General features: G+C 56.1%; 53 protein-coding genes and 1 pseudogene. 29 read left to right on the forward strand and 25 right to left on the reverse strand.

The window, feature by feature from the left end:
* The 5 genes from EGJ22_RS10675 to EGJ22_RS10695 form a co-directional block, all read left to right on the forward strand.
* The coding region (locus tag EGJ22_RS10675) for a Mu transposase C-terminal domain-containing protein (RefSeq protein WP_256671852.1) at positions 1-740 on the forward strand (740 nt) is incomplete at its 5' end.
* Positions 737-1696, forward strand: coding sequence for a TniB family NTP-binding protein (locus EGJ22_RS10680; protein ID WP_010951429.1), 960 nt, complete (start codon positions 737-739; stop codon positions 1694-1696). The genes EGJ22_RS10675 and EGJ22_RS10680, both read left to right, overlap by 4 nt.
* A gap of 75 nt (positions 1697-1771) precedes the next feature.
* Positions 1772-3688 carry a TniQ family protein gene (locus EGJ22_RS10685; RefSeq protein ID WP_010951430.1) on the forward strand — a complete coding sequence of 639 codons (1917 nt, stop codon included), beginning with the start codon at positions 1772-1774 and terminating at the stop codon, positions 3686-3688.
* Between the two features lie 56 nt (positions 3689-3744).
* A complete protein-coding gene (locus tag EGJ22_RS10690; RefSeq protein WP_010951431.1) occupies positions 3745-4104 on the forward strand; it encodes a histone-like nucleoid-structuring protein, MvaT/MvaU family in 360 nt (119 codons plus the stop codon).
* A 371-nt stretch (positions 4105-4475) separates the two neighbouring features.
* Positions 4476-4808 carry a DUF2790 domain-containing protein gene (locus EGJ22_RS10695; protein ID WP_011953079.1) on the forward strand — a complete coding sequence of 111 codons (333 nt, stop codon included), beginning with the start codon at positions 4476-4478 and terminating at the stop codon, positions 4806-4808.
* 97 nt (positions 4809-4905) lie between these two features.
* Here the strand turns inward: EGJ22_RS10695 and EGJ22_RS10700 are convergent, their stop codons facing one another.
* From EGJ22_RS10700 to EGJ22_RS10725, 6 genes are all read right to left on the reverse strand, one after another.
* Positions 4906-5361 (reverse strand): DUF411 domain-containing protein, encoded by a 456-nt coding sequence (locus EGJ22_RS10700; protein WP_011953080.1) that lies wholly within the window; start codon positions 5359-5361, stop codon positions 4906-4908.
* A complete protein-coding gene (locus tag EGJ22_RS10705) occupies positions 5351-6130 on the reverse strand; it encodes a cytochrome c (RefSeq protein WP_011953081.1) in 780 nt (259 codons plus the stop codon). The genes EGJ22_RS10700 and EGJ22_RS10705 overlap by 11 nt, the downstream gene beginning before the upstream one ends.
* A 9-nt stretch (positions 6131-6139) precedes the next feature.
* Positions 6140-7255 (reverse strand): copper resistance protein B, encoded by a 1116-nt coding sequence (locus EGJ22_RS10710; RefSeq protein WP_125920226.1) that lies wholly within the window; start codon positions 7253-7255, stop codon positions 6140-6142.
* Positions 7245-7568, reverse strand: coding sequence for a hypothetical protein (locus EGJ22_RS10715; protein WP_012269845.1), 324 nt, complete (start codon positions 7566-7568; stop codon positions 7245-7247). The genes EGJ22_RS10710 and EGJ22_RS10715 overlap by 11 nt, the downstream gene beginning before the upstream one ends.
* Before the next feature lie 14 nt (positions 7569-7582).
* On the reverse strand, positions 7583-9445 hold the full coding sequence (locus EGJ22_RS10720) for a copper resistance system multicopper oxidase (protein ID WP_031314465.1): 1863 nt from the start codon (positions 9443-9445) through the stop codon (positions 7583-7585).
* 182 nt (positions 9446-9627) lie between these two features.
* On the reverse strand, positions 9628-9834 hold the full coding sequence (locus EGJ22_RS10725) for a co-regulatory protein PtrA N-terminal domain-containing protein (protein ID WP_011953085.1): 207 nt from the start codon (positions 9832-9834) through the stop codon (positions 9628-9630).
* Positions 9835-10000: 166 nt separating this feature from the next.
* Between EGJ22_RS10725 and EGJ22_RS10730 the strand changes: the two genes are divergently transcribed.
* The 6 genes from EGJ22_RS10730 (at position 10001) to EGJ22_RS10760 (ending at position 18770) form a co-directional block, all read left to right on the forward strand.
* Positions 10001-10678 carry a heavy metal response regulator transcription factor gene (locus EGJ22_RS10730; protein ID WP_011953086.1) on the forward strand — a complete coding sequence of 226 codons (678 nt, stop codon included), beginning with the start codon at positions 10001-10003 and terminating at the stop codon, positions 10676-10678.
* The gene (locus EGJ22_RS10735) at positions 10678-12084 is read left to right on the forward strand and encodes a heavy metal sensor histidine kinase (RefSeq protein ID WP_011953087.1); all 1407 of its coding nucleotides are present in this window, start codon (positions 10678-10680) and stop codon (positions 12082-12084) included. Before EGJ22_RS10730 ends, EGJ22_RS10735 begins: the two co-directional genes overlap by 1 nt.
* Before the next feature lie 470 nt (positions 12085-12554).
* A complete protein-coding gene (locus tag EGJ22_RS10745) occupies positions 12555-13808 on the forward strand; it encodes a TolC family protein (protein ID WP_011953089.1) in 1254 nt (417 codons plus the stop codon).
* A complete protein-coding gene (locus EGJ22_RS10750) occupies positions 13805-15271 on the forward strand; it encodes an efflux RND transporter periplasmic adaptor subunit (protein ID WP_011953090.1) in 1467 nt (488 codons plus the stop codon). Before EGJ22_RS10745 ends, EGJ22_RS10750 begins: the two co-directional genes overlap by 4 nt.
* On the forward strand, positions 15268-18426 hold the full coding sequence (locus EGJ22_RS10755) for an efflux RND transporter permease subunit (RefSeq protein ID WP_125920227.1): 3159 nt from the start codon (positions 15268-15270) through the stop codon (positions 18424-18426). The genes EGJ22_RS10750 and EGJ22_RS10755 overlap by 4 nt, the downstream gene beginning before the upstream one ends.
* Positions 18423-18770: a copper-binding protein gene (locus EGJ22_RS10760; RefSeq protein ID WP_011953092.1), complete on the forward strand. Its 348-nt coding sequence runs from the start codon at positions 18423-18425 to the stop codon at positions 18768-18770. Before EGJ22_RS10755 ends, EGJ22_RS10760 begins: the two co-directional genes overlap by 4 nt.
* A gap of 414 nt (positions 18771-19184) precedes the next feature.
* On the opposite strand, the gene EGJ22_RS10770 is transcribed toward EGJ22_RS10760, so the two are convergent.
* From EGJ22_RS10770 to EGJ22_RS26120, 7 genes are all read right to left on the reverse strand, one after another.
* Complete coding sequence (locus tag EGJ22_RS10770; RefSeq protein WP_011953093.1) at positions 19185-19844, reverse strand: isoprenylcysteine carboxylmethyltransferase family protein; 660 nt, start codon at positions 19842-19844, stop codon at positions 19185-19187.
* Complete coding sequence (locus EGJ22_RS10775) at positions 19841-20116, reverse strand: DUF2933 domain-containing protein (RefSeq protein ID WP_011953094.1); 276 nt, start codon at positions 20114-20116, stop codon at positions 19841-19843. The genes EGJ22_RS10770 and EGJ22_RS10775 overlap by 4 nt, the downstream gene beginning before the upstream one ends.
* Positions 20117-20141: 25 nt before the next feature.
* Complete coding sequence (locus tag EGJ22_RS10780) at positions 20142-20597, reverse strand: hypothetical protein (protein ID WP_011953095.1); 456 nt, start codon at positions 20595-20597, stop codon at positions 20142-20144.
* 138 nt (positions 20598-20735) lie between these two features.
* On the reverse strand, positions 20736-21758 hold the full coding sequence (locus tag EGJ22_RS10785; protein WP_011953096.1) for a cytochrome D1 domain-containing protein: 1023 nt from the start codon (positions 21756-21758) through the stop codon (positions 20736-20738).
* Positions 21759-22023: 265 nt separating this feature from the next.
* On the reverse strand, positions 22024-22224 hold the full coding sequence (locus EGJ22_RS10790; RefSeq protein WP_004575963.1) for a heavy-metal-associated domain-containing protein: 201 nt from the start codon (positions 22222-22224) through the stop codon (positions 22024-22026).
* A gap of 337 nt (positions 22225-22561) precedes the next feature.
* On the reverse strand, positions 22562-25078 hold the full coding sequence (locus tag EGJ22_RS10795) for a heavy metal translocating P-type ATPase (RefSeq protein ID WP_012269848.1): 2517 nt from the start codon (positions 25076-25078) through the stop codon (positions 22562-22564).
* 43 nt (positions 25079-25121) lie between these two features.
* The gene (locus EGJ22_RS26120; RefSeq protein WP_011953098.1) at positions 25122-25280 is read right to left on the reverse strand and encodes a hypothetical protein; all 159 of its coding nucleotides are present in this window, start codon (positions 25278-25280) and stop codon (positions 25122-25124) included.
* Between the two features lie 47 nt (positions 25281-25327).
* Here EGJ22_RS26120 and EGJ22_RS26125 point away from each other — a divergent pair.
* The 7 genes and pseudogenes from EGJ22_RS26125 to EGJ22_RS10835 all read left to right on the forward strand — a co-directional run.
* A pseudogene (locus EGJ22_RS26125) lies at positions 25328-25663 on the forward strand (helix-turn-helix transcriptional regulator); the annotation flags it as partial.
* A 423-nt stretch (positions 25664-26086) separates the two neighbouring features.
* On the forward strand, positions 26087-27106 hold the full coding sequence (locus EGJ22_RS26260) for an ATP-binding protein (RefSeq protein ID WP_015268415.1): 1020 nt from the start codon (positions 26087-26089) through the stop codon (positions 27104-27106).
* Between the two features lie 174 nt (positions 27107-27280).
* Complete coding sequence (locus EGJ22_RS26895; RefSeq protein WP_128337688.1) at positions 27281-27535, forward strand: STAS-like domain-containing protein; 255 nt, start codon at positions 27281-27283, stop codon at positions 27533-27535.
* A 417-nt stretch (positions 27536-27952) separates the two neighbouring features.
* A complete protein-coding gene (locus tag EGJ22_RS10820; RefSeq protein ID WP_156867445.1) occupies positions 27953-28186 on the forward strand; it encodes a hypothetical protein in 234 nt (77 codons plus the stop codon).
* Between the two features lie 310 nt (positions 28187-28496).
* Complete coding sequence (locus EGJ22_RS10825; RefSeq protein ID WP_011953102.1) at positions 28497-29420, forward strand: hypothetical protein; 924 nt, start codon at positions 28497-28499, stop codon at positions 29418-29420.
* 220 nt (positions 29421-29640) lie between these two features.
* Complete coding sequence (locus tag EGJ22_RS10830; protein WP_015268418.1) at positions 29641-29850, forward strand: hypothetical protein; 210 nt, start codon at positions 29641-29643, stop codon at positions 29848-29850.
* A 14-nt stretch (positions 29851-29864) separates the two neighbouring features.
* Positions 29865-30071 (forward strand): hypothetical protein, encoded by a 207-nt coding sequence (locus tag EGJ22_RS10835; protein WP_011953104.1) that lies wholly within the window; start codon positions 29865-29867, stop codon positions 30069-30071.
* A 143-nt stretch (positions 30072-30214) separates the two neighbouring features.
* Here the strand turns inward: EGJ22_RS10835 and EGJ22_RS26510 are convergent, their stop codons facing one another.
* The gene (locus EGJ22_RS26510; RefSeq protein ID WP_003253468.1) at positions 30215-30343 is read right to left on the reverse strand and encodes a hypothetical protein; all 129 of its coding nucleotides are present in this window, start codon (positions 30341-30343) and stop codon (positions 30215-30217) included.
* Between the two features lie 122 nt (positions 30344-30465).
* A complete protein-coding gene (locus EGJ22_RS10840) occupies positions 30466-32163 on the reverse strand; it encodes a phosphoethanolamine transferase (RefSeq protein ID WP_003298414.1) in 1698 nt (565 codons plus the stop codon).
* 490 nt (positions 32164-32653) lie between these two features.
* Between EGJ22_RS10840 and EGJ22_RS10845 the strand changes: the two genes are divergently transcribed.
* The 3 genes from EGJ22_RS10845 to EGJ22_RS10855 all read left to right on the forward strand — a co-directional run bounded on the left by EGJ22_RS10845 (position 32654) and on the right by EGJ22_RS10855 (position 34460).
* On the forward strand, positions 32654-32992 hold the full coding sequence (locus EGJ22_RS10845) for a zinc ribbon domain-containing protein (RefSeq protein ID WP_071890582.1): 339 nt from the start codon (positions 32654-32656) through the stop codon (positions 32990-32992).
* Positions 32993-33046: 54 nt separating this feature from the next.
* Complete coding sequence (locus EGJ22_RS10850; protein ID WP_029886349.1) at positions 33047-33952, forward strand: cation diffusion facilitator family transporter; 906 nt, start codon at positions 33047-33049, stop codon at positions 33950-33952.
* Positions 33953-34109: 157 nt separating this feature from the next.
* Positions 34110-34460 carry a DUF3147 family protein gene (locus EGJ22_RS10855; RefSeq protein WP_011953105.1) on the forward strand — a complete coding sequence of 117 codons (351 nt, stop codon included), beginning with the start codon at positions 34110-34112 and terminating at the stop codon, positions 34458-34460.
* A gap of 32 nt (positions 34461-34492) precedes the next feature.
* Here EGJ22_RS10855 and EGJ22_RS10860 read toward each other — a convergent pair whose 3' ends face one another.
* Positions 34493-34819, reverse strand: coding sequence for a DUF2790 domain-containing protein (locus tag EGJ22_RS10860; protein ID WP_011953106.1), 327 nt, complete (start codon positions 34817-34819; stop codon positions 34493-34495).
* Positions 34820-35508: 689 nt separating this feature from the next.
* Between EGJ22_RS10860 and EGJ22_RS10865 the strand changes: the two genes are divergently transcribed.
* Positions 35509-36183, forward strand: coding sequence for a heavy metal response regulator transcription factor (locus EGJ22_RS10865; RefSeq protein WP_003253457.1), 675 nt, complete (start codon positions 35509-35511; stop codon positions 36181-36183).
* A complete protein-coding gene (locus EGJ22_RS10870) occupies positions 36180-37598 on the forward strand; it encodes a heavy metal sensor histidine kinase (RefSeq protein ID WP_011953107.1) in 1419 nt (472 codons plus the stop codon). The genes EGJ22_RS10865 and EGJ22_RS10870 overlap by 4 nt, the downstream gene beginning before the upstream one ends.
* Before the next feature lie 57 nt (positions 37599-37655).
* Here EGJ22_RS10870 and EGJ22_RS10875 read toward each other — a convergent pair whose 3' ends face one another.
* Positions 37656-38243 (reverse strand): hypothetical protein, encoded by a 588-nt coding sequence (locus EGJ22_RS10875; RefSeq protein WP_010951442.1) that lies wholly within the window; start codon positions 38241-38243, stop codon positions 37656-37658.
* A 266-nt stretch (positions 38244-38509) separates the two neighbouring features.
* Here EGJ22_RS10875 and EGJ22_RS10880 point away from each other — a divergent pair, with 266 nt between their 5' ends.
* Positions 38510-38731 carry a hypothetical protein gene (locus EGJ22_RS10880; RefSeq protein WP_010951443.1) on the forward strand — a complete coding sequence of 74 codons (222 nt, stop codon included), beginning with the start codon at positions 38510-38512 and terminating at the stop codon, positions 38729-38731.
* Between the two features lie 82 nt (positions 38732-38813).
* Here EGJ22_RS10880 and EGJ22_RS10885 read toward each other — a convergent pair whose 3' ends face one another.
* From EGJ22_RS10885 to EGJ22_RS10895, 3 genes are read right to left on the reverse strand one after another with little or no spacing between them, the layout of a single operon-like run.
* The gene (locus EGJ22_RS10885) at positions 38814-40268 is read right to left on the reverse strand and encodes a phospholipid carrier-dependent glycosyltransferase (protein ID WP_010951444.1); all 1455 of its coding nucleotides are present in this window, start codon (positions 40266-40268) and stop codon (positions 38814-38816) included.
* Positions 40262-41245 carry a glycosyltransferase family 2 protein gene (locus EGJ22_RS10890; RefSeq protein ID WP_010951445.1) on the reverse strand — a complete coding sequence of 328 codons (984 nt, stop codon included), beginning with the start codon at positions 41243-41245 and terminating at the stop codon, positions 40262-40264. The genes EGJ22_RS10885 and EGJ22_RS10890 overlap by 7 nt, the downstream gene beginning before the upstream one ends.
* Positions 41211-41630, reverse strand: a complete 420-nt coding sequence (locus tag EGJ22_RS10895; protein ID WP_010951446.1) for a GtrA family protein — start codon at positions 41628-41630, stop codon at positions 41211-41213. The genes EGJ22_RS10890 and EGJ22_RS10895 overlap by 35 nt, the downstream gene beginning before the upstream one ends.
* Positions 41631-41887: 257 nt before the next feature.
* Here EGJ22_RS10895 and EGJ22_RS10900 point away from each other — a divergent pair, with 257 nt between their 5' ends.
* The 4 genes from EGJ22_RS10900 (at position 41888) to EGJ22_RS10915 (ending at position 46050) form a co-directional block, all read left to right on the forward strand.
* The gene (locus EGJ22_RS10900; RefSeq protein ID WP_011953108.1) at positions 41888-42856 is read left to right on the forward strand and encodes a LysR family transcriptional regulator; all 969 of its coding nucleotides are present in this window, start codon (positions 41888-41890) and stop codon (positions 42854-42856) included.
* A gap of 210 nt (positions 42857-43066) precedes the next feature.
* Positions 43067-44374 (forward strand): OprO/OprP family phosphate-selective porin, encoded by a 1308-nt coding sequence (locus tag EGJ22_RS10905; protein ID WP_009395904.1) that lies wholly within the window; start codon positions 43067-43069, stop codon positions 44372-44374.
* Between the two features lie 298 nt (positions 44375-44672).
* Positions 44673-45698, forward strand: a complete 1026-nt coding sequence (locus EGJ22_RS10910; protein ID WP_011953109.1) for a hypothetical protein — start codon at positions 44673-44675, stop codon at positions 45696-45698.
* A gap of 127 nt (positions 45699-45825) precedes the next feature.
* On the forward strand, positions 45826-46050 hold the full coding sequence (locus tag EGJ22_RS10915; RefSeq protein WP_010951451.1) for a hypothetical protein: 225 nt from the start codon (positions 45826-45828) through the stop codon (positions 46048-46050).
* A gap of 92 nt (positions 46051-46142) precedes the next feature.
* Here the strand turns inward: EGJ22_RS10915 and EGJ22_RS10920 are convergent, their stop codons facing one another.
* The 5 genes from EGJ22_RS10920 to EGJ22_RS10940 form a co-directional block, all read right to left on the reverse strand.
* The gene (locus EGJ22_RS10920) at positions 46143-48140 is read right to left on the reverse strand and encodes a heavy metal translocating P-type ATPase (RefSeq protein ID WP_010951452.1); all 1998 of its coding nucleotides are present in this window, start codon (positions 48138-48140) and stop codon (positions 46143-46145) included.
* 202 nt (positions 48141-48342) lie between these two features.
* On the reverse strand, positions 48343-48666 hold the full coding sequence (locus tag EGJ22_RS10925; RefSeq protein ID WP_003253432.1) for a DUF2790 domain-containing protein: 324 nt from the start codon (positions 48664-48666) through the stop codon (positions 48343-48345).
* 162 nt (positions 48667-48828) lie between these two features.
* The gene (locus EGJ22_RS10930; RefSeq protein WP_010951454.1) at positions 48829-51990 is read right to left on the reverse strand and encodes a CusA/CzcA family heavy metal efflux RND transporter; all 3162 of its coding nucleotides are present in this window, start codon (positions 51988-51990) and stop codon (positions 48829-48831) included.
* 24 nt (positions 51991-52014) lie between these two features.
* Complete coding sequence (locus EGJ22_RS10935) at positions 52015-53265, reverse strand: efflux RND transporter periplasmic adaptor subunit (protein ID WP_012269854.1); 1251 nt, start codon at positions 53263-53265, stop codon at positions 52015-52017.
* 68 nt (positions 53266-53333) lie between these two features.
* Positions 53334-54605, reverse strand: a complete 1272-nt coding sequence (locus tag EGJ22_RS10940) for a TolC family protein (RefSeq protein WP_010951456.1) — start codon at positions 54603-54605, stop codon at positions 53334-53336.
* Positions 54606-55008: 403 nt separating this feature from the next.
* Here EGJ22_RS10940 and EGJ22_RS10945 point away from each other — a divergent pair, with 403 nt between their 5' ends.
* Positions 55009-56352 carry an OprD family porin gene (locus tag EGJ22_RS10945; protein WP_003253422.1) on the forward strand — a complete coding sequence of 448 codons (1344 nt, stop codon included), beginning with the start codon at positions 55009-55011 and terminating at the stop codon, positions 56350-56352.
* Positions 56353-56702: the final 350 nt, after the last annotated feature.

Consider the following 56702-nt stretch of genomic DNA (forward strand, 5'->3'; position numbering starts at 1 on the left):
CGCTGACGACTCATGGCACCTCCTATTTGGGCCTCATTATGAGGCTTGGAGGTGTCTACGAAACCAGGGGCGATTCATGGATCGTCGATGGTTACCACCAGACTCCTCATCGGGGGCTGGACAACAGAACACCGGCTCAAGTCTGGGGGACTAGCGAGGCGAACCATGTCATCAGCCTTCCCGTCGACCTGGACTCGTTGGAGTGCATTCTGGCCAAGCGGGCCTCGGTGAAGGTTCACCATTACGGCATCGAGGTTGCCAAAGTGGGCTACCACTCTACGGAACTTGCTGAGCTCCGTATGCGTTTGGCAGACGGAGAAAAGGTAAACGTCCGCTATCGAGACGAAGCCGGGCACGTTTGGGTTCACGACCGCTTCAGAAACTTGTTCTTCAAAGTGCCCGCCAAAGATGAGCGAATGGCCGGTAAGAGCAGGGAGGTGTGGAAGGCTGCCGAGAAAGCGCTGCGAGAAAAATATAATGAGCAGCCTAGCTTCGAGGCTACGCACAGGTGCTACCAGGAAATTATGGAAGATGCAGACGAGGCCCGCCGTTCGCAGACGCTCAGAAAACGACGCGCAGCTGCCATAGCGAAAATCGACAAGGAGGGTCGAGTGACCGAAAGCACGCCTCCACCCAAGGTACTCGCTGAAGTGGAATGGACCGGTGACTCTATTCCTAACATTCCGCCAGCAGCCTTCAAGGTCTCGGTTCGTCGCCCTGCTGGGAGTTCTAAGCCATGAACGCCATCAATCTGTACGAATGCTACGAGCATGGTGAATACAGCTTTACGCTCCGCGATCGTTTTATTCACAGCCCTCAAGTCGAGCGAGCGTTGACGCGACTAGGCGATATCCACGGCGATAGTCGGCGTACCAGAGCAAGTAAAGGGTTGCTGATCCAAGGTCCAAGCGGAGTGGGCAAGAGCACATTGGTCAAGGAGTACATTCGGTCATTGGAGGAATTGGAGAGCCATGACCCACAGAAGCGGACAGTTCTGTTCGTCGAGATGCCTTCGTCTCCAACCAAAAAGAACCTGGCAGCAGCCATTTTGGCAGAGCTGAAGGATCCCTTCGCAGAGGCACGAGGACATTCGGCAGAGGTTAAATTTGCGCGAGTAGTCCTGCTGCTGAAGAACCTTGGCGTGGAGATGTTGGTCCTCGATGAGGCGCAGCACCTGGTCGATTATCGTCGTAATGGTGCGTATGAGGCAGCAGACTGGATCAAGAGTCTGATGAATGAAACCAGTATCGCGTTTGTTCTGATTGGGCTGAAGCGCACCGAAAATCTCCTGCTAGCAAACGAGCAACTGCGACGCAGGTTTTCGGCCACGGTGGCATACGATCGCTTCACCTTCTCCGCTAATACGTCTCTTCATTTCGTGATGTTGTTGCAGGCAATCGAGGGCGAACTGCCTGTTCAAACCATCAGTTTTGTAGAGCCAGCGATGATTAAACGCTTCTACCTGGCTTCCTATGGATTGATCGACTACCTCATCAAGATTGTGGACAGGGCTGTTTGGCTGGTTCAAGTCCAGGACCTTGTCGGGATTGAACTTCCTGTGCTGGCCCAGGCTTTTGAAGACGAGGTTTGGAGCTACGCCACCGAGGATCGAAACCCCTTCAGTGCGAGCTTCAATTTCCAGCCTCTGTTCGGGAAGCGGGAGCCGTTTGAGACGTTCGAAGAGAGCAGTACCTGACGGCCAAGGGCCGGGCTTATCGGCCCGGCTCTACTCCCCTGATTTTTATGTCTTCGATTTCATGGATGTGTAGGAATGTTTGGTCTTTTAATCAACCCACGACCACACCAAGACGAAAGTCTTTTGGGGTACCTGCAGCGCCTGGCGAAAGCCAACGGATTACCCAGAAAGGAACTGCTCACCGCCTTTGCACGAGCCGACGAGACCGATGTTGCGGACTGGCTGCAGATGATGGAAGGACCACTGAGCTGGCCTGCGGTATCTGCTGAGTTTCGTGATCCAAGGCCCAAGGGGGTCAAGTTATGGACGACTCATCACGCTCGTTACTGTCCGATCTGTTTGGGCGAAGCCGGTTATTGGAGAGAAAGCTGGGGCTTGACCCTGGTTACGACGTGTTCTGTCCACGGCACTGAACTCCACGGGCGGTGCCCCAACTGTCTGAAGGAAACCGATCCAAGCGCAATGAGTGCGAATAGTTGCCAAGCGTGTGGCACCTCATTGAGTGGGACCAATTTTGAGATCGCGCCGGCGAGTGATACGGCCGCCTGGCTCACCTCTGGCTTTGAAGATAGGTTTTACGCCGACTCGTTGCCAGCTGACGCGGGATTGGCGGCCCTCACCTACGAACAGTTTCACGAGTTGTCATCGCGTCTCGCTGTCAGAAGTTTGCCTACGGAAAGAACCCAGCCGCTGAAGGTTGCTGATTCGGGTTCGCTAGAGATATCGCGGCTTATGGCAAACGCGGCGGGCGTGGTTCTCATGAACTGGCCTCTCGCATTCAGAGAACTGCTGAGTGGCCTCAAGGCAGTCCATTCCGATAACGAACATTGGACGCTCAGCAGATCGTTCGGCCCGATATACCACGACATCCACCGTGATCTGGATGACTCTTGTTTTGACTTTCTTCGTCGAGAGTTCGAATCATTTCTGCAGCATGCGTGGGAAGCACCGTTAGCGAAGCGAAATCGCAATTTGAGTGAGGAGACGATTGAGAGACATCGTTGGGTGTCGTTCGATTCTGCTGCTGAAGCTTGTGGTCTCGGGGTATCAGTCATAAAACGCCTTCATCAGGAGGGACAAATCGCCTATCGGGAGAAGGTCCATGAAGATCGAGTCTTTACGGTCGTGGACCTGGATCATTTGAAGGCAATCTCGCAGCATCTCCAGGGCGTGGCTGATATGAAAGAAACCTCGACTTTGCTAAGCCTCTGTCGCAATCGGGTTAGGCAGCTGCTAGCTGGTGGTACCCTCCAGTTCTTTGGTGGAGAACCGCGCCCAGGCGAAAGGTGGCTGATTGACTGCCGCTCGATCAACGAATTGATTGATGAGAAGCTGCCTACCAGCTCTGACCAGAGCCTGGTGTCGATCAACTACTTGGCCAAGCATTCTCTGCCCAAGGGGGGTGGGTTGGTCGAGTTGGTTCAGGCAATACGTGCAGGTGAACTTCGCGCTTACGGCCCAGCTGAGAATGGCTCGGTTGCGGTAGGGGCGTGGTTACTCAAGCCGCAAGATTTTGCAGCGTGGCAACAAGCCCGAGCTGAGAACAAGAGTCCGGTCTTTCCCGGCCTGTCGGTAGTCAAGGCTGCTGCGCTGTTAGGCGTCAAAGAACAATGCGCATACGCGTTCGTTCGACTGGGTCTGCTATGGAGCACTGCTGTCGAACGAGGCCGGCGTACGCAATTGATGGTTAAGCCTCAAGCCATCGACAGATTCAGGCGTGGCTATATCTTGGGACCGGAGATTGCGGTGTATTTGGGGAAGTCGACCAGGGAGGCGTTCAAGCACCTTTGGGAGGCCAGGTTTCGCCCCGTTGCGGGGCCATCCATTCCAAACGCGGCTTGCCGGCAGTACGTTTGGGTAAGAAGCAAAAAGCTGATCGATTACCTCGCAAGTGAAGCCGCCCAGATCGACGATCCTGAAGCCATCACGTTTTTATCCACACCGATCGCTCAGCCTCGTGATTGCCGATTCAGGCATGTGGGATCAAGATAGTTAGCACGCTTTCTTTCTTGATTGCTAAAATCATCGAACCCATTTTGGAGAATCTTATGTCCCGTCTCGCTGAATTCCGCCTGCTCGAACAACAGCTCGCAGCCCAACTGGCGGAGCTGGAAGCGCTGAAAAATGACTCTGCCCTGAAGCAGGAAATGGAATTTGAAACGAAGCTGCGCAGTTTGCTCAACGAGTATGGCTACGGCCTGCGCCAAGTGGTGCTGATCCTCGATCCGCAAGCGGTGGCTTCCACTGATATGGCCCCAAAAACCTCTCGGAAACCACGCGAAGTGAAGGTCTACAAGAATCCACACAGCGGAGAGGTTGTTGAGACCAAGGGTGGTAATCAGCGTACGCTTAAGGCCTGGAAAAACGAGTATGGCGCTGAGGTAGTCGAGTCTTGGCTCGCCAATTGATTGCACTGCAGGCGGCTTCTGGCACGAGATGAATCGTGGTGCGCCCCGAATGCAAATTCCCATTCTGGGGCGTGACGAAATTTTCTGCGGGTGGTGGATTTAGAGAATTAAAACTGTCGCTAGAGGGTCCCGTCTTTCGCGGCCTGCAGCCATTTGGAGAGGAAACGCAAAACTGTCGCAATCACCCAAAACGCCGGTTCAGACTGATTCGCTAGAGAATTAAAACTGTCGCAGCCTGAAACGACGCGGCTTTCACGTGTATTCAGAGCCATCATTATCGATAGCCTGCTTACAAACATGTAATTCCTGGATCACGTGGATGACAGCTCCCAGTCGGTAAGCTTCACTCATGTCTTCATGGAGTAACAGAAATGAACACCGCTAAAAGCATTGCCGCCCTCATGCTCGTAATCGCCTCCTCATCCGCTTTAGCTGAAGGAGGATCTGATCGCTTACACGGAAAGATGATTCAGGCAAATGAGCAAGCAATGCGTGCCTACGCCGCTGCCAATGGAAAAAAACCACCTGAAGTGATCCATTATCGCTACGGAATGAAACTGGATGTGGCGAGAGTTATCAGTATGACTTCGCTCAAAGGTAGCTGCGACGTGATGCCGACACAGATGAATTACGAGGACTCAACAGGTGAGTTGAAAATCCTCGAATATCGCTCTGCTGGAATTAACTGTAGAGGTCAAAACTGACCGAAGGGACAGGGTAAGTCTTGGAGTAAGCTGACCACGACCAGCGCTGCAGCTGGTCGGCTGGCCGGCAGAAGCCCTTCCCCCGGGGCATCTTGCATTACGTGTCAGGATAACTGGCAACTACTTGATCGTCCCCACTCTTGGTGAGGCCGATGACTTGATAGGCGTGTTTCATGCCATCAACCTCCATACCTGGTGAGCCAGCGGGCATGCCAGGTACCGCGACGCCTGCCAGGTCGTTGCGCTTTATGAGCTCCTGCACCTGGGCTGCGGGGACGTGACCTTCCACAAACTTGCCATCGATAACCGCGGTGTGACACGAAGCCAGCCTCGGAGCTACTCCTAGCTCTTGCTTCACCGCCCTCATGTCCGTTTCAACGTGGTCGACGACCTTGAAGCCGTTTGCCTCCAAGTGCGCTATCCATTTCTTACAGCAACCGCAATTAGCGTCCCGGTGCACATCGATAGTCAGGGGCTCCGCAGCAAAGGCGGCTGAGGCGATTAGAAGTGACGCTGCGGTACTTAAACCGAGGAAGCGGCGCTTACTTGTCATGAGTGTGCTCCTTCCCGTCTTTGTGCACATGGGTTTTGGGAGTAGAACCTGTGTGGTGGTCCGAGTGCGCCTCGCCGGACTCGTGTTCACCGTGGTGCTCCGCTACTGATGAAGACTCCGAATGCGAACTGCCATGATCATGACTTTCCTCAGCCACGCCGTTTGCTGCGGAATCATCATGATTTCCATGACCTGATTTCGCACCACCGTGTTGGCCTTCATGGTTATGCATATCGCTTTCGCCACCGCCATGTTGGTGACCACCACTGGAAGCGACCATCATCTGGTACTGCTCAGCATTGAGTTGCGGTAGCTGGTCCAGGAACGCGACGATTCCCCAGATGTACTGGTCGTCCATGCTCTTACCCCAGGCTGGCATGCCTGTCGCTTTGATACCGTGCTTGATGGTCCAAAACGCAGCAGCAGGGTCACCGCTTACACCTATCTCGGTGAGGTTTGGTGGGGATGGGTATAGGGCTTGGCTGAGTTCAGTTTTCTCCACCCCTGGCGCGAGGTGGCAACCGATACACATGGCGTTGTAGTTGCCTGCCCCTGCTTGGATGAGAGCAGGATCTTTAAGGTTTGGCACCTCAATGTCGCTTGCTCGGACTTCAATCGAGCGATCCCGCGCCATGGCCAAAAACGCATGCACAGCGGGGAAGTGTGGGTCGTCCGCACCAACGTTCACGAGACCGAAGTAAGCAGCACCTAGCACTGCTGCGCTAGTAACAGCACCTGCCGCCACCAGCGTTGTAATTGTTTTTTTCATGTTGAGTTCTCAAAACCACATCCGAATACCGGCCACAAAACGAGCTTCGTCCACGTCCCCGCCTTCATCCCGAATGAAATCGGCGGTTTTGCCGTAGGAACGGCTCCAGGTGACACCTATGTATGGCGCGAACTGGCGAACAATCTCGTACCGTAACCGCAGCCCGACTTCGGTGTTTGCCAGGCCAGAGCCGACGCCGCGTTCCGGGTCGTTCTTGCCATAAAAGTTGGCCTCAGCGGTTGGCTGAAGAATTAAACGATTGGTTAGCAAGATGTCGTACTCGCCCTCCAGACGGGCAGCGGTTTGACCGTTCTCGCCGATAAAGGCGGTGGCTTCAGCTTCGAAGTCATACAGGGCCAGGCCCTGAATACCGAACGCAGCCCAGGTCTGCGGATCCTCCGGTTTGAAATCCTGCCGGACGCCGGCGACAACATCCCACCACGGGCTTACCGAGCGGCCATAGAGGAGCTGCAGCTCAGCATCTTCAGTCACACCATTGATTCGTTCACCTTCCGAGCGAATCCAGAGCCTATTGATATCGCCGCCCACCCAGCCGGATGCATCCCAAGCAAGCGTGCTACCTTCATCGGCATCTTGGTATTCCAGTTGGTCTAGCAAGAAAAAGCTGTTGAACCCGCTGTCATCCATTTTGTGCCCGTCAAGCGGGGGGAAGGCAGCCTGCCGGTCGGCATCAGTCAGCACCGGGATTGGCGTACGGCTGGTCGGGGTCGGCGAATCAGCGTTCCCGTTTCCCATCGTGGAATGACCCATCGCGCCATGATCCATGCCTTCCATGGACCCGTGATCCATGCCTTTCATGCTTCCATGGTCCATCTTGCTGTGGTCCATCGAGGCGGGTTTCGCTTTGGGCTGGCCATGGCCCATTTTGCTGTGATCAACGGGTGCAGGTTGCGTGGGTTGCTTGCTCGCGCCCATCTGGCTGTGGTCCATGCCCGGCATCGCAGCCTGTGATGAGGCGTGGTCCATCTGCATGGCACCGTGGCCCATTGCCGAGTGGTCCATTCCGGAATGATCCATTTCAGCGGCGAAGCTGGGCGAAACGCCCAGCACACCTAAAGAAACGGCGAATGCCAGCAGCGATGGTCGTGCAACGCTATTGGCCATTTTTCCCTGCCTTAGCTTTGTCGCTGCCATGCGATTCCATCATTTTGCTGTGATCCATTCCTTCCATGGAACCATGATCCATGCCCTCCATAGAGCCATGATCCATGCCTTTCATGGAGCCGTGATCCATGCCTTCATGGTTCATGCCCTGGGCTTGCTTGCTCTTCGAGCCGTTCGATTGCGCCGCGTTGGACGACTTTTGAGAGTGCTGATCATGGTTGTCACTGGACCAGGAAGACGGGGCGTACACCGCGAGCAGGCCAACCATCGCGGCAGAGAGGAAAAAGGCGCTTCGTTTCATTGGTTTGCTCATCTCGTATCTCCAGTTCATTCGTCCACGCGGACTTCTCGGAACATGCCCATCTCCATGTGGTACATGAGGTGACAGTGATAGGCCCAGCGCCCGAGTGCATCTGCGGTTACGCGATAGCTTCGTTTCGAGCCAGGCGGCATATCGATCGTGTGTTTTCGCACCATGAAATTGCCGTCCTCATCCTCCAGGTCACTCCACATGCCGTGCAGATGGATGGGGTGAGTCATCATGGTGTCGTTGACCAAGGTAATACGCAGGCGCTCGCCGTACTTGAGCCGCAGCGGCTCTGCGTCAGAAAACTTGATCCCATCGAAGGACCAAGCGAACTTTTCCATATGCCCGGTAAGGTGCAGTTCGATTGTCCGGCCAGGTTCCCGGCCGTCAGGGTCGATGAAGGTGCTACGCAAATCCGAATACGTGAGAACCCGACGCCCGTTATCGCGAAGCCCGATCCCCGGATCGCTCAGCTTTGGCGTAGGGGTCATGGTCTGCATATCGACCAGAGGGTTGTTTGTTTCGGAGGCGGGATGGTTCTGCATGGCACCGCTGGCGGCCATATTGCTTTGGTCCATACCGGTCATGTTGCCGTGGTCCATGCCAGCCATCTTGCTATGGTCCATACCGGCCATGCTGCCGTGGTCCATGCCAGCCATCTTGCTATGGTCCATACCGGCCATGCTGCCGTGGTCCATGCCAGCCATCTTGCTGTGGTCCATACCGGCCATGCTGCCGTGATCCATGCCACCCATGCTGCCGTGGTCCATCCCCATATCACTCATGGAGATGAGAGGCCTTGGATCTACAGCCGGCACCGGTGCCTGCAGGCCCTCACGGACAGCCAAGGTACCCCTTGAATAGCCGGTGCGATCCATGGATTGAGCAAAGATGGTGTAAGCCTGCTCGTTTTCAGGCTCGACAATGACATCGTAGGTTTCAGCAACGGCAATCCGGAATTCATCGATCGACACTGGCTTAACGTACTGACCGTCGGCTGCGACAACCGTCATTTTCAAGCCGGGGATCCGCACGTCGAAATAGGTCATCGCCGAGCCATTGATAAAGCGAAGCCGGATTTTCTCCCCTGGCTTGAAGATTCCCGTCCAGTTCCCATTTGGCGCCTGGCCGTTCATGAGGTAGGTGTAGGTGTGCCCGCTCACGTCAGCGAGATCGGTTGGGCTCATCTTCATCTCGGCCCACATCTTTCGATCGGCCACAGCAGCAGACCAACCTTTCTCGCTCACGTCGTCGACGAAGTCGCCAACGGTGCGCTTGTGGAAGTTGTAATAGTCCGACTGTTTTTTGAGCTTGGACATAACCCGCGCCGGGTCTTCGTCGGTCCAATCACTCAGCATGACGACATAGTCACGATCGTAGGTGAAAGGCTCTGGATCCTTGGCATCAATCACCAGCGCACCGTAAACACCGACCTGCTCCTGGAAGCCCGAATGGCTGTGGTACCAGTAGGTGCCGTTCTGGTGGACCTTGAACTTGTACTCGTACATGCCGTCGGGAGCGATGCCATGGAAGCTTAGACCCGGCACGCCGTCCATATTCGCCGGCAGGATGATGCCGTGCCAGTGGATGGACGTGTCCTGCTTCAAGCGGTTGCGAACCCGTAGCGTGACCGTGTCGCCTTCGCGCCAACGGAGTATTGGTCCTGGCAGCGAACCGTTGATGGCCATCGCCGTTCGAGCTGCCCCGGTAATGTTCACCGGGAGCTCCCCGATGTACAGGTCAAAATCGGTGCCGGTCAGTACGTTAGGCTGGCCAGGGCTGGTTACGGCCCAGACCGGCGCGCGCCACATGCCCAGCCCACCCAGTAGTCCGGTAGCAGCCAGGCCTTTGACGAATGAACGTCTCGTGGTTTTGCTTTGCATGCCGTTGCGTCCAATCAGGTAGATCGCTGATATCCAGACTGCGGGATCCGCAGCCATCTGGTTTCAATTGAGCTCCCCCAAGCCTCGTAGACTTTCGCCAAAGCACAAGGATTGCGGGAGGCAATACCCCGAAAGCTGACATAGTTCAGATTCCGGGGTGATTACATTTCTGTAAGCTAAGCTCAGCAGCTCTCGTGGCCGGGGTGCTTTTGGCTTTGGGCGGTAACAGGAGCCTCTGCTTTTTTCTCCTGAGCAACCTGGTAAGCCTGCATGGAAGATGCACGTGCAGCTTCCATCCTGGCGAAGGTGCGATCCGCGCCGCCTTCAGCCAGGGCGAGGCTCGCCATGCCGAAGGTGACTACCATCACAATCGCTTTGATCATGTTCATTTGCGTTTCCTCTAAGGGTCAGTTTCGCCTGATTGGCGCCGTTCACAGTGCTCAAGCTAGCTACCCGGCACTGTCAGCAAGCTGAGCCCGACATTACTTTTCCGTCAGCTTCTGGTTGGGTGCCTTTTTTGCTGCACACTGAAGGGCATCCAAGGGGGCGCAGCAGATGAAATTACTCGTAGCCGAAGATGAGCCAAAAATCGGGGCCTACCTGCAGCAAGGGCTGACGGAGGCAGGCTTTACCGTCGATCGTGTGGTCACAGGGACCGACGCGCTGCAATACGCTTTGAGCGAGGCGTATGACCTGCTGATTCTTGATGTAATGATGCCGGGGCTAGACGGCTGGGAGGTGCTGCGGATGGTACGTGCGGCAGGGAAAGAGGTCCCAGTCTTGTTTTTGACGGCCCGTGATGGCGTGGACGATCGCGTGAAAGGGTTAGAACTCGGGGCTGACGATTACCTGGTCAAACCCTTTGCATTCTCGGAACTGCTAGCGCGTGTGCGCACTTTGCTGCGAAGAGGCAGCAGTGGCTATGCTCAGACCACTATGAAGATGGCTGACCTGGAGGTAGACCTGCTTAAGCGCCGGGCCACCCGAAATGGCAAGCGGATCGACCTCACAGCCAAGGAGTTCTCCTTACTGGAACTACTCATGCGCCGACGCGGCGAGGTACTGCCGAAGTCCCTGATCGCATCGCAGGTGTGGGATATGAACTTCGACAGCGACACTAACGTGATCGAGGTTGCTGTTCGTAGGTTGCGGGCCAAGATTGATGACGATTTCGCCCCCAAGCTCATACATACAGTTCGTGGCATGGGCTATCTGATGGATGTTCCCGAGTAATGCGCGCCCAATCGTCGCTCGTTAAACGCCTTACCCTCATGTTCATGTTCGCGGTCATCGCCGTATTGGTCGTTGCCGGCGTGAGCTTCTACATGCTCAGTCAGCACCATTTCCAGATGCTGGATGAGCAAGCCCTGGCCGAGAAACTCGAATCCACCCGGCACATCCTTTCACTTTCAGCAGCACGTGATGAACTTGAGGATCAGGAGCCTCAACTGCGTGCTTTGTTGGGGGCTCATCAGGACCTTTCTGCGGAGATTCTTGATGCTGACGGTACTGTCCTGTTCTCGGACTCCAAGGCATCCCGCATCCCTGAGCGCTTTAAGCAGGCCTCTTCTGGCGCCGTTTGGGACTGGCAAATCGACTCGCGGAACTTCCGGGGGATTACCTCTCAACTGGCTATAGCGCAGGCGCAGGCGCCGGTAACAGTCATGTTGATGCTGGATGTCACCAGCCATGCCCACTTTTTCAAGACGCTGCAATGGTGGTTCGGCATTGGCTTGGTCATCAGCGCTCTGGTTAGTGCAGGATTGGGGTGGATCGTGGCCAAGAGCGGTCTTCGGCCGGTTGGGCAGATCACCAAGGTGGCGACATCCATGTCTGCCCGGTCCCTTCGCGAGCGAATTCCATTGGAGCCCGTGCCGCTTGAATTGCAGGAGCTGATCCTCTCCTTCAACGGAATGCTTGCACGCCTGGAAGACGCGTTCGTCCGGCTATCAAACTTCTCAGCCGACATCGCACATGAGCTGCGGACTCCGGTAAGTAATCTTCTGACGCATACCGAAGTCGTTCTGACCAAAAAACGCGACCTCGATGCCTACGAAGACAACCTCTACTCCAATCTTGAAGACCTCAAGCGCATGTCGCGCATGATCGATGACATGCTGTTCCTGGCAAAAGCTGATAACGGCTTGATCATCCCCGAGCAGGTTGATATCGATCTGGTCGGGCTAGTGTCCAGACTGATTGAGTACTACCAGCTTGCAGCCGAAGACCGAAGCATTCGGCTTGCCCTTCAAGGCGAAGGTACGATCCGTGGTGACCGGCTAATGATTGACCGGGCGGTTTCCAACATTCTATCCAACGCTTTGCGCTATACCCCCGAAGGCCACGATATCGCCGTCCGGATTGTCGAGGCGGCTGATCAAGTGAACCTGTCCGTCCAGAACAATGGGGCCACGATTGATCCGGAACATATCAACAAAATCTTCGACCGGTTCTATCGCGCTGACCCTGCAAGGCGGGAAGGAAGCCCAAGCAACGCCGGCTTGGGTCTGGCCATAACGCGTTCGATCATCGAGGCTCATGGTGGGCGAATTTGGTGTACCTCCGCTGACGGCGTGACGAGTTTTCACATCGCTCTGCCGCACGCCAAACAATCCACTTCCAAGCCTCAAACGGCTTAATGCTCATTTCATGCGTGTAACCTATACTCGGCCATCATGAACCGGCTCCTACGACTGTTCACCATCCTGCTTCTAATCGCATCGCTTCCTCTCAACGGCATGGCGGGAGTCGACTCAGCCATTGAACCATGCCCCATGCAAACCATGGGGATGGAGATGATGGCGGGGATGGATCACGATTGTTGCCAGGATACTGATCCAGGATCAGCTGCCGACCACTCCAAAGCCTGCAAAGTGGGCCAGGAGTGTAGAACCGCGAGCACAGTTCAGGTCGAAATAATTAACCCCACGCTCACCTATTCTGCGCCTAGGCCAGTAGATACCTATGCGGTGAGCCTCGTAAACAGGGCGCCTCCTGACCCTTGGCGGCCACCCCGCGCCTGATTACCTCTTAAATTCACCCCATCGTCCTGTTTTGCAGCCGGATGATGGCATGCGCTTGCGCGCTGATTTTTTGAGGAATCATTTCCATGACTCCCCCACGTTACCGATTAGGGATGGCATGTCTGGCCGCTCTGATCAGCCTGTTGTCGACGTTACCGGCTCAGGCTACACCGTTGTCTCTGGAGGAAGCGCTTCAACTTGCCGAACGCAATGCCCCCATCCTCCAGGCCAGGCAAGAGCAAATGACGGCCGCTCGACACGCTGTGATCCCAGCAGGCGAGCTGCCTGATCCACGTCTCAACCTAGGAGTGCAGAACCTTCCTGTTGACGGCAGTGATCGTTGGAGCATGAACCGCGATTTCATGACGATGCAGGTTGTCGGCCTCTCCCAGGAAGTACCAAACCGGGACAAGCGGGAGGCACGAGTTGAGACGGCACGAGCGAGCGTTGAGCGAGCCGATGCAGAGGCGGTGTTCGAGCGCTTAAAAGTGCGTGCTGCCACAGCCCAAGCTTGGGTCGCGGCGTACACCGTTCAACGGAAACTGCAGCAGTTTGAGGACTTCTACAAAGAAAACCGTCTGTTGGCCGCAGCAATCCGCGCACGCCTGGCCGGCGGTACCGGCGCGACGGCCGACGCACTTGCTCCTGACCAGGAAGCTGCGCAACTCGATGAGCAAAAAGATGTTCTGCTCACACAGGCCGCTCAGGCACGGGCTGCACTCAAGCGATGGATTGGAGAGGATGCTGATCCGCAAGCTCAAGCATTTCCGCGCTGGCCAGTGAGCGCGCCGGACTATCTACACGCTATACATGCACATCCAGAATTGGCGACCTACAACGCCCTTACGCGGGAAGCACAAGCTCAAGTGCACCAAGCCTTGGCAGAAAAGAAGTCGGACTGGGGGTGGCAGGTGGATTACCAGCGGCGCGGGCCTGAATTCAGCAATATGGTGAGCCTGCAGGTAAGTTTCCAACTGCCCTTGTTCGCTGGCTCACGGCAGGACCCGATGATCGCGGCACGTCGCGCACAAGTCCGGCAACTGGAGGACGAACAGGAAGCGGCATTGCGTGAGCATAAAGCGCAGCTGGAGACAGATCTTGCGGATTACCAGCGATTGCAGCGAGCAGTGCAGCGCAGCCGTGAAACATTGTTACCGCTAGCGGAGGATCGAGTCCGCCTCGCCCTTGCTGACTATCGAGCCGGTAAATCACCCTTAAGTGAGGTTCTCACCGCTCGACGTCAGCGGGTTGAAACACGACTGCAAGACATCGATCTGCAAGGACAGTTGGCCGCGACAGCTGCACGGCTGCACTTCGCGTATGGAGAGGTGCGCGCATGAGAAATTCAACTATCAGCCTTGTGGTATTGGCCGCGTTGGCTATCGGCGGTGGCGTTGGCTATCAGCTAGCAAAGCGTGGGCAGGTGTCCACTGCCTCCCCTGAAACGCTACAGAAGGTGCTGTATTGGTATGACCCGATGTACCCCCAGCAGCACTTTCCAGCACCGGGCAAGTCGCCCTTCATGGACATGCCACTGGTGCCGAAGTACCAGGAAAGCACCGCTGCTGAGGTGAGCCCCGCAGTTCAAGTTTCACAGGGGCTCCAACAAAACCTGGGGGTCCGTCTGGCTACCGTAGCGAAAGGGCAGCTTGCTCGAACCCTCCAGGTGAGCGGCGTGCTTACCTTCGATGAGCGGGATTTTAGCGTTCTGCAGGCTCGTACCGGTGGCTACGTCGAACGCACCTATGGCCGCGCTACAGGCGACGTGGTTGCCAAGGGCGCCCCATTGGCAGATGTGTTGACGCCTGAATGGGCGGGCTTGCAGGAAGAGTACCTGGCGCTTCAGCGATCTGGGGACAATGAATTGCGCGCTGCAGCTCGGCAACGACTACTGCTGGCGGGTATGCCTGCCGATCTTATCAACCGGATTGACCGTACGGGAAGGGTCCAGAATTCGGTAACGCTCTTGGCCCCAACAGCAGGCGTCCTTCAGGCTCTGGAATTGCGGCCAGGCATGACAATGACACCGGGTGCAACGTTGGCGAAGATCAATGGTATCGCGAACGTCTGGCTTGAGGCCGCAGTACCTGAAGCGCAAGCCCAAGGCCTACAGGAAGGACAGGCAGTGCAGGCGAATCTGGCAGCGTTCCCAGGCGAACCTGTTCCCGGCAAGCTGACCGCATTGCTGGCTGATGCGGATCTGCAAAGCCGCACCTTGCGGCTTCGTATAGAACTGCCCAACCCCGGCGGCCGGTTGCGCCCAGGCATGACCGCGCAGGTTTCCCTCCATCCGTCCGGGCAACAGGATGACAGCCTACTGGTGCCAGCCGAGGCGATCATTCGGACGGGGAAACGCGATCTCGTAATGGTGTCAGAAGACGGAGGTCGATTCCGGCCGGTGGAAGTAGTGCTCGGCCAGGAAAGTGCTGGCCAGGTGGTCGTGCTGCGAGGCCTTCAGGCGGGCCAGCGCGTTGTGGCGTCCGGGCAGTTTCTGCTGGACTCCGAAGCGAGCTTGAAAGGTATCGAGGCCGTTACTGCTGGCGATGCTCCACTTGCGCAACCTGTACAGCCGGCTCTACATCAGGCCAATGGGCGCATCGTTCAAATAGAAGGTAATCAGCTGACCATCGCTCATGGACCGTTCGTGACGCTGGGCATGCCTGGTATGACGATGACTTTCCCTGTGGCAGATCCCCGCTTGATTGCCGGACTCAAGGTTGGCGAACGCATCCGGTTTGGAGTGCGCGAGCGCGATGAAGGCATGGTCATCGAGCAAATAACCCAGCAGGAGAACCAGCCATGATCGCGAACCTGATTCGTTGGTCGGTTGGCAACCGCGTCCTGGTCCTGCTGGCAACACTGTTTGCCGTAGCTTGGGGCGTTTTCTCTCTGCGCAGTTTGCCGATCGACGCGTTGCCTGACCTGTCAGATGTGCAGGTGATTATCCGCACCTCCTACCCAGGGCAGGCACCGCAGATCGTGGAAAATCAGGTGACATATCCCCTGACCACCACAATGCTTTCCGTACCCGGAGCCAAGACAGTGCGGGGCTTTTCAGCATTTGGAGACAGCTTCGTATATGTGTTGTTTGAGGACGGCACAGATCTCTATTGGGCGCGGTCCAGGGTGCTCGAATACCTAAGCCAGGTTCAGTCTCGATTACCGGCGTCCGCTAAGCCAGTGCTCGGACCCGATGCCACTGGTGTAGGCTGGATCTACCAGTATGCGCTGGTGGACCGCAGTGGTACCCATGACCTGGCACAGCTGCGCAGCCTTCAGGACTGGTTCCTGCGCTTCGAGTTGAAAACTCTTCCGGACGTTGCCGAAGTGGCGACGATAGGCGGGATGGTCAAGCAGTACCAGGTAGTGCTCGATCCGCTGCGCATGGCCAGCTTGGGAATCACTCAAGTTGAGGTTTCGGACGCCATCGCCAAGGCCAATCAGGAAACCGGTGGCGGCGTGCTCGAACAAGGCGAAGCTGAGTTCATGGTAAGGGCTTCCGGCTATCTGAAGTCACTCGATGATTTCCGAGCCATTCCCCTGCGCCTGGCTGCGAAGGGTATACCCGTAACACTGGGCGATGTAGCCACTGTACAGCTGGGCCCTGAGGCACGTCGCGGCATCGGCGAGCTTGATGGACAGGGCGAAGCGGTGGGCGGCGTAGTAATTCTGCGCAGTGGCAAGAATGCGAAAGATGCCATCGCTCACGTCAAATCCAAGCTTGAATCGCTGGAAAAAAGCCTGCCTGCCGGGGTCGAGCTGGTCACTACCTACGACCGTAGCCAGTTGATCGATCGTGCTGTGGAAAATCTGAGCCAGAAGCTGATTGAAGAGTTCATCGTGGTCGCACTGGTGTGCGCTGCATTTCTTTGGCATCTGCGCTCATCGTTGGTCGCCATCGTCTCGCTTCCGGTTGGTGTCCTCATTGCCCTGATCGTCATGCGCCACCAGGGCATCAACGCCAACATCATGTCGCTTGGGGGCATAGCCATTGCAATCGGTGCGATGGTGGACGCCGCTGTGGTGATGATTGAGAACGCGCACAAACGGGTTGAGGCTTGGCATACGTGGCACCCTGGAAAGTCGTTGCGTGGCGAAGATCATTGGAAAGTGATGACTGAGGCAGCAGTCGAGGTCGGGCCTGCGCTGTTCTTCAGCCTCATGATCATTACGCTGTCCTTCATACCGGTATTCACCTTGCAGGCTCAGGAGGGAAGGCTGTTTGCGCCCCTCGCATTCACCAAGACTTATGCAATGGCAGCAGCAGCGGGCCTTTCGGTTACCCTGGTACCCGTGCTGATGGGGTACTGGATTCGGGGTCGTTTACCGGCAGAAGAGCGCAACCCACTCAATCGAACCCTGATACGGCTCTATCGCCCAGCATTGGAGATCGTTCTACGCCGGCCAAAGCTCACGTTGGCGGGTGCACTGTTGATTTTGCTCAGCAGTGTCTGGCCCCTGAGCCAGCTCGGCGGCGAATTCTTGCCGCCACTGGATGAAGGCGATTTGCTGTACATGCCGACTGCCCTGCCAGGTCTTTCGGCGCAGAAAGCCTCTGAGCTTTTGCAACGTACGGACCGGCTGATCCGAACGGTACCGGAGGTCGCCAGTGTCTTCGGTAAAGCGGGCCGGGCTGAATCAGCGACCGACCCGGCCCCGCTGGAGATGTTCGAGACGACTGTCCGACTTAAACCGAAGGATCAGTGGCGAGCAGGGATGACCACTGAGAAGCTGATCGAAGAGCTGGACCGTACCGTGCAGGTACCTGGGCTAACCAATATCTGGATCCCACCGATTCGAAACCGTATCGACATGCTCGCAACCGGTATCAAAAGCCCGATCGGCGTAAAGGTTGCCGGCAGCAATTTGAATGAGATCGACCGGGTGACTCTGGCTATCGAGAAGGTGGCCAAAACGGTTCCAGGGGTGACTTCCGCCCTCGCCGAGCGATTAACCGGTGGACGCTACATCGATCTGGATATCGACCGCCAATTCGCAGCGCGTTACGGCCTGAACATTGCTGATGTCCAAGCGATTGTTGCCGGCGCCGTTGGGGACGAAAACATCGGCGAAACCGTAGAAGGCCTGGCGCGATATCCCATCAGTGTTCGGTACCCACGGGAGTGGCGTGACTCTGTTGATGCCCTGCGGCAGCTACCGATTTACACCAGCCAAGGGGGGCGAATCACACTGGGAACCGTGGCACGGGTGCGTATTGCGGACGGTCCACCCATGCTCAAGAGTGAAAACGCGCGCCCCTCGGGCTGGGTGTATATCGACGTGCGGAGACGGGACCTGTCCTCCGTCGTTGCCGACCTGCGCCGGCTAGTCGATCAGCAGGTGAAGCTCGATCCTGGCATAAGCTTGAGCTATTCCGGGCAGTTCGAATACCTGGAGCGCGCCAATGCGCGCTTAGCATGGGTAGTACCGGCGACGCTGGCCATTATTTTCGTCCTTCTCTACCTCACGTTTGGCCGCCTCGGTGAAGCGCTGCTGATCATGGCTACCTTGCCATTTGCGCTAACCGGCGGCGTATGGCTGCTGTACATGATGGGCTACAACCTGTCGGTGGCCACGGGTGTCGGTTTTATCGCCTTGGCTGGGGTCGCAGCAGAGTTTGGAGTCATCATGCTGATCTACCTCAACAATGCCTGGACTGAACGAAACGGCAACGGTACGCAGGGGCAACCTGCGCTTCTGGATGCTATCCGCGAAGGGGCCGTGCAGCGCATCCGCCCCAAAGCCATGACCGTAGCAGTGATCGTCGCAGGCTTGATGCCAATCCTCTGGAGTAGCGGTACCGGCAGCGAAGTCATGAGCCGGATCGCTGTACCCATGGTCGGCGGCATGCTCACCGCGCCTTTGCTCTCACTATTTGTAATCCCTGCGGCTTACTGGCTCGTCAGGCGCCGCGGACTCGCTGTACACGATAACCCCCAAACAGGAGTAACCCGATGAAGAAGCTACTGATCAGCGCTGGCCTGGTGTTCGCCGTTGCGGCGGCGGTGCAGGCCCAAGACATGTATGGCACGGATATGAAGAATATGCCCATGGAAGGCAACGAGACCCAAGGCAGCCAGGCGGCTCCGACTGCATCGGCTGAGGGAACCATCAAAGCTTTGGAACCAGGTAAAGTTACCTTGGCGCATGGACCAGTATCAGCCCTGAAATGGCCGGCAATGACCATGGGCTTCAGCGCTACCGAGCAGCAACTCAAGGGACTCAAGGTAGGCGACAAGGTCAGCTTCGATTTCCGAATGAATGGGGGCACAGCGACGATCGTAGGCATTCGCAAGCAGTGACGGATTGACTTCTAACCCTGCCTATTAGAGCTGATAGGCAGGGTCATTTAGCCAAACTTTGGAAAAAGTGCTGCCGCAATTCCTGACCGCGCCGCCTTCAGCTCTGTGCCTCGGGACGCTAGTTGGTCTTTGCGCTCTGTAGCCGGGATGCATTCAGATCAGAGTAGTAGCTGACGTTTGAGCAGAGATCTTCGTGCATCACGATCTATATGGGTCGAAAGCGGACAGGGCATCGCAAAGTCATCCAACTGCCTGAGTTATCCGAACGCCAACAAGGATTCCACCGAGCTTGTCGACAAGAAAACCCGCGACAACTCAGAGTGTTATCCGAGCAAACAGACTTTGGATACCCTATTCCCGCTAGAAACACTGCCGCTGAAACCCTCCTGGCATGTAGCTCCTTCGTCCTACGCTTCAGCCTCTATGACCCCCACCCAACCTTTCGCGCAGGTGCGGAACGAACCTAGGCGTAACGCGGGTATAAGCTTCGTAGGCAGCGCCAAACTGCTTGTGCATTTCCCGCTCTTCGGAAACCGCCAAACGCCCGTACATCACCAGCAACACCGGGAACATTGCCAGCGTCAGCAGCGTCGGCCACTGAAGGAGAAAGCCCAGAAGAATCAGCACAAATGCCACGTACTGCGGATGTCTGATCCAGCCATAGGGCCCGACCGTTGCAAGTGAACGGCGGCGTTGCGCGTGATATAGCACGTTCCAGGCGGCAGAAAGCAAATAGAAGCCGAAACCCAGGAATAGGTAACTGGCAATGTGCAAAACACTGAAGTGTGGGTTGCCCTGGTCACCGAGCAACGTCGACCACAGATGGCCGGATTCGTGGGAAAGCAGATCGAGGTTGGGGAACCTGGCCTGCAACCAGCCTGACAACAGATAGATCGTCAGGGGGAAGCCATACATTTCCACAAACAGGGCAACGATGAAGGCCGAGAATGCACCGAAGCTCCTCCAGTCTCTCGCCGTTGCCGGCTTGAAGAAACTGAAGGCAAACATGATGAAGATCGCGGAGTTGATGAAAACCAGCGACCAGAGGCCATACGCGCTTTCACCATGATTCATGATGGATCTCCCGGCTTATGGATATCAGCCTTATCGGAGGGGGCCGGTTTGCTCTGGCCCTGGTGATGGTGTCCCCCATGTCCTCGATGCATGAAGACATGCATCAGCGGACAGGCGAGCAACAACAGATAAGGCAGGGCTCCAACGACATGGGCAAGGTGCTCGGTGAGCAGGAAGTAGACGGCGATCCCACCGATTACCACCAGGCCGATTGCATAGCGTGAACGCCAGAAACTGTGTGGTGAGCCGTTTTCATCGAAGTGAGGGTTCATAGCGACTCCTGGGAAAGGAGATGGGTTACTTCGATGCAGCAGATGGCATGCGGTCCATCATCATCTGCATCATCGACTCCATCATGTCCATGCGCTTTTCCATCATCTGGTGGCGGGCGGCCATATCCCCGCCCATGCCGCCATGCATGCCCCCCATTTCAGGCATGCCACCCTCCATGGACTTCATCATGGCCATGCCATTTTTCATCAGCGCCATATGCTCGGCCATCAACGCCTGACGGGCTTCCGGCGTTTTGGCTGCAGCCATCTTTTCGTGCATGGCTTGCATGGCCTTCATTTGCTGGTCCATCGCCGCCATTTGCCCTTTGTCCATTGGCTGAGAAGGCGTCTTCTCGGTAGCCGCCGCGCTTGGCGCATCGGCCGGGTGATGTGTCGAGTGTTCATCGGTGTTTTGCGCCATGGCGCCCACGGACGCTGCGGCCAAACAAAGTCCGATCAGTAAATTTCGAACGTTGTTCATCATCATCTCCTTAGCACTGTTTTAAAGCCGGATGCCTTGGTCTGGGCGCTAGGCCTCACCTGGCACGACAAGCAAATTACTGCGCCGGCGTGAATGCTCATTTTTCGCGTCGTGCTCGGGTTGTACACCGACGGGCTATTATTGGGCACTCGGCGGCTCGAAGCTGATCCCGTTTGGCCCGGCGCCAACCTTATGGGTAGCAACGACCTTTCGGCTGCTCGTATCGATGACAGATACGGTGCCCGCTTCAATATTGCTGACAAACACATAAGCGCCGTCGCTGCTGATGGCCACACCATGGGCACCCTTGCCGGTGGTCACGGTGCCCAGGCTGCTACGCGTCTGGAGATCTACGATGGAGACTCGGTCGTCCGGATTCTGGCCACTGCCCTGATTCGCGACATAGACCTGGCGACCGTCAACGGTGGCCATCATCTGGATTGGCGTGCGGCCGACATCAACCTTGCTGATCACCTTGCGTCTGGCCGTGTCGATGATGCCAAGCTGATTTGTCGCACTGAGCGAGACGAATGCCAGGCGACCGTCAGGGGCAAAGCCGACCTGGACAGGGCCTTTGCCCACGGGAATCTGCGCGGTTTCTTTGAGTGTGACGACATCGATAAGCGATACGCTGTCGCTCTTCATGTTCGCGATATAGAGTGTCCGGCCATCAGGGCTCAAGCGCAGCCCATGGGGATAACGCCCAGTTGGAATACCGGGCAACTCGATTCGCTGCTCAAGGTCAAATACTCGCACCTGGTTGGCAGCGGAATCGGTCACAAAAGCTCGCAGCCCGGTGACGTCGGTGACCACATGAGCCGGGTGATCGCCTGCCGGGAAGCTGAACGGTGGCCTGTCCAGCGCGCTGGTACTGAACACCAGCAACTGCCCACCGGGCTTTTCACCGCTCGAATGCCCCGCATGTCCAGCCACTCCAACAACCAGAAGCAAGCTGCCGTCGGGCGAAACCTGTAGGTTGTGGGGTGCGATCGGCAAGGCGACCGTGCTCACATCACCTGTCGCAAGATTTACCTGGCTAATGGAAGCGGACCGTTCATTGGCCGTGTAGACGTTACCCGTAGGGTTTGCCATGACCAGCCCCAGAGGGATGAGCAGGGATATCCCCAAGGCCATAGAACTAAACCGCTTGGCAGTCATCATTGTGAATGAGCTCCAACGAGGGGCCGGGGTATGTGAGCCAGGCTGGCCTATACATTTACTCAAGATAAACACCAATCGCGAAGCATTTTCTTGATCAGCGTCAACGTCCACAGCTTGACTCGGCACTGGGTGATCGAAGGCCGTCCATTTCTTGGGGAGTATTGCTGGCTATCCCGACCCGGAGTCAGTCGACATCAGGCTGTATATGAAGAAACCGCGCCATGAAACATGGCACGGCGGCTTGCCATCTGAGCGGTAACGAGACTTAGCGACTGACTTTGGTTGGGTAACCAAGCGCCTGGACCAGTGCACCGACGCGTTCCGCCTCGATGTTGCTTTGGACACTCACTGTACCGGCAGCACGATCAACGATCACCTTCGCGTCGCCATCGGCAGCCTGGATGGCCTTGGTGATCTTGTTGACACAACTGCCACATCCCATACCGGAAACTTCCAAAACGAACATAGCGGGCCTCTCATGCTGGTACGGCTTTTCTCGCCGCATTTACAGCTTCAACCTTGACACGATGACAAGGTCAAGGCCCGGTCAAAGGATTTATCTTCGCCCTGAAATCTTGTCCAACTCCTCTGGCGGCGGCCCCTGCTGCATCACAATTGTCCCTTACGATCTTGGCAGAAGATGGCGGACGTCGCAGTTGCCCGATGTCCTCCATCAGGACCAGATTGGCGCCGAACTCGCGGACATACCCGCTAAGGCCAAAGCCCTAGACAGTCAGTCATATGGATCAGGCGTTGAAACGCTGATGGCGGAACTTCCTCTCATAGGTTGCGGTGTGCCCATTTCAGTCTGTGACTACGCGCTTCAGCCGCAGTGCGTTGAATACCACGGAAGCCGAACTTACGCTCATGGCCAATGCCGCAATCATCGGTGACAATAGATGGCCGGTAAGCGGGTAGAACAAACCTGCCGCCAGCGGTATGCCCATAGCGTTGTAGAAGAATGCGAAGCCCAAGTTTTGACGCATGTTCTTCACCGTGGCCACGGATAGTGTTCTGGCCCGCAGGATGCCCATCAGGTCGCCCTTGACCAGCGTCAACTGGGAGCTGTTCATGGCAACATCGGTGCCAGTTCCCATGGCGATCCCGACATCAGCCCGGGCCAGCGCAGGGGCATCGTTGATCCCATCTCCTGCCATGGCAACCCGGCGCTTATCGCCCTGCAGGAGCGCCACCAGTTGCTCCTTGTCCTCGGGTTTCACTTCTCCGTGGACTTCCTCGATGCCGAGTTGTTTCGCGACCGCACGTGCCGTAGTCAGGCCGTCGCCGGTGGCCATGATGACCTTCACATCTTCTGCCTGTAGCCGGGTTACCGCCTCCTTGGAGGTGGGTTTGACCGGATCGGACACCGCTAGCAGGCCAGCGAGCACGCCATCGACGGCCAAGTACATGATACTCATGCCTTCCAGACGCAGCTGCTCGGCGCGGTCTCGCAACGGACTGGTGTCGAGGCCAGCCTCTTCCATCAAGGTCGTGTTGCCAAGCTGCAGCCGTTTGCCGTTCACCTGGCCACGTACACCGATCCCAGAGCCCGACTCAAACGCCTCTGGCTTGGACAAGCTGTGTCCATGCGCTCGCGCATGATCGACAATCGCATGTGCCAGCGGATGCTCGCTGCCTTGGTCCAGGCTGGCGGCAAGGCGCAAGACTTCGGGTGGCATGAACTGCCCGGTACCGACCACGCTATGAAACACTGGCCGGCCCTCGGTGAGGGTCCCGGTCTTGTCGACGATCAGCGTGTCGATCTTGCAGAGGTTCTCGATAGCACTGGCGTCTCGGAAGAGCACGCCACTGCTGGCAGCCTTCCCGGTAGCGACCATGATCGACATGGGAGTGGCTAGGCCGAGCGCGCAGGGGCAGGCAATGATCAGGACCGCGACCGCATTGATCAGGCCGAAGACCCAGCCAGGCTCCGGTCCGAAAAGCCCCCAGCCGAAGAGCGTGACCAGCGCGACCAGAATCACCCCCATGACGAAATAGCCGGCCACGGTGTCCGCCATCCGCTGCATCGGGGCTTTCGAGCGCTGAGCCCGCGCGACCATCTGCACGATTTGCGAGAGCACTGTCTCGGCGCCGACCTTCTGCGCCGCCATCACAAGGCTGCCGTGGGTATTCAGCGTGGCACCGATGAGTGCATCCCCAGCTTTCTTCATCACTGGCACGGGCTCGCCTGTCAGCATGGATTCATCGATAGCACTTTCGCCTTCCAGGACCACCCCGTCGACCGGCACCTTCTCGCCAGGGCGAACGCGCAGGTGGTCGCCCGTATGCACGTGGGTGAGCGGAATATCTTCCTCCTGACCATCGGCCCCGATGCGACGGGCCGTCTTGGGGGCAAGACCCAGGAGCGACTTGATGGCGGCGGAGGTTTGTGAGCGCGCCTTGAGCTCGAGCATTTGGCCGAGCAACGTTAATGAGATGATGACTGCAGCCGCTTCGAAGTAGACACCGATGCGGCCATCCTGCATGAAAGTCGTCGGGAAAACCTGCGGGAACACTGTGGCCGCAACGCTGTATAGGTACGCCGCAGCCGTTCCCAAACCTATCAGGGTCCACATATTCGGGCTGCGATTACGAATCGATGCGACCCCACGCACGAAAAACGGCCAGCCAGCCCATAGTGTCACGGGAGTGGCCAGAATCAACTCCACCCAATTCTGTGTGGCACCATGCAGCAATTGGAGTTGGTGGGCAGTCATGGCCAACACGGTCACGATGACCGTCAGGGGCAAGGTCCACCAGAAGCGGCGGGAGAAGTCCTTGAGTTCCGGGTTCTCGTCTTCCTCAAGCTCCGGTATTACCGGCTCTAGGGCCATGCCACAGATTGGGCAACTGCCCGGCCCACGCTGGCGGATTTGGGGATGCATCGGGCAAGTGTATTCGGCGTCCGCCGCGTTGCTTGGCTGCGGGGCAGCCGAGTGGAGATGGCCCGCGTGTTCTTGGTCCTGGGGAGGGCTAAGATAATGCACAGGCGCTGCGCGGAATTTCGTCAGGCACTTTTCACTGCAGAAGCGGTATGTCCTTCCCTCGTATAGCTCGAAGTAGCGACTATCCGGTGGCACCGTCATACCGCATACCAAATCGCGCTGACTACCATCCGGTTGCTCATACGGGTGCGAGTGGTCATGGTCATGGTCATGCTGGCACGATTCGGTGTGCATGAAGTAGTTCCCTTTGTTGTCCGGTTTGGACGAGTTTTCACCCTTCTGGTGAGAATACCCGCCATGGTTGTGCCCGAAGAGTTGCGTCAGCGGACAGAGCAACAAAATTAAATAACTGTAGTGCCTGTGACAGGTGGCCATAGTGCACGAGCCACATAAAACAGGCCAAATATGGCCAGCATGATCAGTGCAATACCGCCTTTAGTCCGCCAAAAAGGTATTGCCAGATCTGTACCACGGCGATGGGCTCCATCATGATCAACTCCCAAGCTGGGTGGGAAATATCGGCCGCTGCCGTATTGTCCAGCCTAGACAACATCTCCTTGAACAGCTGTGACGCCAATCAATGCTCCTGTAAGCGTGTCGATTATTGTTGTGGTGTAGCGTCATGGCATAGATCATTTCTGGAGGTTGCTGATCCTGCTGCTGCACCAGTGGTTGCCCTTCGACAATGCGCTGGCTGCCTTGTACCCCGGCGAGGGAGTGCCCAAGCCGCTGGAGGAGTACGACGCCGGCTCCCGGTGGGGAACGCCGTCCATGCTTTCCTGCCTGGACGGCCTATACTTGCTCGACCCCTTCTACCAGGCCTGTCAGGAAGGCCTGCCCAGTGGGCTGTAACGCCTGGAGGAGATCGCTTCTGACCAGTTCCGTCAAAGCGAGTACTTCCTCAGTTACTTCCACGCCAACGCATTGGAAGACGAGGTGCAGTTCGTTCTCCAGTTGCCGGCCAAGGTAGCCTTATGCGATCTAACAGCTCAAGCCCCAGACCTGATACATGCGGTGCGGTACAGCGCTGATCGGGTCACTCTTCGCTGTTCCCCTTCCAGCTTTGCCTTTGCCCACAGCAGACGTCGGAGATGAAACTGCTCGGCGGACTCACAAACCTGCTCCAGTGCTCTCGCACAAGGCTTTGATCTGGCCATCTTTGCTTGAATGGCTGACCCGTGGCAGGGCGTTGGCCGTGTTTTCTTCGTGCGTGTTGAGCCCAAGGCGAGCGCGATCCACCATCCACAGGCCGCTACTGCCGCGCGCCAATTCTATGCCGGCACTACTCGTCAAAAAATAGGTGAGTGCTTACCCGGCAGGCAATGGGCTACTATCGAGCCCTATATCTATCCGAAAGGGTTAGCTCCGTTGCCAGGGAATTGCATGCAGGCCATCGATATTGAAAACGCGATCGTTCTTCCTTGGGGGCTTGGCTCAAGATCGCCCCATGACCTGTTTTCTGTGTGCGCAGAAATCATTAACTGCCCTGGTGACATCGTTTTAGACGCTAGCAACCTCTCGTATATCGATCCGTTAGGGATGGCCACGCTGCGAGCGTTGTTTGAAAACCAGTTGGTCCAGAAGCGAGTTTCGATGCAGTTTTTGAGCAGAGACCTGACCTCCTACCTGGCCAGGATGGATTTTTTCAAGGACATTGATGTAGAGGGTGTAGATCTATCGGGGGTAGGACGTCGAAACGACCGAAGCACCTCGTTGGTGGAAATCACCAAAATCAGCGAACACCATCAAGCAGAGGCTGCAGCCTCTCGCCTCGCTAGAGCTATTACGGGAAGGTTGACTCAATCGGACCCGGATGCCCCAGTCGACGAGCACACGGGACGGAATGAGTTTGACTCCTACCGGGGCCCTCTGGAGTATTCGCTCAAGGAGCTATTGGAAAACTCGCTTACTCACGCCCGCAGAGAGGGACGTGGTGACGCCGCCGTTTGGCTGACCTGTCAGTTTTATCCAAAATTGAACCTTGTACGCATGGCCATCGTCGATAATGGGTGTGGGTTTCTCGCGACACTGAGGAATCACCCTGAGCTTCATGACCGCACGCATTTGCACGCGATCGAGGCGGCACTCAAACCGCGAGTGAGCTGCAACCGGGGTGCGATGGCCCAGATCCTGGGTAGCGAGAACCAAGGTATCGGGTTAACAACTACCGCAAAAATTGCAGACGCGGCGGGCGGTGGTTTGATCATCGTGAGCGGCAATGGCATACATGACACAAAGCGTCGGCAGTCTCAGGAGCTGCATGATGCGCTGTGGAATGGTGTATCGATCGCGTTTAGCTGTACCCGTGAGCTGCTGCCCACCATTTCGATCAGTGACTTGCTGCCGAAGGACGATGCAGGACAGGTTGACGACGATCTCGACCTAGATCTGAATTTCCGCTAGCTCTGGCTTTTTGATAGCTCGAGGGCTAGAGTCGATCATGCAAGGAGCGGTAAATGGGAGATTCAGCGTCAACTGAAACTCTCGGGCTGCAAAAAAGGATTATGCAATACAAGGGGTTACGACATGCAAACTCAAATTCGATTAAGTAGGGATAGTTCTATCCGAACGTACGGAATGCGAGCTTCAGCGATCCCCTACCGTACCGAAATCGAACGCTCGCTCAGCAGTGGTGAGAGCGTTGTCATAGATTTCGCTGGGAACGATGTCACTCAGTCCTTCGTCGACGAGTTGATCGGGGCGCTGATTCTGAAGGAGGGTCGCCAGGTGGTATCGCGCCTTGCCTTTGAAAACTGCACCAACGATGTCAAAGGAATCATTAAATTTGTGGTCCATGATCGAGTTCGACAGCTGCAAAAAATGCCCGCGTGACGGATCCGCATTGAATTTAAGGCCCTCAATATTGAGGGCCTTTTCATTGGTGCCAGGCAAAAGATAGCCGTCTTGAGTGGCCCCCATAGCTCGCCCTGAAAAGCGAATGTCAGGGGACACACCGCAGAAAAGCGTTCTGTAGCGGAGGAATACGTGGAAAACGGAGCTTAGGTTTCCTCATTGAGATGTGTAGAAATCCATCGCGACTCACCTATGCAAAGGCTGCGAAAAGCCTGAATCTACTGGGGTATCGTGGCGTGAGATATGTGCAAAAAAATGTGCACAGCATCTGCGGATTGGAGAGCTGGCTTGGCTCCTTAAGTAAAACCATCAAGCTGCAACGGACCTGCAACTCCTGCGGCTTGAAGCAAAGCGGGTAATACCACCCCTGAGCCCTACGAGGTGGTGTTCCGGTTTTTGACCAAACGAGAGCACGCCAGGCGCGCAAATGAGCTGCACGACCAGCTGAATGAAGTGCTCGGGGTGGCCAGAAATCTCAACGATGGGCTGTACTTCGGTGGAGCAGACGTCACGGTGCTACAAGACTTTACCATGCTCGATGCGGAAGACTTCGTGCGGTACAACCTTCACGACTGGCTCAGTGTTGGGGATACCGATGAAGATGAAGAAGGTGCCGATGATGCTGACTGAGCTGCTATCGGCCTCCCCTTTAGGATCTGGGTTTGACCTTAGCTGACCGGCTGCTCTACAAACCAATTGATTTTCTCCGGAGCCGGTGTCACTGTCGCTCCAAGAATAGCCCCCACGCCTCGGGCAGGTCCCAGACCTGTACTGCGCATCAGGGGGTTAGTTGTTTCTAGGGCCCGCCCAGGTCGATCAGGCATGCTTTGGGCTGGCCTCAAACCAGTGGGTGACCACCAAAAGGGTCAGTTAGGCCTACTGCTGCCTATCCTCGCTCGTTACCATCCAGAAACCCTCTATTGATACGGTTTCAGCAAAGATGGATGTCTATAAGCTCCGCATCGAAGACACAGAAAGCAAGATCATCGACAAGGAAGGTTTCGAGGCCGAGACCTTCCGCAGAGATCCGTGGTACCAGCCTGGAAGTGCGGGCAAGCTAGCTCAGTTTGCTGTATGCCCGGCATGCGACAACCCTGTCCAGCTGGTTGGGCTGTATGAGCTACCGCCTAACGTGAAGAACCCATTCGGGAAACATGCTACTAAGAGCATTCGCGGCATCGCTCCATTTGATAGTGAGGCCCGTAACGATTGCCCGTACTTCAAGCCTCGCCAGCATAAGAAAACAGAACGAAAAACCAGGTTTGACGGCGTCCCGCGGAAGATTCTCAAGCTATTGATCGAACAGTTCGATCGCGTGGTTTACATCCTGGAGAAAGAGACCCAACTGGTCCTTTCCGAGAACGCGTTGAGAGGCATGCTGCAGCGTTACAAGGGAGAGCGTGGCTACCTCTATACCGGCGCGACGCTTCGCAATGTGCCATGGATCTTTGCTTACATGTCGGACGCCACCCGCCTGTTTGGCCAGAAGGTCAGTGGAAATGCTGAGCTGGTGAAAGCTATTGCCGCTGAGGTGCCGGGGGCGGAAATCAGCAGCACTGGTCGGCTGGAATCGAAGAAGGTGCCTGGTTCGAAGGCGGCATATTTTGATCTCAAAATGAGTTTCATCCGCCATCGAATCGTCAAAGACAGTGAAGCGTCTGGCTTGGTTGAAAGCATGGAGTTTGTAGTGTCACAGCCTCGCGGAGGTGAGCTTGAGCACATTCACAAGGAAGTCATCAAATTCGATTCGGCTTGGTTCGAATCTCTTATCCGGATGCCGGTTGATCATCCTTATCGCAGAATGGATAGAGTGAAGATGGCCCGGGAGGAACTGGGCGATCTGCTGGAGCTGACTCAGGCCTGAGGAGGCCTGCTGTAAACCACTTTTTTTCACTGTAAACCACAGTGGTTTACAGTGAAAAAAGTGGTTTACAACGTAGCTATGACACGCGCCCTGGCCACTCCCCAGGCCAGCGCGCTCCTCATTGGTTCGTTCAGCCGGACGTCGAACACCTGTGCTGCTCGGGGCCTTGCCACGCCGCGGTGTCCTATAATTCATCTTCAGCTGAGTGGAGCAAAATGTTGTGAAGCGCACATTCATTGGAATGGTCGAGGCTGGTGAGCCACTGATGAGGCAAGCGCTTGAAGCTATCCGACAGGCCCACGAAGCGGAGGCTGCTGGATTGCCAGACCTTGAGGTACAGCGTCTTCACCTATTGGCAGATTCGCTCTATCAGGCGGTCATTGATTTTCAGCTCCTCAAAGCAGGTAAACCACCGTCGACTATCCAGTGAGGACCTGCCGCTACATGACGAAAAAGATACCAGCTCTTCTCCCCGACCACCCCATGTATACCGACGCAGTGGATGCGATGAAGCAATACCACGAGGCGCAGGCTTCTGGCTCATCTGCCGAAGAGGTTGAGCGCCTGCGTCAAATCGCAGAATCACAATTTCGGGCTGTCAGCGAGTATCAGCTCAACGCTCTGGGATATCAGTCTCGTCGTCCGCACTGAAGGGATAACCGATCCGGAGGTAGCTTCAGAATCCATCAAGCCAAGCGGAAGACTCACGACGCGGTCCGATTGATCAGCGAGACGGTCGGGAGGGTTTGCACACAGCCCCAAAAAAAAAGCAGCTCCCGAGAGCTGCTTTTTTCTTACTCCCCCTTTTTGTGCTTGTGGGGTTTCAGGTCCGGATGGTCCTTCTGCTTTTCAGGGGTGACTCGCTGCCTTTTGTCCGGAGTGCCATCTTCATTGGTGCGCTTTGGGCCTGGCTTGATGCTCATGCAAAACTTCCTTTTCCGCTTGGGTTGTTGAATGCAGCTATGTAATTAGTCCAGCTTCTCTCAGCTGTCAAAGCAGGCTGGTGCAGAACCGCCTGGCCGATGATCCGGTCCACATCGAACATTCAGAGGCCAGAATAAGAGCCTCCGACAAAGGGCTTACAAGGGGCAGTGAAATCCAGCGCTGAGCGATACGAAGACGTCTGGACGTTCATCATGCCGAGCACGGTGTGGAACAGGTTGTCGTGGCTCAGCGGTGACGTGGTTTGAGCTTTCAAACAACCCACGTTGACCTTTTCGCTCTTCGCGAGCGAGTCAGACATCCAAAGTACCAACGGCACCTTTGTTTGCTCGTCAGGAGCCATCGCGTAAGGCAGCCCGTGTAGATAGAGCCCACCCTCCCCCAGCGATTCGCCGTGGTCCGAAACGTACATCAGCGCAGTGTCGAACTTGGTGTTGGCCGCCAGGATATCGATGAGATTTGCAGTCACATAATCGGTGTAGAGGATTGAGTTGTCGTAGGCATTGACCACCTCCTCCTGCTTACATTTGTCGAGCTCGTTGGTCTCGCACACCGGTGCGAATTTCTTGAATTGCGAGGGGTAGCGCTTGTAGTAGGCCGGGCCGTGACTGCCTTTGTAGTGGAGCACCAGGACAGCATCGCCTTCCTGGCGCTTGATGAAGTCTTGCATCTCCGTGAGCAGCACCCCGTCCTTACACTCCTCGCTGGTGCACAGTTGGGAATCCGCGTGAGAGGCAGCCTTGTGGTTGGGAACCCTGTCGCAGACCCCTTTGCACCCCGAGTTGTTGTCAGTCCACATGACACTGATGCCAGCGCGTTGAAGCACGTCGAGCAGCCCTTCTCGGCTCTTGGCCAAGCCATCTTTGTACTGGGCCTTACCCACGTCCAGGAACATGCATGGCAGCGAGACCGCGGTAGCGGTACCGCAGGAGCTCACGTTCGTGAAGCTAATGACATTTCGCTTTTCTAGTTCCGGATTCGTTTCACGGGAGTAGCCGTTGAGGGAGAAGTTGGCGGAGCGAGCGGTCTCTCCTACTGCCAGTACCAGCAGCCTGGGTTTACGAGCCGCACCCTGTCGATTAACTACCGCATCAGTACCAATGGCCGTCAGCGTTTTAGGTGAGGCCAGCTGACGCTTCAGGTACCCATGGCCAGCCGCAAACAAGTTGGTAGGTACCAGAATCAGCCGGATCTCCCGATTGTTGCGCAGCAAGGAGGCATACGACTGGTACTGACTCAACGCGATGCCAGATAAGGTCAACAGAGCGAGCGACAGAGCAATGAACCTGCTGACCAAAGCTTTGGCCCAAGGCTTGCGCCGGAGGGGAACCCGGGCAATCAGGTAGACGGGCAACACCCCAACCATTGCGACCCAAAGACCGAGCTTCCAATTCAGCAGCTCGGTTGCCTCAGCGACGTCGGTCTCCACAACGTTGGTGAACATTGTGTAATCGATCACGATGCCGTAGGCATTCATGAAGTAACTCGCAAAAGACGCGCTGATCAGTACCAGGCACAGTATGGGTTTGGCCAGCCGCCCCCATGACAGCAAGCTCAGAACGGTAAACACCCATGCGAATACTATGACTGGGAGGCTAGCCGCTAGCTGCCAGTTCACTTCATCGGTTTTGAATACCAGCTTCCAGAGCACGTTCCAGAGCTCAGCGTTCGCGAATAGCAGTAACCAAAAAGTCACCAGGCCGATTAGCAAATTAGTACTGATGCCTTTCTGCCGCGCATTGCGAATAGCAAAGATCCATTTGCTTAACAGGGTGTGAACAATGGATTTGGAAGGTGTCATTATCAAACTCTGGAAGCTGCTTATCCATGGCGGTAGCTATGGAGTTAGCGGGAGCTACAAGGCAAACCGTCGACAGATGCTGAGCGATTGCGCAATGTGCGGAGCGTCAGAGGCCTTAGGCCCCTAGGCGTTGGGGACGCTTAGTATGTGTGAGGCATAGGGATAAAAAGAGAAATGAATCTCGCTGAGCGCATTATTTCCGGGACCTGATAACGACACGATGACCTCGGGATTACAATGCTGACAGAAATCCAATTACTGCTGTTTTGATTGTCATTGGTCACGCTATGATCAAAATTAGGGGGATACTACCCACCAAAAGCAATGCTCCGCTCAGCTAGATAAATTTAATTTCACAAACAAAACGGTTTCGTTTTGTCGTAGGCTAATTTTGAACTTTCAATTCAACTTACAAGTCTTTCTCGCGAGCAGAATATTATTTTCAACTTTTGCTCGTTAATATGTCACCCATCAATGAGGGGCGAATACCATGAGCTTTTTCAAAAACATCCTGGGCGGGCACCATGGCCGTGGAAACCACGGTGGAGGCAAGCACCACAGCGGGGGACATGGGGCCGAGCAATATGATCGCCATGGCCGGCAGCAGGGCTGCGACGGCGGTAATCAGGTGTATGACGGCGGGCGCCCTCCCACTCCTGCCCCCATCAAAGATCTGCAGGGCTGCAGGCAGTGCCGGACGGCCAACGATCCGTCAGCACGCTTTTGTCTAAACTGCGGAACACCGCTATCGAGTGGTTGCACCGCCTGCGGCTCGCTGCTGAGTGCAGGAGCAAGATTTTGCAGTCACTGTGGCCAAGCGACGCTCTAAGGCTAGGTAGACAGGAAGGCCAACGAGACCACAACCCTGCGCAAGGAGAAATACGTGGGTTCAAATCATGACCATGGCAGCGCTGCAGTACGCGAGGGGCATCAGAAGAAGCTAATCATGGCGCTCGGCTTGACTGGCAGCTTCATGATTGCAGAAGTGATCGGTGCGTGGATTACCGGCAGCCTGGCGCTGCTGTCGGACGCATCTCACATGTTCACAGATTCTGCCGCCTTGGCGATCTCACTGATTGCACTTCAGATAGCCAAGCGGCCGGCGGATCAGAAAAGAACCTTCGGCTATGCGCGCCTGGAAATTCTGGCTTCGACGTTCAACGCCGTGCTGCTCTTCCTGGTGGCGATGTACATCTTGTATGAGGCCTACCAGCGCTTCTTCATGCCGGCGGAGATCGCTACCGGAGCGATGATGTGGATCGCAATCGCCGGCCTGATCATCAACCTAATTTCGATGCGCCTTCTGGCATCTGCGAGCAACGAAAGCCTCAACGTCAAAGGAGCCTACCTCGAAGTTTGGAGCGACATGCTCGGCTCGCTTGGCGTAATCATCGCGGCACTTATCATCCGCTTCACCGGCTGGACCTGGGTCGACACGATTGTCGCTGTGGCGATCGGCCTTTGGGTTCTGCCGCGGACGTGGCAGTTGCTTCGCGAAAGCCTGGGGATCCTCATGGAGGGTGTCCCGAGGGGGCTCGACGTTACGGCAATCGAGGCCACCATCCTCGGAGTAGATGGCGTGACGGACGTTCATGACTTGCACGTGTGGGCTGTCAGCAGTGGCAGTAACGTGATGACGTCGCACGTAGTGGTTCGGGATTCTGCAGATGGGGATGCTGTGTTGGCGGCCGTCGTGGATGCTGTCAGCGATGCATTCGAAATCCATCACTGCACCATCCAGATCGAGCGGGCAGCTTTCCACGAGAGCGTTCCCTCACCCTCGCACTGACCGATCGGTAAACACCATGCAAACACATCACCCTCCTGGCTGAGGGTGATGTTGCAAAAAAAATGCGGTGAGGGATGCCGTAAACGGCAGGAGCGCTTCAAGGGGGTTGGTGAATGGCTTCGCCTGCCCTCGTCAACAACCTCCAGAAGGCTCAGCGATGGCCTGGATCATCACGAAGTACCTACTCACTGCCGGTATAGTGATTCTCGTGTCAGAGCTGGCGAAACGCAGCGACAAGCTGGGCGGCTTGGTCGCCGCCCTACCCTTGGTCACGGTCGTGACGTTGGTCTGGCTCTATTTAGAGAACCAGAGCATGGAGAAGATCTCCAACCATGCTTGGTACACGTTCTGGTACGTGCTTCCGACCCTACCGATGTTTATTGCTTTTCCATTGCTGCTACCTAAGCTCGGCTTTTGGCCGACACTGATCAGCAGCATCCTCATCACAATGGCCAGCTTCGGAGGCTTCGCCATACTGCTGCGCCGGTTCGGCATTGAGCTTCTATGATCCGGTGGCCGCAGGGATCATCTTGATGAGTCTTAACGGCTATTAACACACTCGCCCTTCACCAGGTAGCGAACCATGTGCAGTTCGCCTTTCGAGTCTTCGTAGGTCATCATGCTTCTTACATTACCGCAGTACCGCACACTGGGTGATACATACACCAACTTACCAACGTCCAGGTCCATGCCATAGGCGTAGTCTTCTAGTTGAGGCATGGGCTTTTTTACGCGTTGAGCATAATCCGCTGTAGCCTCTCTAGCAGTACGCTCGATGCGTTTATTGATCTCCATACCGCTTTGGGCATTGGCTGTTAGTGATGTAAAGAGCAAAAACACGGCGATCGCTGATACAGTAGTGTTCATAAGAAGTCCCTTAATAAAAAAGCGCCCGTAGGGGGGCGCTAAAATTCACCTACCAAAGGAGCGTATGGTTTACAGGTGAATGCACTGGCGCGAACAACTGCTCGGTGCTCTTGCCAAGCTGCTTTGAAATGAGACAATTTCCAAAGCAGCGATGCCTCTTCCGCTGCCCTTAAACTAGCAAAGGAGGCTAACACCAAGATGATCGGGCAATTACAATTTGGACATGTAATAGATTGTAAGATAATTATTCGAGAGAATATCGAGCCGCCACGTGAACTAATTTGCAGAAAGGCGCTGCGGTTTGCGGCCGTGCATGGGGTCTGCCTGCGTGGCGCCCTCGATCCAAGGCCAGTACCAGTCCTTGCAAGCTAACGACCGAAATGCTGCCTGTCCTGGCCGATTCCACCTGCCAGGCGAATCTGTCATACACCGCCGCAGGCCCCAGAATCCGCTATGCTTAGGGGTGGAGCCTGCATGACTGTCAGAAATCTTGCGGCTACATTACAAATTTGTAGGATTTCGCCGCGGCCAGCTTCTTCGCGTTAAGATTCAAGCGTCCTCAGGTGACCCGGCGTATGGACAGAGGTAGCGACTACCACATGCCATACCCTCAGCCAAACTTTCGAACAGCCTGCAACCATAATCTTGGCGGATTAGGCCAACTCCTTCCTCACACCTTGAGATAAGTTATGCGCGTTCTAGTTGTGGAAGACGAAATTAAAACTGCCGAATATCTTCAGCAGGGCCTATCCGAAAGCGGGTATGTCGTAGATATCGTGCACAACGGTGTAGATGCTCTGCACTTGTTCAACACTAATGTCTATTCGTTGGTCCTCCTGGACGTGAACCTCCCGGGTATCGACGGCTGGGACCTGCTGGAAACCATCCGTAAGACCAGCCGGGTCCGCATCATCATGCTGACCGCCCGCGGACGCATCAATGACAAGCTCAAGGGCTTGGACGGCGGCGCGGATGACTACCTTGTGAAGCCATTCGAATTCCCTGAGCTGCTTGCTCGCATCCGTTCGCTGCAACGCCGTGGTGATGAGTTAGTCGAGAAGAGCTCGCTGAAAATTGCCGATCTGGAACTCGACTCCGTCCGCCATCGCGTCTTCCGCGGTGGCACACGCATCGATCTCACCACCAAGGAATTTGCGCTTCTGCACCTGCTCATGAGCCGAACGGGCGAAGCGCTGACTCGCTCTCAGATCATCTCGTTGGTCTGGGATATGAATTTCGATTGCGACACCAATGTCATCGATGTAGCCATCCGGCGCTTGCGCTCGAAGATCGATGACCCGTTTGAAACCAAGCTCATTCACACGCTTCGTGGCGTTGGGTACGTTTTTGAGGAACGCGCATGAGGCCATTCAGCCTGGCTGCAAAGCTGGGGTTAAAAGTTGGGTTGATGAGCGCAGCGTTGCTGCTTCTGTTCGCCACCTTTGGCTATCTGATGGTAGGCAAGGCTCTGGAAAGAAATGCCAGAGCAGACCTGGAAGTAAAGATGGCGGGGATGGCTCACAACCTGTCCACCATCCCGGACATCTCCGGCGTCAACGCGGATGCGCATCAGCTTGTCGATTTGGTCATGGGCCACAACAACCTGTATGTGAGCATATTCGATACCTCACAGAATCAGACTCCCCTGCTCTCGATTGGCTCGAAACAGGTCAATCTGGAGGTGCACAAGTTTCAGCCGGCGGCCCAGCCCAAAGAGCACGAATGGCGTGATACGCAGGACCGTCCTCTGCTGAGTGCTTCTCGAATCATGCGTTTGGGCGATGGAACAGAGGTCAGCGTCTATATGACCATGGACCAGTCATCCAGTGAGGCGCTGCTCGATGCGTTGCTGACCTGGGCCTTGATGATGTCCCCCGTCATCCTCGCACTGATCTTGGCCATTGGCTGGTGGACTGTGCGCAGAGGCCTGCTACCACTGACCAAGTTCCTCAAGATCGCCTCGAAAATCTCAACCGAGAGCCTCGACCATCGCCTTCCAACTGATGGGATGCCGGCAGAACTCAAAATGCTCGCCGACGGCATCAACATCATGCTGGCTCGCCTGGATGATGGGGTTCAGCAGCTCTCGCAGTTTTCTGACGACCTTGCTCACGAACTTCGAGCACCGCTTTCCAACCTGATGGGCAAGGCCCAGGTTGCCTTGACCAGAGAACGATCGCTTTCCGAGTACCGGGAGGTTCTGGAGTCGTGCACAGAAGAGCTGGACCGCATGAGCCGCATGGTTTCCGACATGCTGTTCTTGGCCCAGGTCAGTCATCCAGCATCAATGGTGGAGTTCGAATCCGTCTCCTTGGTCGACGAGGTTCAGCGAGTGTGCGAGCTCTTCAGCATTTCAGCAGAAGAAGGCGAGATTCAGCTGCAGATCTCCGGCAGTGATGACGTGGTGCGCGGGAATCGCCTGATGGTTCAACGTGCCGTCTCGAATCTGGTCTCGAACGCGATCCGTTACTGCCCTCGCGGCCGCACGGTCTACGTTAAGGTGCAGCATAGTGCGAGCGGTACGACGTTGAGTGTCGGCAACCCCGGCCGTGGTATTGCCAAGGAACACCACGCGCACTTGTTTGAGCGGTTCTACCGTGTGGACAAGAGCCGAGCACGGAGCGAAGGCGGTACCGGTCTTGGCTTGGCCATTGTGCAGTCGATCATGAGTCTGCACCAGGGATCGGCGAGCGTGGAGGTGACCGAAGAAAACTTCACCTGGTTCCACCTTCACTTTCCGGAAGCCCAGCAAATGCAGCCGGCAATGACCGCCGCTTAAATTGCGCAGACACGATTAGGCCCGTCAATCGACGGGCCTTTTGTTTGCCTCAATGCATCAGTGCCGAAGGACCACAGGGTCCATGGGCGACCGCAGAATCACCGACTTAATAATCTTCTGTTCGTCAGGATTGGCGTTTTTCCACAGGTGTGAGAAGTACTGAGCATTCACTTTCTCTTGAGCACTTACGCTGCCGGCGGCATCGATCAGGCGCATGGTCGAGTAGACACAGATCAGCGCCAGAATGAAGAACGCCGTGGCGACCACCATCACATAACGCTTGGCCAGCACCGGTGCCCGCTTGAGCTCCTGGATAGAGGCGTCCGCCGCCTTTGTCGCTGCTGTAAGCTCCGAGATCAGTGGCTGGATGGCGGTGTCGACTCCGCGGCATGCAGCTGAATACGCTGATGCAGCGGCGCGCAAGGCAACCTCCTCCGCGTTCGACCAAGCCTTCTCCGCCTTTCGCACCTCCTCCTGAATCTGCCGGCCGACAGCGTCCACCTGCTCCACCAGTTCGTTCGACCTCTCCAGAACAGCGCTGGAGGTGCGCGTCTGCGAGGTCAGCTCATCGAGCTGGACAGTGAGTTTTTCAGTGCAGCGGCGAAAGTCACCGATAGCAACTGCCCAGGGCTCTATGTCATTCATGGCTATCTCCTAGGGCGGCCAACAACGCCGCGCTGAATTAACGCGCTAGATATCAAAATTGTAATTTAAGAGAAAATTCGAAGTCGCCCTCGACAGTGCCGAGATAGACATGATCCTTCCAGATTTGAAGATTTAACGCATCCTATCTGCAGCCAAAATTACGGAATTGTAATTATTGACTCACCTTGTCGTTAGCTTCGCGTTCCTAAACTACAAACCAACAAAGGCCGCTAATCAGGTTGGCCTAGTATGAACCGAGGTTCACAATGAAATTTGTCAAATCTATCGCTATTGGCAGCCTGCTGCTGGGTCTCATGGGTACCGCTTACGCTGAAGGCGGCTTCGAGCGAACGAAACAGTTCAACGAGAACTTCCGAACCGAACAGGCTCGCCTATGGAGCGATGACTCTTCGGACCAGAACAAACAACAAGTCGCTCAAGAGCAAAAGAAAGAAAGCAAGGATGGTAAGGAACAAGCCGACAATTAATCGGCGGTTAAATAGGACTTCAAATGACGAAAGAAATCGACAAAAAAGCCAGGGTAAAACCTGGCTTTTTTGTGCTTGGAATTTAGCCTTCGTTCTTGCGAGGCGTTTCCGCATTGCTTTCTCCGGCCAGACCCTCGGCACCTTGTGCGGGGCGTTTCCAATGGCACAGCAGGAGCTGGCTGGCGTTCGCTTCGGTGATCGATGTGCAAGCTAGATCAGCGGGCAGACCATCCTTGCTGTCTCGCAAGCGCCTGGACAGATAGAACGAGCCATCCCGCGGCCACTTGGCAGGATCCTTGATGTTCTCGGACTTCCCGCTGCTGTAAAACTCCGACGAGTATGAGCGGCGGCCAGGATAGATCAGGGGAGCGGAATGAGCAGACTGCACATTGAGCCAGGCTTGAACCACATCCCGCTGATTCTGAGGGCGCTCCTCTAGTACCCCGGCGTAGATGATGCCCGCACCGATGATTGGCAACACCAATGCGCTCGCAGCGGCAGCCCAGGTGGTCTTCGGGCCAACTTCGCTGACCCGTGCAGACAGCAGCAATGCCCACGCTGGCAGCGCGGGTAGCAGGTAGGTCCACAGAATGTTGCCTGCAAATGTGAAGAAGACCGGTGTCGCCAAGGCCCACAGCCAGAGGTAGGCTTTGAAGCGCTGCATCGATCCACGCTTGCGGATCAACAGTGGTAGAAACAAGGCCCATGGCAGTAGCGACAATCCGAGCTGGATCCAGATGCTGCCGTACGGCTTTGCATGAGCACTACCATAGAGGTCCCCTGCCCAGTTACTGACGACGTAGCGGCTCCAGTGCTCACCAACGAAGAAGTACTCCATGAAGCCGGGCGTTTTCATCTCGGCCGCGACATACCATGGCACGGATATACCGAACATGAGTACAAGGCCGCTAATCCAGGGAAGCCTCAGTACCCGTCCCCATTCCTTGTAGATAACGAACCAGGCGAATGCCGGCGCCCCCATAAGCACCAGGGTCAGCGGCCCTTTGGCAAGCAAGCCCAGCCCGAGACCTGCGAACATCAGGTAGGCATCCGCCTTGCTGGCGCACTTCATCCAACGCCAGAAACCGTAGCTGGCCAGCAGAATCGAGAACGACAAAACAGGGTCAGTCAGCACAACACCGCTGGAGACCAGGCCAAGTGTGGTGCTGGAAAAAATAATGGCAGCCCAGATGCCGGCGTTACGAGAAATCTGCTGCGTGCCGAGTTTGATGATGATGAAACAGCTTGCCAGGTGGAGTAGCCACGCTGGGAAGCGCGCAGCGAACTCGTTAACGCCGAAGACCGTCATGCTCGCGGCCTGGGTCCAGAAGGACAACGGAGGCTTGCCCCAGAACGGTACCCCGTAGTCGAACATGGGCGTGATCCAGTCATTCAACTCGACCATCTTGCGAGCCATTTCAGCGTAACGGGCCTCAGATGTGTCCATCAGCGGGTAGATGCCCAGCCCCACCAAACGCAATAGCAAAATCGAACCCAGGACCCACCACAGCGTCCTCTCGTTCTTCAGGTTCAGCATTTCTTACCCTCGATCGAAGCCATCGAAGGGTGGAGTGACACGGGATCTGCCTTGTTGCTGTGCTTCAGGAAATAGAGAGGCCGGCGCTTCACTTCCGCGAGTGTCACGCCCAGGTACTCCCCCACCATGGCGACACCGACGCACATGAATGAAGCCATTCCGACGATCAGGTGATGGATGTCGAAACTGCCTGCCACAAGCGACGCAAGCATGTAGCAGATGCTGGAGACGAAAAGACCGAAACTGATGAGGCTGAAAATGCGCAGTGGTTTGCGAGAGAAGCTGACGATGCTCTCGATGGCCAGATTGAACAGGCCAGCTGCATTCCATTTGGTGCTCCCGGCATGGCGAACAGTGCGATTGTAGGGCAGTTCGATGGTACGAAAGCCTACCCAGCCGATCATGCCTTTGAGAATCCTGGAGCGTTCATCCAGGGCCCGCAGGGCTGCCAGCGGCGCAGGCCCAATCAATCGGAAATCGCTGACATCGGCCGGCATGTCCACCTTCTCCACCAGGCGCTGCATGACCCAGTAGTAAGCCCGGGCACTCATGCGCTTGAACCACGAATCACCGATTCTCAGGTTGCGCTGCATGTTCACCACGTCGTAGCCGCGTTGCCAGTAGTCCACCATGGCCGCGATGAGCTCTGGTGGATCCTGCAGGTCGACATCAATGAAGATCAGCGCACTGCCACGGGCATGGTCTATCCCGGCGCTCAGTGCAGCCTCTTTGCCGAAGTTGCGACTCAGGGACAGGCAACGTACAGATGACCCATCCTGATAGTGGCGAAGAATGTCGGCCGTCCGGTCATTACTGCCGTCGTCGACATAGAGGATTTCGCAGGAGACGGGTAAGCGCTTCACCACGCGGGTGATTCGCTGGTGGAACTCGGGGATGGTTTCCTCTTCCTGGAAGCAAGGGACCACGATGGTTAACAAGGGATCAGGGCGCTCGGGAAAGCGATGTAATGTCTGCATGATTGAATGTCCAAAAACGATGTGCAATGAATCCAAGTGCAGTGAGGCTTAAGGTCACTACGACTTGGGAGATGAGCGGTGACAGATTCGACTTGATGAGGAACCACATACCCACGCCATTGCCGAAGTTTGTGGTTAACGCGACCAGTGCAAACCTGACAGGCTGAAACTTACGAGAGCCATCTGCCACAAAACAGAGCGCCCTATTTCCAATGAAGCTCGCGATTGCGCCAACCATGCCGCCACAGATACTGGCCAGTAACGGAGTAACGAATTCTGTCGTAACCAGCAATAGGAACACCGCATAATGGACTCCCGTTGCTATGAAGCCGATCCCCAGATAACGAATCAGTAAGGTAGTAAGAGGTGGGGTTTGATTTTCCATGCCCAAAGCCTATGGAGGCAAAGGTGAAAAAATAGTGAACTAAATGTAAATGCGTAATTAGCCGAATCTATATATGGTAAGTAACAAGTCGGCGCACTAGGCTAGCACGCTACAATATCAGAGGGATTGCCTGAAAATTACGCTTTCGAAATAAAAGCCTTCCGATAACGCATGCATGACCCGTGGATTACAATGTTGACAAGATAAGGAAACACCGGGTGGCATTGAGATAGATTCCCCGAATTAAGGGGGACCTAATGGTTACACAAAATGAAACATATACAAGCAGCGTTGTTCCTTACAGCCCTGACATATTGGATGATTTGCCAATTGATGATCAGCTGGCCGTAGAGTTTTTCGCAACAGCACGTTGTGCCAGTTTCAAACAGGCTGCCCGAGGGCTCAATGTGCCAGTGGTAGGCCTGCGGAAACGCTTGGAGAAACTGGAAGAGCACATTGGTGCTCCCGTGTTTGTCTACAAACACAACAAGCTTGCCCTGACCCGCACAGGCGAGAGGGTCAGCCATTACCTGTGCCAGCTCTTCGGCCCAGACGGCCTTGGCAAGTCCGGTGAAAAGGAAGTCCCCAGGCTTACCATCGCGATCACAGAGCCAGTGCTGAACGACATCGTAAACCGCGATCTAGTCGCCTACGTGCGTGATCATGCCGAAATGCAGCTGGAAATCCATTCAGAATGCACAACGCAGATGCTTTCTGAGTGTGAAGTCGATGTGGGTATCGCTTTGGTGAGCCCAGATGATAAAGGCGCGCTTGATCGCCATCCTACGTATAGGTTTGAAAGGCTTGGCCGGATTGGGCACGCCCTGTTCATTTCCAGCCGCTATTCAAGAAGCGTCACCCTTCCAGTGGAGAGCTTGGATTTGCACAACTTCATGCTCGTTGTCCCTTGGGATGAAGAGATCTTGGCGGGCTCACGAAAGTGGGCATCGATAATGGCTGAGCATCAGGGCGGTACCACTCGGGTCAAGAGCTACAACCTATCACGAGGCCTTGTCGTTGGCGGTGCGTGTATTGGAGTGCTGCCCGACTACAGCCGAAAACTGGAGAGAAATATCCTACCCGTGCCGGGTTTCCTGGACGACCTGGAGGAGAAAGATGTCTATCTTGTTATCAAAACGAAGCTTGTCCGCAATCCGCAGGTTTTGGAAATTCGAAGATTGATCAAGAAGAGCTTCTTTGATAAGAAGGACTGGCTTGTTCGGTAACAGTTTTGTTAGGTTTCAAACTCCTCCGTTAACACTACAGAAACACAACTGTCATATTCGCTTGCAACCTAGTCAGAGTGCTTAGAACAAAGGCATCTTGTTACAGCGGGTGACAACCGTGGCCTGCTCCCATCTGCAAGATAAATTTAGGCCGGCGCAGGGCGAAATATAACGTCGGTAGCTAAGCACTTAACATACGAGAGGCAAGCAATGATCCGTTCTTCGAACATGCGGGAAAAGCTGTTGGCTGCCGCAATAATAGGCACATTTTCCTCGCAAGCATTCTCCGGAACAGTAACCACTGACGGAGCTGACATCGTTCTGAAGACCAAGGGCGGTCTTGAAGTATCGACTTCTGACAAGGAATTCAGTTTCAAACTGGGCGGCCGAGTTCAGGCCGACTACGGCCGTTTCGATGGTGTCTTCACCAAGAATGGCGATACCGCTGACGCAGGCTACTTCCGTCGCGCCTACCTTGAGCTCGGTGGCGTGCTGTACCGCGACTGGAAGTATCAGCTCAACTACGACCTTTCCCGCAACACGGGCAACGACTCCGACGGCTACTTCGACGAAGCCAGCCTGACCTACACGGGTTTCAAGCCGGTGCAACTGCGCTTTGGCCGTTTCTACACCGACTTCGGTCTTGAGAAAGCCACCAGTTCGAAGTGGACCACCGCCATGGAGCGGAACCTCTCGTACGACCTGGCGGACTGGATCAACGACAACGCCGGCATGGGTGTTCAAGCCACCAGCACCATCGCTGACATGGCTTATGTTTCCGGTAGCGTTTTCAGCGAAACCAATAACAACTCGGATGGCGACAGCACCAAGCGCTACAACGTACGTGGCGTGTTCGCACCGCTGCACAGTGATGGCAACGTCCTGCACGTCGGTGCTCAGTACGCTTACCGCGACCTCAAAAACAGTGCGGTCGATACCCGGATTCGTTCGCGTCTGGGCGTCCGCGGTGTAGATACCAATGGCGGCGGCGATGCCGGCACCAACGGCAACCGCATGCTGTTTGGCGGTGCTGCTGCACAAGATGGCCTGTGGAAGGACGACTCGGTCTGGGGTCTCGAAGGTGCCTGGGCCACCGGCCCGTTCTCGGTTCAAGCGGAATACCTTCGCCGCAAGCTGAAAGCTGACCAGGCCAACAACGACATGAAGGCCTCCGGTTACTACGCCCAGATGGCTTACACCCTGACCGGCGAGCCGCGTATCTACAAGCTCGATGGTGCCAAGTTCGACACTATCAAACCAGAGAACAAGGAACTGGGGGCCTGGGAAGTCTTCTACCGCTTTGACGATATCAAGGTCGAAGACGGCAACCTGGTCACCGCGGCGGACCAATCGAACGAGCGCAAGGCCAAGAGCCACACGGTGGGTGTGAACTGGTACGTCAACGAGGCGGTGAAAGTCAGTGCCAACTACATCAACGTGCGCACCGACAACAACGAGAACACCGTGGGCGACGACAGCGGCAATGCCATCGTGACCCGCCTGCAATACGTCTTCTGATCCCTCTCATCAGTCTGACGTGAGAAAGCCGGAAGCGCTCAACGTGCTTCCGGCTTTCCTGTTTCTGGAGGTGATCAAGCATGGAGCGCCCTCCTCCTACCTGCTTTCGCTTACCGATGACCGCTCTTGCCAAAGCTCGGCGAATCTGATGTGATTGCCGCGTCGGGCTTTGCATGGTGGCCGTGCAAGCAAATCAAACCTGACTCCTATTCATGATTGAACCTGATTCGACGTCCAGCTTCGCGTCTAACGGCCCTACAAGCGCAGCTACCCCAACGTCGCTCATTAGGGGATAGTCATGTCTGCAAAAAAGCTGCTTCAACCTCTCGCTGCTCAGCTGCACGCCTCGTTCTCGGCTTCTGGCCGCCCGTACTCTCATCTGCACCTCCACCAGCTGTTCCACGCGGCCATCGGCTCCGTTGCACCGCAAGTTGCCATCCAAGACAAGCTGCCAATTCAGGTCTGTCGTGACAACGAGACACGGCAGTACAACCTCTACGCGGCGGTCGAGCGGGCGAAAACGTGCTTAGGATTGACCGATCTTCAAGCAGTCGGTGTGGCTGAAGAAGTCATTGAGGTGCTACGAACTGCGGGAATCGGCGTGAACCAGGTTCGCCTGCTCCTTGACCCCTCCTTCAGCTCGAAGACTCGCAAAAAGGCCTTCAAGGCTCTCTGCAAGAACCTGGATCTGAACGAGCTAGGCGATCGCTTCGTCCCCAAGACTGCCACGTTGGCCATCGCTGCTGGTATTGCGCCGCCTCCCAAAATGTCGTGGAAGGATCGCTTCGCCCTGGCTGCAAATTCCCCCATGCGGGGGCCAAGCGAGCTCATCAGCATGGTCAACCGGGATGAGTGTTATCTGTGGGTATTCCCACCGACTGACCATCATGCGACGGCTCCAGCGACGCATGACCGTTTCTTTGGTGAAAAGACCCACCCGAGCGCAGAAATGGGCATGGGGTTCAGCATCATCGATTCCGGCTGGACCCGCCCCAAGTACCCGCTATCCAGGCAGTCACAAGAGACCTTCATCCAGTATTCGCTTTCTGCGCCGATGTGGTCCTGGCGCGCACAAAGTGACACCTGGCGCCTGGGAAACATCCTGCGTTCAAGAATCCTTGACGGGGCTCCTTGGCATAACGAGCCTCTGAGTGACGTGCTTCCGAGCGGCCTTAAATCCCTGCCCCGGATCTATGGGTGCGAAACCTGCCGAACGCTGTTCATTGAGAATCACAGCGACTACCCGGATGTACCCACTCAGTGCCAATGCGGTGAGGCGAGCAGCACGGGTGACCAAAACGAGTCATCTGCTCTCAATAGCTGATTTTCCTTACGGTGGCGGGCTGAGCCCCCCGTTAGGGATTGGCTATGGGAGCGGGATTCGCTCACCCCAAACCTGAAGGCGCCGCCACCTAACCGAGCGATATGAGCTGAATGCTCGCGGAGTAGATATGCAAAAGAGTAAAAACAAACAGGACACCCTGGCGGCGATCAATGCGCTTGTCGAGATTGCGTATGATCAGGGATTTGCGGACGGACACGGAGTCGGCAATCAAGTCGGTTTCGTAGCCGGTGTCATGAGCCTCAAAGCTGCATTGGCCTGCGGCTTACGGCATGGCTCACCTGAGTGCGGAAAGGCCCTTGAAAGCCTCAAGCGCATCGGGATCGACGAGTGAGAGAAAAGTACGGGTCGTGCGCTGATCGCGCACGACCCGTACTTCTACTTCAGGTCATTTCCCTGCTTAGCTTCATGATTGAAGCTCAGGGATCAGGTGCTTCTGCGGTAGGCCAACAGGCGCAAGGCGTTGAAGACGACCAACAGTGTGGAGCCCTCATGGATCGCAACAGCGGCACCAATGCTCAAGCCCATGATGGTGGACGGAACCAGGATGGCCACAATCCCCAAGCTGACGAACAGATTCTGGTGGATGATCGATCGCGTGTGACGGCTCAGCCCCACCGCAAATGGGAGTTGCCTGATGTCGTCAGCCATAAGCGCGATATCAGCCGTTTCCAGGGCAACATCAGATCCAGCAGCCCCCATTGCGATACCAACGCTCGAACTGGCCATGGCAGGGGCATCATTGACGCCGTCACCCACCATGGCCACCTTGGCGCTAAGGCGCAGGTTTTTGATGGCCTTGACCTTGTCTTCCGGCATCAGGTCTCCCCACGCTTCATCTAAGCCAACTTGTTTGGCTACAGCCTCTGCAACGCGGTTGTGGTCTCCAGAAATCATGACCATGCGTTCGATGCCCATCTCTCTAAGCTTCTGGAGTGCCTCTTTGGCCCCCTCCCGGGGTGTGTCCAATAGCCCGATAGCGCCCAGATCCTTGTCAGCACGCCGTACCACCATGGTGGTACGGCCTGACTGACGTAGACGCTCCGCAGCCTCCAGGGCTGCCTTGCTGAGTGCGGGAATACCATTGGTACCGAACATCTCGACCTTGCCAATCCAGACGAACTGCCCATCAAGCTCAGCACGCACGCCGCGGCCAATCATGTTGCTCATGTTCTTGGCTTGGAATCGGCGCCGTGTGCCAATCATCTCTTCACCGTCACGCACAATTGCCGCAGCCAGCGGATGGTCGCTCATCGACTCCACAGCGATGGCGACGTTTAGCAGATCCTCGATCTGCGTGCCGCCTATGGGTATTACATCGGTGATACGTGGGCGCCCTTCGGTCAGGGTACCGGTCTTGTCGAATGCCATGGCATTCAATGATCCAAGCTCTTCAAGTGGCGCACCGCCCTTGATCAGCACGCCACCTCGGGCTGCCCTGGCGATGCCAGAGAGAATGGCGCTTGGTGTAGCGATCGCGAGCGCGCAGGGGCTGGCTGCAACCAGTACGGCCATCGCCCGGTAGAACGAGTCACGGAACGGCTCGTCAAGGAAAATGCCGGCAAATAGCAGCCCGACTACCAGCAGTAAAACCAACGGGACGAATATGCGTTGGAAGCGGTCCGTGAATCGCTGGGTCGGTGACTTCCTGACTTCGGCTTCACTGACCATCTTGATGACCCGCGCCAAGGTACTCTCCGTAGAGCGCCGGGTTACCTCAACCTCGATGAGCGTTTCGCCATTGATGGTACCGGCGAAGACTTTCGAGGCTGCATCCACTGCATCTGGCTTGCTGCGTGCGAGTTCGGCATCAGGAACAGGTTGCTTGTCCACGGGGACGCTCTCACCGGTTACTGGCGCCTGGTTGATACTTGAGGAGCCTACGACTACAAAACCATCGGCCGGCAGGCGGTCATTGGGGCGCACGATGACAACGTCACCGGGAACCAGCAGCTCCACGGGCATCTCCACCGTGCCATTTGCTCTGCGTACGATCGCGGTGGCTGGTGCGAGCTTGGACAGTGCCTCAATCGCTTTCTTGGCCCGCCCCATCGCGTAGCTTTCAAGGGAATGCCCCAGACTGAACAGGAACAGCAGCAGAGCCCCCTCCGCCCAGGCGCCGATGCTCGCGGCACCGACTGCGGCGAGAAGCATCAGCGAGTCGATCTCGAAGCGTTTCTGACGGATGTTGGTAACCGCTTCCTTAGTGGTGAACCATCCACCGAACACGTAGGCCGACACGTACAGAATCAGAGGCAGACGATCAATCAGGCCAAGTTTTCCTGCGAGAGCTCCGGCACCCAGGAGAGCACCACAGATCAGCGCGAAAATCAGCTCTGTGTTCATTCCAAAAATGCCGCCATGCTCATGGCTATGACCTTCATGCCCGGCTTGGTCATCAGGGCGTTCAAGCAAACTCTTCATAACTCGTCCCTTCTGGGGTCAAGGCTTCCAATTGCCCTCTGCAGTTGGGGAGCCGTCTCTGTTGGTTGGCTAAGATCTATTGCACGGTTTGCCCGAGCCCAGGCGTTAACATTTCGAAGCTATGGGGTATCGGGCGTAATAAAAAATGCCAGGCACTGCCTGGCATTTATGAATTCTCTAATTGTTCTGTTCAAATCGTTTACTACTTGTTGTTGATGCATTGCGAATACATCGAGTAACGAACAGTCTTGAGCGTGCCCTGGGAGTCCTCGAAGGTCATCAACCGTGGATAGACCTGGCAGGTACGGGGGTCCTGCGACTGACGTACGAATTTCGCAACGTCTATCTTCATGCCATATTTGTAATCCTGAATCTCTGGCATTGGCTTGCCATTTTTCTCCGCGTACTTGGCCACTGCGGTCTGGTGTTCCTTGGTGTATTGAAGCTGCTTGCTCTCGGAGAAAGTGTTGGCCTGCGAAGCCACCGAGAAAACAACAAGTGCAGCAGCGATAATTAGCTTTTTCATAAAACCCTCTCAATTTCAAAACTTCTCGGGCGTAACCTTAGCAATGCATAGGCATCACCGGCATGACGAGAAACTTACAATTTTGAAAGGTAAGTGCATCTACTTCACTTTAAACAAAAAAGCCCACAACACGTGTTGTGGGCTTCTCTTTAGCGGAGGCTGTTAGCTAACCACTTCGGCCTCGTCGCCGTCTTCATCCTTGCGGTGTGCCCAGTGATACAGGGCAGGCAGTACCAGCAAGGTCAGTGCGGTGGAGGACAGGATCCCGCCAATCACCACCGTCGCCAATGGCCGCTGAACTTCGGCACCGGTGCCGGTGGCCAAAGCCATCGGGATGAAGCCCAGGGACGCTACCAAGGCTGTCATCAGAACAGGTCGCAGACGGGTCAATGCACCTTCATCGACTGCCTGTCTGAGCGTTCGTCCCTCCTCCCTTAGCCCGCGGATGAAGGCAATCATCACCAGGCCGTTCAGTACTGCAACGCCGGACAGTGCAATGAAGCCGACACCTGCCGAGATCGACAGTGGGATGTCCCGCAGCCACAACGCCACAACACCACCGGTGAGTGCGAATGGAATACCGGTGAAGACCAGCATGCCGTCCTTCAGGTTGTTGAACATCAGGAACAACAAGGTCATGACCAGCAGCAAGGCGACTGGAACAACGATCTGCAGGCGTTTGGCAGCCGACTGCAGCTGCTCGAACTGGCCCCCCCAAGTCGTCCAGTAGCCCGCAGGGATTTGCACCTTCTTGTCCAGCGATGCGGTCGCCTCCTCAACGAAGGACCCCAGATCGCGGCCTCGAACGTTGGCGCTGACGATAACCAGACGTTTGCCGTTCTCGCGGCTGATTTGGTTCGGGCCCAGTTGCAGGTCCAGATTGGCGACCTGGGACAGCGGGATGAAGCCGATCTGATTGGCACCCTGTGCCGCATTGGCAGGTACCGGGATCAGCAAGCTGGACATACCCGCTACGTCGGTGCGAACGGTCTCTGGTAGGCGTACTACCATGTCGAACCGACGGTCGCCCTCATACAGCGTGCCGGCCTGACGGCCACCCACGGCGATAGCGATCGAGTTCTGAACATCCGCGATGTTCAGGCCGTAGCGTGCTGCTTTTTCGCGGTCAATGTTGATGGTCAGCACCGGCAGGCCGGATGTCTGCTCAACTTTCACTTCCGATGAGCCCGGGACCGCTTTGAGCGCTGCCGCGATCTTGTTGGCGGTGTTGTTGAGCACGTCCATGTCATCGCCGAAGACTTTCACAGCGACGTCACTACGCACGCCCGAAATCAGCTCGTTGAAACGCAGTTGGATTGGCTGCGACAACTCGTAGTTGCTTCCTGGAACACCCGCTGCGGCCTTCTGCACTTCAGCAATCAGCTCATCACGAGGCTTCTTCGGGTTAGGCCACTGATCCTGAGGCTTGAGCATGATGTAGGCGTCAGAGGCGTTCGGCGGCATCGGGTCAGATGCAATTTCTGCGGTACCCGAGCGTGCGAACATCCGCTCAACTTCAGGCACCTGCGCAATCACCGCTTTCTCCAGACGCTGCTGCATCTCGACAGATTGAGTGAGGCTCGTTCCAGGCACACGCATGGCCTGCATCGCAAAGTCACCCTCACTGAGGCTTGGGATGAACTCGCTACCCATACGACTTGCCAGCAAACCACTGAGCACGACCAAGGCTACTGCGGCCGAGAAAGCGATGTTCCGATGTCCCAGCACCCATTGCAGAACCGGTTCATAGCGCAGTCGAGCTGTGCGCATGACCACGCCTTCCTCTTCCTTCACCTTGCCAGTGACGAACATGGCAATAGCTGCAGGAACAAAGGTAACGGACAGGACCATTGCACCCAGCAGCGCCATCACAACGGTGAAGGCCATCGGGTGGAACATTTTGCCTTCGACGCCGGTGAGGGCGAAGATCGGCAGGTACACCACCATGATGATCAGCTGACCGAAGATCAGCGGCCGGCGAGCTTCTCGCGCCGCGGCAAAGACCTCGTGGAAGCGTTCGGTTTTGGTGAGCATGCGGCCATGCTTATGTTGCGCATGAGCCAGTCGACGGATCGCGTTTTCTACAATAACCACGGCACCGTCGACGATGATGCCGAAGTCGAGTGCCCCCAAACTCATTAAGTTGGCACTGACCTTGTTGTTGAACATGCCTGTGAAGGTGAACAGCATGGACAGCGGAATCACCATCGCGGTGATCAGAGCCGCACGGATGTTGCCGAGGAACAGGAACAGAATGGCGATAACCAGGATCGCGCCTTCCACCAGGTTCTTCTTCACCGTCGCGATGGCTTTTTCAACCAGGTTGGTACGGTCGTAAACAGTCACAGCCACCACGCCCTTTGGCAGGGTGCGGTTGATGTCCGCCAATTTGGCGGCGACAGCTTGAGATACGGTGCGGCTGTTTTCACCAATCAGCATGAACACGGTACCGAGCACGACTTCGCGGCCGTTCTCAGTAGCAGCACCTGTACGGAGCTCTTTACCGATGCTGACGTCAGCAACGCTGCTGATGCGAATCGGTGCACCATCCACACTGGTGATCACGATGTTGGCGATGTCTTCGATATTGCCTACCTGACCCGGTGCACGGATGAGCAACTGTTCACCATTACGCTCGATGTAGCCGGCACCGACGTTGGCGTTGTTACTTTCCAACGCTGCGACCAGGTCATTGAGTGTCAGCTTGTAGGTAGCCAGGCGCTTTGGATCCGGCGCAACCAGGAACTGCTTGGCATAACCGCCGATGGTATTGATCTCGGCCACACCCGGGACGTTACGCAGCTGAGGCTTGATGATCCAGTCCTGGATCACGCGCAGGTCGGTCGGGGTGTACGGCGTACCGTCCTCTTTGACCGCGCCATCTTCGGCTTCAACAGTCCACAGGAAGATCTCGCCGAGGCCGGTAGATACCGGACCCATGACGGCCTCTACACCTTCTGGCAGCTGTTCCTTCGCAACCTGCAGCCGCTCGTTGATCAACTGGCGGGCAAAGAAGATGTCAGTGCCATCCTTGAAGATCACGGTGACCTGAGACAGGCCAGAGCGAGACAGGGAACGGGTCTGCTGAAGACCCGGGAGACCGGCCATGGCCGTTTCAACTGGAAACGTGATCCGTTGTTCGGTTTCCAAGGGCGAGTAACCAGGCGCTGCAGTGTTGATCTGCACCTGGACGTTGGTGATATCGGGTACCGCATCGATGGGCAGCTTTTGATAGCTGTAGATACCGATACCCGCCATGATCAGAACGGCGATCATTACTACGATGCGCTGCTCGATGGCGAATCTGATGATACGTTCAAACATGAGAAATCATCCTGTCAGTTCGCATCAGTGACCGTGTTCGGCAGAAGCTTTGCCGAGCTCGGACTTGAGTGTGAAGCTGCCACTGGTTGCTACCTGGGCGCCGGCTTCAATACCGTCGATGATTTCCACGTACCCATTGTCGCGGCGACCCAGTTTTACCGGGCGGGTGTCAAAGCCATCTGGGGTGCGTACGAATACCGAAGGTTTGTCTTCAACGGTCTGCACAGCGTGCTCAGGGACCGCTACGGCAACTCGATCGGTCTGGAAGGTGACCGCAATGTTTACGAACAGGCCTGGACGCCAGGCGCCGTTGGGGTTGGTCAAGGTGACGCGGACAGTAGCTGCACGGTTTTGCTCGCCCAGCAGGCTGCCGACATAACCCACCTTCCCTTCGACCTCGACGTTCATGTCAGGCGAAGAGACTTTCACTGCACGGCCAGTCGTGACCTTGCCCAGATCTGTCGGCGGAACTGCGAAGGTCGCCCAGACCTGATTCAGGTCGGAAAGGATGAAGGCGTTGGTCGCCTCGCTGACGACTTCGCCGACGGTCAGGTGTTTCTCCACTACCACGGCGTCGAAGGGAGCGCGGAGCTCGTAACGATTACCGCCAACGGAGTTAACCGAGGCACCGATTGCGCCGACCTTCTGCTTGGCGTTGGCCAAGGAGATCTCCGCTTCTTGCAGCGCTTGGCGTGCTTGGAGGTAGTCTTGCTCTGCAGAGATCTTGTCCTGCCACAGTTGCTTCTCACGTTCGAAGGTCACACGCGCCAGTTCGACGCGACGCTGTGCGGCCTGTTGTTCGCTGCGCAGGTCAGAGATCTGCTGGCTGGCGATTACCGCGAGGACTTGCCCTTTCTTGACCGTCTCGCCCAGGTTGGCCTGGACAGCCTCAACAACGCCAGGAACACGAGGAACCACGTGGGCAGTACGATCTTCGTCGAAGCGAATTTCGCCAGGGAAGCTCACGACGGTACCGAGGTCACGAGGCGCTGCAGCTTCCAGGGCAACACCAGCGGCCTTGATCTGTTCAGCGCTGAGCGTCAGCTTGCCCTCTTCTTCACCGCCCTCTTCGCTGTGGCCTTCTTCACCATGGCCCTCATCACCTTCCTCTTTGGCGGCAGATGCGGCTTTCTTTTCGTCGCCATGGCCATCGTTAGCGCCATGCTCGGCAGTACTGGCGGCCTGCTGTCCGGAACTGTTGTTCCAGGCAAGGCTGCCAAATCCGAGGGCTGCCACAGCGGCTACCGCGAGGGCGATCTTGCGTTTGTTATCCATTGCTACTCCTGCTGATCGTAGGCACCGGCTTGTTCAAGGCTGTGTGCCGAAGAAAATGTTTGGCCCGTTCAGCGAGTGCCGGCGGTTGAGCCGACTTCGCCATAAACCCTTTCCACCTGCGCACGCGCATTGGTCGCCGCTGCCAACGATTCGAGGTATTGGCCACGAGCGACGATCAAGGTGCGCTGGGCATCCAGCACTTCGATGAAACCGAATTTGCCCATCTCGAAGCCGCGGGTTGCGGTCTCTACGGCTTGTTGGGCTGAAGGCAGAATGGTCTTGTCGTAGGACTCGACCTCCTGCATGGCGGTGGACCATTGGTTCAACGCGGTTTGGGTTTCGGTGCGCAGGCGCAGCTCAACAGCATTGCGCTGGTCCCGGGCCTGATCTGCACGACGAGAAGCGGAAAGAATGTTGCCCTGGTTACGATCGAACAGCGGCAAAGGCATAGACAGGCCCACAGTGTTGACCCGCTCGCGCACAGAGCGGTCGTACTGGCTACCTACACTGACAGTAAGGTTCGGGATACGCTGAGCTTTCTCTGAGCCGAGCGAGGCATCGCTCTTGTCTATCTGCACCACGGCCTGACGCATTTCTGCTGTTTGGTCGAGCTTAGCCAGCAGATCTTCAGTGCGAGGTGGCAAGCCCGGGGAGAGGGTTGGCGATTCGAGTCGATCAAACACGGTGACTGAGCTCCCGGTAATTTGAGCGAGCTGTTGGTAAGCGGTCGCTTTTTCCGTTTCTGCACGTCGAACTTGCAGCTGGGCTTCGGCCAGTTGCACTTGAGCGCGGGTCGCCTCCACTGGGGACGACTTACCTGCGCGAACACGGCCATCGACGATGCGAAGACCGCGCTCAGTCAGTTCGAGAGATTGCTTGGCCAGGTCGAGACCTGTCTGGGCCCGCAACGCGGCGTAAAAGGCTTGGACGACATCTGCACGCAGGCCGTTAACGCGACGGTCTAACTCAAGCTGTGCGGCGGTCTGCCCGTATGTGGCGACGTCAACACGAGCCCCCCGCTTACCGCCCAGCTCAAGGGTCTGGCTGAGAGAGACAGTCGTCTGGCTGGTGTTACGACGGGTGTCTTCCACGTCATACGAGATTGTGGGGTTGGGGATAAGCCCGGCCTGCTTGCGAGCACCATCAGCGATCCCAATTTCTTGCCTGGCCGCGGCCAGGTCTGGGTTGGCATCCATGGCCGTCGAAAGCGCCTGGGGCAAGCTGATGCTTTGGGCAAGGGCTGCAGGCGCCATCAACCCAGAGATGACTGCACAGAGTGCAGCGATCTTCCAGGGCGAGACGGGGGTCTTGGGTAAGACATTGCGGTTATACCGGGGCACTTTGATGGTCCTCGTGCACAAACTTCGATAAAGCTTGGCGAGAACGCCGAAACAGCTGCCAAGCCCCACTTGATTAGGTGATGGCACTCTAATGAGCGGTAGCTATCAGAGGGGTGGCTAGAAAATTACAATTCCGTAAGGATGTCCTGTAATGCCCGAAAATACTGGGAAACCAAACCCGACACGATGATTTCGTTACAAGCAACGGAGATGGCAAACACGCGGTGCGAAGGCCCGAACAACAGGTAGATGACGAAATTGTAATTTTCCTATCACCCCCCCGTTATCTTCGGCCTGCAAATATGAGCTCGCGCTACGCTAGGCGCGCCGCCTGGTCAGAACAATTAACGACACCCGCGCCGGTAAACATAATAAAAACTGCCGTGAATCAAAGGAGCATCGGATGAAAATCAAAGTACCACTGTATTTGGCGGCAGTTTCTGCGCTGTCTGGAAGCTATGCTATTTCGGCACAAGCTGAAGACAAGCCAGAAGGCTTCATTGAAGGCAGCAGCCTTACAGTGTTGAACCGTAACTTCTACTTCAACCGTGATAACCGCGACAGCACCGCCCCCACTTACAACAGTGGCAAGGGCAATACGAACGGCTACTCCGAAGCCTGGGCGCACGCGATCATCAGCAAATTCAACTCCGGGTTTACCCAAGGTACCGTTGGCTTTGGCGTTGATGCCTTTGCCATGATCGGCCTCAAGCTCGACACCGGTGATGGGCGCAACGGCGGCCGTAGCTCCTTCGACGTGCTGCCCGTTGATAACAAGGGTGAAGCTCGCGACGAATACACCAAGGTCGGCGGCGCAGCCAAAGTCCGCTTGTTCGATACCATCGTGAAAGTGGGTGATGTCTTCCCATCGACCCCGGTCGTCGCATCGGGTGACTCTCGCCTGCTGCCAGAGAGTTTCCGCGGTGTGACCGTTGAGAACACCAGCATCCAGGGCCTTACCCTCCAGGGTGGTCGTCTGCATGCGATGAGCCAGCCGGTCTCAAGCAACCTGAACGACAACTTCGTGACGTTCTACGGCGGCCCGGTCAACTCGCCATGGATCGGTTACGGTGGCGGTGACTACTCGATCAACGACAACTGGACTGTGAGCGTCTACGCCAGCCAGCTGAAAGACGTCTGGAATCAGTACTACGCCGGCACAAGCGTGGTTTACCCGCTGAGCGACGATCTGGCGCTGATCGGTGGCTTCAACTACTACAAAGCCGTAGATGAAGGTAAGAAGCGCCTGGGTGAATTCGACAACAACATCTGGAGTGCCAAGGTCGGTGTGCGTTACGGTGCCCACACCCTGGCCCTGTCGCATCAGCGCAACAACGGCGACGACGATTTCGACTACCTGCGTCAGTCGGACTCGATTTTCGTCGACAACTCCATCCAGTACAGCGACTTCAACTCGCCGAAAGAGCGTTCCTGGATGCTGCGCTATGACCTGAACTTCACCAGCTACGGCATTCCAGGCCTGACGTTCATGACGCGCTACGCCAGAGGCTCGGGTGCGGATTACTCGAACGCTAACCAGTTCTACATGCGCACCGACGACAACGGCAACCCGCTCGACAATCAGAAGCGTTGGGAGCGTGACGTCGAAGTCAAATACGTTGTCCAAACCGGTCCGGCAAAAGATCTGTCCTTCCGGTTGCGCCAGGCAACCACGCGTGCCACTGCTTTCGAATCGGATCTGGATGAAACTCGTGTAATCATCGAGTACCCGCTTTCGATTCTGTAATTCGCTAACTGGGCCAGTTATCCATTGGCGGGTCCTGTTAGTAAAACGAGCATTACGCATTCACCTTGAGTGGCTTAAGTGCTCCTTTGGTAAAAGGTGGATATTTGGCGCCCATTGGGCGCCTTTTTTTTGCCTAAAATTCAAGTAGGCGTTCGATTGTACGCATCGCATGCCGGTGAAGTTCATGACTACACCAATGACCAGTCTCTTCAATGTGAGCGACCTCGCCGTCATCTGAGCGGAACGAAGCCAGCACAAAGAAGAAAATAACCCAATACTTCATAAGGTCAAATCACCTGCTGGAGAGAGGGCCCGCAACTGTCAAACCCAAACCGCGACAAGATATACCG

Source organism: Pseudomonas sp. p99-361, assembly GCF_003935475.1.
In the GTDB taxonomy this organism is placed as follows: domain Bacteria; phylum Pseudomonadota; class Gammaproteobacteria; order Pseudomonadales; family Pseudomonadaceae; genus Aquipseudomonas; species Aquipseudomonas juntendi.

What these genes read in the sequence shown, in the direction of transcription:
- EGJ22_RS10680 (WP_010951429.1), top strand. Translation starts at nt 737, where the DNA reads ATGAACGCCATCAATCTGTACGAATGCTACGAGCATGGTGAATACAGC.
- EGJ22_RS10685 (WP_010951430.1), top strand. Translation starts at nt 1,772, where the DNA reads ATGTTTGGTCTTTTAATCAACCCACGACCACACCAAGACGAAAGTCTT.
- EGJ22_RS10690 (WP_010951431.1), top strand. Translation starts at nt 3,745, where the DNA reads ATGTCCCGTCTCGCTGAATTCCGCCTGCTCGAACAACAGCTCGCAGCC.
- EGJ22_RS10695 (WP_011953079.1), top strand. Translation starts at nt 4,476, where the DNA reads ATGAACACCGCTAAAAGCATTGCCGCCCTCATGCTCGTAATCGCCTCC.
- EGJ22_RS10700 (WP_011953080.1), bottom strand. Translation starts at nt 5,361, where the DNA reads ATGACAAGTAAGCGCCGCTTCCTCGGTTTAAGTACCGCAGCGTCACTT.
- EGJ22_RS10705 (WP_011953081.1), bottom strand. Translation starts at nt 6,130, where the DNA reads ATGAAAAAAACAATTACAACGCTGGTGGCGGCAGGTGCTGTTACTAGC.
- EGJ22_RS10710 (WP_125920226.1), bottom strand. Translation starts at nt 7,255, where the DNA reads ATGGCCAATAGCGTTGCACGACCATCGCTGCTGGCATTCGCCGTTTCT.
- EGJ22_RS10715 (WP_012269845.1), bottom strand. Translation starts at nt 7,568, where the DNA reads ATGAGCAAACCAATGAAACGAAGCGCCTTTTTCCTCTCTGCCGCGATG.
- EGJ22_RS10720 (WP_031314465.1), bottom strand. Translation starts at nt 9,445, where the DNA reads ATGCAAAGCAAAACCACGAGACGTTCATTCGTCAAAGGCCTGGCTGCT.
- EGJ22_RS10725 (WP_011953085.1), bottom strand. Translation starts at nt 9,834, where the DNA reads ATGAACATGATCAAAGCGATTGTGATGGTAGTCACCTTCGGCATGGCG.
- EGJ22_RS10730 (WP_011953086.1), top strand. Translation starts at nt 10,001, where the DNA reads ATGAAATTACTCGTAGCCGAAGATGAGCCAAAAATCGGGGCCTACCTG.
- EGJ22_RS10735 (WP_011953087.1), top strand. Translation starts at nt 10,678, where the DNA reads ATGCGCGCCCAATCGTCGCTCGTTAAACGCCTTACCCTCATGTTCATG.
- EGJ22_RS10745 (WP_011953089.1), top strand. Translation starts at nt 12,555, where the DNA reads ATGACTCCCCCACGTTACCGATTAGGGATGGCATGTCTGGCCGCTCTG.
- EGJ22_RS10750 (WP_011953090.1), top strand. Translation starts at nt 13,805, where the DNA reads ATGAGAAATTCAACTATCAGCCTTGTGGTATTGGCCGCGTTGGCTATC.
- EGJ22_RS10755 (WP_125920227.1), top strand. Translation starts at nt 15,268, where the DNA reads ATGATCGCGAACCTGATTCGTTGGTCGGTTGGCAACCGCGTCCTGGTC.
- EGJ22_RS10760 (WP_011953092.1), top strand. Translation starts at nt 18,423, where the DNA reads ATGAAGAAGCTACTGATCAGCGCTGGCCTGGTGTTCGCCGTTGCGGCG.
- EGJ22_RS10770 (WP_011953093.1), bottom strand. Translation starts at nt 19,844, where the DNA reads ATGAATCATGGTGAAAGCGCGTATGGCCTCTGGTCGCTGGTTTTCATC.
- EGJ22_RS10775 (WP_011953094.1), bottom strand. Translation starts at nt 20,116, where the DNA reads ATGAACCCTCACTTCGATGAAAACGGCTCACCACACAGTTTCTGGCGT.
- EGJ22_RS10780 (WP_011953095.1), bottom strand. Translation starts at nt 20,597, where the DNA reads ATGAACAACGTTCGAAATTTACTGATCGGACTTTGTTTGGCCGCAGCG.
- EGJ22_RS10785 (WP_011953096.1), bottom strand. Translation starts at nt 21,758, where the DNA reads ATGATGACTGCCAAGCGGTTTAGTTCTATGGCCTTGGGGATATCCCTG.
- EGJ22_RS10790 (WP_004575963.1), bottom strand. Translation starts at nt 22,224, where the DNA reads ATGTTCGTTTTGGAAGTTTCCGGTATGGGATGTGGCAGTTGTGTCAAC.
- EGJ22_RS10795 (WP_012269848.1), bottom strand. Translation starts at nt 25,078, where the DNA reads ATGGCCACCTGTCACAGGCACTACAGTTATTTAATTTTGTTGCTCTGT.
- EGJ22_RS26260 (WP_015268415.1), top strand. Translation starts at nt 26,087, where the DNA reads ATGCAGGCCATCGATATTGAAAACGCGATCGTTCTTCCTTGGGGGCTT.
- EGJ22_RS26895 (WP_128337688.1), top strand. Translation starts at nt 27,281, where the DNA reads ATGCGAGCTTCAGCGATCCCCTACCGTACCGAAATCGAACGCTCGCTC.
- EGJ22_RS10825 (WP_011953102.1), top strand. Translation starts at nt 28,497, where the DNA reads ATGGATGTCTATAAGCTCCGCATCGAAGACACAGAAAGCAAGATCATC.
- EGJ22_RS10835 (WP_011953104.1), top strand. Translation starts at nt 29,865, where the DNA reads ATGACGAAAAAGATACCAGCTCTTCTCCCCGACCACCCCATGTATACC.
- EGJ22_RS26510 (WP_003253468.1), bottom strand. Translation starts at nt 30,343, where the DNA reads ATGAGCATCAAGCCAGGCCCAAAGCGCACCAATGAAGATGGCACTCCG.
- EGJ22_RS10840 (WP_003298414.1), bottom strand. Translation starts at nt 32,163, where the DNA reads ATGACACCTTCCAAATCCATTGTTCACACCCTGTTAAGCAAATGGATC.
- EGJ22_RS10845 (WP_071890582.1), top strand. Translation starts at nt 32,654, where the DNA reads ATGAGCTTTTTCAAAAACATCCTGGGCGGGCACCATGGCCGTGGAAAC.
- EGJ22_RS10855 (WP_011953105.1), top strand. Translation starts at nt 34,110, where the DNA reads ATGGCCTGGATCATCACGAAGTACCTACTCACTGCCGGTATAGTGATT.
- EGJ22_RS10860 (WP_011953106.1), bottom strand. Translation starts at nt 34,819, where the DNA reads ATGAACACTACTGTATCAGCGATCGCCGTGTTTTTGCTCTTTACATCA.
- EGJ22_RS10865 (WP_003253457.1), top strand. Translation starts at nt 35,509, where the DNA reads ATGCGCGTTCTAGTTGTGGAAGACGAAATTAAAACTGCCGAATATCTT.
- EGJ22_RS10870 (WP_011953107.1), top strand. Translation starts at nt 36,180, where the DNA reads ATGAGGCCATTCAGCCTGGCTGCAAAGCTGGGGTTAAAAGTTGGGTTG.
- EGJ22_RS10875 (WP_010951442.1), bottom strand. Translation starts at nt 38,243, where the DNA reads ATGAATGACATAGAGCCCTGGGCAGTTGCTATCGGTGACTTTCGCCGC.
- EGJ22_RS10880 (WP_010951443.1), top strand. Translation starts at nt 38,510, where the DNA reads ATGAAATTTGTCAAATCTATCGCTATTGGCAGCCTGCTGCTGGGTCTC.
- EGJ22_RS10885 (WP_010951444.1), bottom strand. Translation starts at nt 40,268, where the DNA reads ATGCTGAACCTGAAGAACGAGAGGACGCTGTGGTGGGTCCTGGGTTCG.
- EGJ22_RS10890 (WP_010951445.1), bottom strand. Translation starts at nt 41,245, where the DNA reads ATGCAGACATTACATCGCTTTCCCGAGCGCCCTGATCCCTTGTTAACC.
- EGJ22_RS10895 (WP_010951446.1), bottom strand. Translation starts at nt 41,630, where the DNA reads ATGGAAAATCAAACCCCACCTCTTACTACCTTACTGATTCGTTATCTG.
- EGJ22_RS10900 (WP_011953108.1), top strand. Translation starts at nt 41,888, where the DNA reads ATGGTTACACAAAATGAAACATATACAAGCAGCGTTGTTCCTTACAGC.
- EGJ22_RS10905 (WP_009395904.1), top strand. Translation starts at nt 43,067, where the DNA reads ATGATCCGTTCTTCGAACATGCGGGAAAAGCTGTTGGCTGCCGCAATA.
- EGJ22_RS10910 (WP_011953109.1), top strand. Translation starts at nt 44,673, where the DNA reads ATGTCTGCAAAAAAGCTGCTTCAACCTCTCGCTGCTCAGCTGCACGCC.
- EGJ22_RS10915 (WP_010951451.1), top strand. Translation starts at nt 45,826, where the DNA reads ATGCAAAAGAGTAAAAACAAACAGGACACCCTGGCGGCGATCAATGCG.
- EGJ22_RS10920 (WP_010951452.1), bottom strand. Translation starts at nt 48,140, where the DNA reads ATGAAGAGTTTGCTTGAACGCCCTGATGACCAAGCCGGGCATGAAGGT.
- EGJ22_RS10925 (WP_003253432.1), bottom strand. Translation starts at nt 48,666, where the DNA reads ATGAAAAAGCTAATTATCGCTGCTGCACTTGTTGTTTTCTCGGTGGCT.
- EGJ22_RS10930 (WP_010951454.1), bottom strand. Translation starts at nt 51,990, where the DNA reads ATGTTTGAACGTATCATCAGATTCGCCATCGAGCAGCGCATCGTAGTA.
- EGJ22_RS10935 (WP_012269854.1), bottom strand. Translation starts at nt 53,265, where the DNA reads ATGGATAACAAACGCAAGATCGCCCTCGCGGTAGCCGCTGTGGCAGCC.
- EGJ22_RS10945 (WP_003253422.1), top strand. Translation starts at nt 55,009, where the DNA reads ATGAAAATCAAAGTACCACTGTATTTGGCGGCAGTTTCTGCGCTGTCT.